Source organism: Anabaena sp. UHCC 0399 (assembly GCF_034931465.1).
GTDB classification, from domain to species: domain Bacteria; phylum Cyanobacteriota; class Cyanobacteriia; order Cyanobacteriales; family Nostocaceae; genus Trichormus; species Trichormus minutissimus.
In genome coordinates, this window is record NZ_JAYGGZ010000023.1 from 1 (window position 1) to 57,671 (window position 57,671).

Annotated in this window: 47 protein-coding genes, 2 tRNA genes and 1 CRISPR repeat array; of the genes, 27 read left to right on the forward strand and 22 right to left on the reverse strand. The window is 40.6% G+C overall.

The genetic code is table 11. The features are described from left to right. Positions 1-1,060: 1,060 nt before the first annotated feature. Complete coding sequence (locus tag VB693_RS13935) at positions 1,061-1,384, forward strand: thioredoxin family protein (protein ID WP_323266790.1); 324 nt, start codon at positions 1,061-1,063, stop codon at positions 1,382-1,384. Here the strand turns inward: VB693_RS13935 and VB693_RS13940 are convergent. Further along, positions 1,371-1,604: a hypothetical protein gene (locus VB693_RS13940; protein ID WP_323266791.1), complete on the reverse strand. Its 234-nt coding sequence runs from the start codon at positions 1,602-1,604 to the stop codon at positions 1,371-1,373. The genes VB693_RS13935 and VB693_RS13940 overlap by 14 nt on opposite strands. Positions 1,605-1,715: 111 nt before the next feature. Beyond that, the gene (locus VB693_RS13945) at positions 1,716-3,566 is read right to left on the reverse strand and encodes a S8 family peptidase (RefSeq protein ID WP_323266792.1); all 1,851 of its coding nucleotides are present in this window, start codon (positions 3,564-3,566) and stop codon (positions 1,716-1,718) included. 125 nt (positions 3,567-3,691) lie between these two features. Between VB693_RS13945 and VB693_RS13950 the strand changes: the two genes are divergently transcribed. Then, the gene (locus VB693_RS13950; RefSeq protein ID WP_323266793.1) at positions 3,692-4,126 is read left to right on the forward strand and encodes a hypothetical protein; all 435 of its coding nucleotides are present in this window, start codon (positions 3,692-3,694) and stop codon (positions 4,124-4,126) included. A gap of 56 nt (positions 4,127-4,182) precedes the next feature. On the opposite strand, the gene VB693_RS13955 is transcribed toward VB693_RS13950, so the two are convergent. Beyond that, a complete protein-coding gene (locus tag VB693_RS13955) occupies positions 4,183-4,950 on the reverse strand; it encodes an N-formylglutamate amidohydrolase (protein ID WP_323266794.1) in 768 nt (255 codons plus the stop codon). A 9-nt stretch (positions 4,951-4,959) separates the two neighbouring features. Between VB693_RS13955 and thiD the strand changes: the two genes are divergently transcribed. Further along, entirely contained in the window at positions 4,960-5,814 is an 855-nt protein-coding gene (gene thiD, locus VB693_RS13960; RefSeq protein WP_323266795.1) for a bifunctional hydroxymethylpyrimidine kinase/phosphomethylpyrimidine kinase, read from the forward strand. Positions 5,815-5,997: 183 nt separating this feature from the next. Then, on the forward strand, positions 5,998-6,591 hold the full coding sequence (locus VB693_RS13965) for a hypothetical protein (protein WP_323266796.1): 594 nt from the start codon (positions 5,998-6,000) through the stop codon (positions 6,589-6,591). A 238-nt stretch (positions 6,592-6,829) separates the two neighbouring features. Here VB693_RS13965 and VB693_RS13970 read toward each other — a convergent pair whose 3' ends face one another. Then, entirely contained in the window at positions 6,830-7,570 is a 741-nt protein-coding gene (locus tag VB693_RS13970) for a DUF1995 family protein (protein WP_323266797.1), read from the reverse strand. Positions 7,571-7,698: 128 nt separating this feature from the next. Between VB693_RS13970 and VB693_RS13975 the strand changes: the two genes are divergently transcribed. Together VB693_RS13975 and VB693_RS13980 are read left to right on the forward strand one after the other, a co-directional pair. Continuing rightward, positions 7,699-8,019 (forward strand): addiction module antidote protein, encoded by a 321-nt coding sequence (locus tag VB693_RS13975; protein WP_323266798.1) that lies wholly within the window; start codon positions 7,699-7,701, stop codon positions 8,017-8,019. A 150-nt stretch (positions 8,020-8,169) separates the two neighbouring features. Next, entirely contained in the window at positions 8,170-8,421 is a 252-nt protein-coding gene (locus tag VB693_RS13980; protein ID WP_323266799.1) for a hypothetical protein, read from the forward strand. A 10-nt stretch (positions 8,422-8,431) separates the two neighbouring features. Here the strand turns inward: VB693_RS13980 and VB693_RS13985 are convergent, their stop codons facing one another. Next, positions 8,432-9,601, reverse strand: a complete 1,170-nt coding sequence (locus VB693_RS13985) for a cysteine desulfurase family protein (RefSeq protein WP_323266800.1) — start codon at positions 9,599-9,601, stop codon at positions 8,432-8,434. Between the two features lie 215 nt (positions 9,602-9,816). Here VB693_RS13985 and VB693_RS13990 point away from each other — a divergent pair, with 215 nt between their 5' ends. The 3 genes from VB693_RS13990 (at position 9,817) to VB693_RS14000 (ending at position 13,323) form a co-directional block, all read left to right on the forward strand. Further along, on the forward strand, positions 9,817-11,445 hold the full coding sequence (locus tag VB693_RS13990) for a DUF655 domain-containing protein (RefSeq protein ID WP_323266801.1): 1,629 nt from the start codon (positions 9,817-9,819) through the stop codon (positions 11,443-11,445). Between the two features lie 48 nt (positions 11,446-11,493). Continuing rightward, positions 11,494-12,171 (forward strand): N-acetylmuramoyl-L-alanine amidase, encoded by a 678-nt coding sequence (locus tag VB693_RS13995; protein WP_323266802.1) that lies wholly within the window; start codon positions 11,494-11,496, stop codon positions 12,169-12,171. Positions 12,172-12,267: 96 nt separating this feature from the next. After that, positions 12,268-13,323 carry a CHAT domain-containing protein gene (locus tag VB693_RS14000; protein WP_323266803.1) on the forward strand — a complete coding sequence of 352 codons (1,056 nt, stop codon included), beginning with the start codon at positions 12,268-12,270 and terminating at the stop codon, positions 13,321-13,323. Positions 13,324-13,450: 127 nt separating this feature from the next. On the opposite strand, the gene VB693_RS14005 is transcribed toward VB693_RS14000, so the two are convergent. From VB693_RS14005 to VB693_RS14020, 4 genes are all read right to left on the reverse strand, one after another. Next, positions 13,451-13,789: a XisI protein gene (locus VB693_RS14005; protein ID WP_323266804.1), complete on the reverse strand. Its 339-nt coding sequence runs from the start codon at positions 13,787-13,789 to the stop codon at positions 13,451-13,453. Next, positions 13,780-14,190: a XisH family protein gene (locus tag VB693_RS14010; protein WP_323266805.1), complete on the reverse strand. Its 411-nt coding sequence runs from the start codon at positions 14,188-14,190 to the stop codon at positions 13,780-13,782. Before VB693_RS14010 ends, VB693_RS14005 begins: the two co-directional genes overlap by 10 nt. An 82-nt stretch (positions 14,191-14,272) precedes the next feature. Then, positions 14,273-14,776 carry a DUF2085 domain-containing protein gene (locus tag VB693_RS14015; protein ID WP_323266848.1) on the reverse strand — a complete coding sequence of 168 codons (504 nt, stop codon included), beginning with the start codon at positions 14,774-14,776 and terminating at the stop codon, positions 14,273-14,275. A gap of 140 nt (positions 14,777-14,916) precedes the next feature. Continuing rightward, positions 14,917-17,028 carry a TIGR00300 family protein gene (locus tag VB693_RS14020; RefSeq protein ID WP_323266806.1) on the reverse strand — a complete coding sequence of 704 codons (2,112 nt, stop codon included), beginning with the start codon at positions 17,026-17,028 and terminating at the stop codon, positions 14,917-14,919. A 259-nt stretch (positions 17,029-17,287) separates the two neighbouring features. Here VB693_RS14020 and VB693_RS14025 point away from each other — a divergent pair, with 259 nt between their 5' ends. Further along, positions 17,288-17,713 (forward strand): GNAT family N-acetyltransferase, encoded by a 426-nt coding sequence (locus VB693_RS14025; RefSeq protein WP_323266807.1) that lies wholly within the window; start codon positions 17,288-17,290, stop codon positions 17,711-17,713. Positions 17,714-17,735: 22 nt separating this feature from the next. On the opposite strand, the gene VB693_RS14030 is transcribed toward VB693_RS14025, so the two are convergent. Continuing rightward, positions 17,736-18,164, reverse strand: a complete 429-nt coding sequence (locus VB693_RS14030; RefSeq protein WP_323266808.1) for an NUDIX hydrolase — start codon at positions 18,162-18,164, stop codon at positions 17,736-17,738. Positions 18,165-18,575: 411 nt separating this feature from the next. Further along, positions 18,576-19,793, reverse strand: a complete 1,218-nt coding sequence (locus VB693_RS14035) for a TetR/AcrR family transcriptional regulator (RefSeq protein ID WP_323266809.1) — start codon at positions 19,791-19,793, stop codon at positions 18,576-18,578. A gap of 179 nt (positions 19,794-19,972) precedes the next feature. On the opposite strand from VB693_RS14035, the gene VB693_RS14040 reads away from it, so the two are divergent. Next, positions 19,973-20,824, forward strand: coding sequence for an acyl-CoA desaturase (locus tag VB693_RS14040; RefSeq protein WP_323266810.1), 852 nt, complete (start codon positions 19,973-19,975; stop codon positions 20,822-20,824). A gap of 147 nt (positions 20,825-20,971) precedes the next feature. Here VB693_RS14040 and VB693_RS14045 read toward each other — a convergent pair whose 3' ends face one another. Further along, positions 20,972-21,499: a methylated-DNA--[protein]-cysteine S-methyltransferase gene (locus VB693_RS14045; protein ID WP_323266811.1), complete on the reverse strand. Its 528-nt coding sequence runs from the start codon at positions 21,497-21,499 to the stop codon at positions 20,972-20,974. Between the two features lie 271 nt (positions 21,500-21,770). Here VB693_RS14045 and VB693_RS14050 point away from each other — a divergent pair, with 271 nt between their 5' ends. From VB693_RS14050 to VB693_RS14080, 7 genes are all read left to right on the forward strand, one after another. Then, positions 21,771-22,448: a serine/threonine protein kinase gene (locus VB693_RS14050; protein ID WP_414579070.1), complete on the forward strand. Its 678-nt coding sequence runs from the start codon at positions 21,771-21,773 to the stop codon at positions 22,446-22,448. 59 nt (positions 22,449-22,507) lie between these two features. Further along, positions 22,508-23,071, forward strand: a complete 564-nt coding sequence (locus VB693_RS14055) for a Uma2 family endonuclease (protein WP_323266813.1) — start codon at positions 22,508-22,510, stop codon at positions 23,069-23,071. Between the two features lie 231 nt (positions 23,072-23,302). Next, a complete protein-coding gene (locus VB693_RS14060; RefSeq protein ID WP_323266814.1) occupies positions 23,303-24,223 on the forward strand; it encodes a ribonuclease D in 921 nt (306 codons plus the stop codon). Between the two features lie 302 nt (positions 24,224-24,525). After that, entirely contained in the window at positions 24,526-25,368 is an 843-nt protein-coding gene (locus tag VB693_RS14065; RefSeq protein ID WP_323266815.1) for a tetratricopeptide repeat protein, read from the forward strand. An 810-nt stretch (positions 25,369-26,178) separates the two neighbouring features. Continuing rightward, on the forward strand, positions 26,179-29,310 hold the full coding sequence (locus tag VB693_RS14070; RefSeq protein ID WP_323266816.1) for an ABC transporter transmembrane domain-containing protein: 3,132 nt from the start codon (positions 26,179-26,181) through the stop codon (positions 29,308-29,310). 1,147 nt (positions 29,311-30,457) lie between these two features. Then, positions 30,458-30,802 (forward strand): hypothetical protein, encoded by a 345-nt coding sequence (locus VB693_RS14075; protein WP_323266817.1) that lies wholly within the window; start codon positions 30,458-30,460, stop codon positions 30,800-30,802. Between the two features lie 132 nt (positions 30,803-30,934). Then, positions 30,935-31,381, forward strand: coding sequence for a HetP family heterocyst commitment protein (locus tag VB693_RS14080; protein WP_323266849.1), 447 nt, complete (start codon positions 30,935-30,937; stop codon positions 31,379-31,381). A gap of 296 nt (positions 31,382-31,677) precedes the next feature. On the opposite strand, the gene VB693_RS14085 is transcribed toward VB693_RS14080, so the two are convergent. Beyond that, on the reverse strand, positions 31,678-31,929 hold the full coding sequence (locus VB693_RS14085; protein WP_323266818.1) for a hypothetical protein: 252 nt from the start codon (positions 31,927-31,929) through the stop codon (positions 31,678-31,680). A 202-nt stretch (positions 31,930-32,131) separates the two neighbouring features. Between VB693_RS14085 and VB693_RS14090 the strand changes: the two genes are divergently transcribed. The 7 genes from VB693_RS14090 (at position 32,132) to dusB (ending at position 46,879) form a co-directional block, all read left to right on the forward strand. After that, a complete protein-coding gene (locus VB693_RS14090) occupies positions 32,132-32,875 on the forward strand; it encodes a peptidylprolyl isomerase (protein ID WP_323266819.1) in 744 nt (247 codons plus the stop codon). 218 nt (positions 32,876-33,093) lie between these two features. Then, positions 33,094-36,797: a CRISPR direct-repeat array (repeat unit 37 nt; unit sequence GTTTCAATCCCTGATAGGGATTAGAAGAAATTGCAAT). A gap of 1,463 nt (positions 36,798-38,260) precedes the next feature. Beyond that, positions 38,261-38,860 (forward strand): helix-turn-helix domain-containing protein, encoded by a 600-nt coding sequence (locus VB693_RS14095; RefSeq protein ID WP_190707366.1) that lies wholly within the window; start codon positions 38,261-38,263, stop codon positions 38,858-38,860. A 57-nt stretch (positions 38,861-38,917) separates the two neighbouring features. Next, a complete protein-coding gene (locus VB693_RS14100) occupies positions 38,918-41,959 on the forward strand; it encodes an ABC transporter transmembrane domain-containing protein (protein ID WP_323266820.1) in 3,042 nt (1,013 codons plus the stop codon). Positions 41,960-42,146: 187 nt separating this feature from the next. Beyond that, the gene (locus tag VB693_RS14105; protein ID WP_323266821.1) at positions 42,147-43,694 is read left to right on the forward strand and encodes an HlyD family efflux transporter periplasmic adaptor subunit; all 1,548 of its coding nucleotides are present in this window, start codon (positions 42,147-42,149) and stop codon (positions 43,692-43,694) included. A gap of 455 nt (positions 43,695-44,149) precedes the next feature. Beyond that, complete coding sequence (locus tag VB693_RS14110; protein ID WP_323266822.1) at positions 44,150-44,902, forward strand: peptidylprolyl isomerase; 753 nt, start codon at positions 44,150-44,152, stop codon at positions 44,900-44,902. A 405-nt stretch (positions 44,903-45,307) separates the two neighbouring features. Continuing rightward, complete coding sequence (locus VB693_RS14115; protein ID WP_190707373.1) at positions 45,308-45,499, forward strand: hypothetical protein; 192 nt, start codon at positions 45,308-45,310, stop codon at positions 45,497-45,499. 327 nt (positions 45,500-45,826) lie between these two features. Further along, positions 45,827-46,879 (forward strand): tRNA dihydrouridine synthase DusB, encoded by a 1,053-nt coding sequence (gene dusB / locus VB693_RS14120; RefSeq protein WP_323266823.1) that lies wholly within the window; start codon positions 45,827-45,829, stop codon positions 46,877-46,879. A 101-nt stretch (positions 46,880-46,980) separates the two neighbouring features. Here the strand turns inward: dusB and VB693_RS14125 are convergent, their stop codons facing one another. The 4 genes from VB693_RS14125 to VB693_RS14140 form a co-directional block, all read right to left on the reverse strand. Then, on the reverse strand, positions 46,981-47,325 hold the full coding sequence (locus VB693_RS14125) for a XisI protein (protein WP_323266824.1): 345 nt from the start codon (positions 47,323-47,325) through the stop codon (positions 46,981-46,983). 200 nt (positions 47,326-47,525) lie between these two features. Next, on the reverse strand, positions 47,526-49,127 hold the full coding sequence (locus VB693_RS14130) for a TROVE domain-containing protein (protein WP_323266825.1): 1,602 nt from the start codon (positions 49,125-49,127) through the stop codon (positions 47,526-47,528). 37 nt (positions 49,128-49,164) lie between these two features. Continuing rightward, positions 49,165-49,287: transfer RNA gene (locus VB693_RS14135), tRNA-OTHER, on the reverse strand. An 83-nt stretch (positions 49,288-49,370) separates the two neighbouring features. After that, a tRNA-OTHER gene (locus tag VB693_RS14140) sits at positions 49,371-49,511 on the reverse strand. A 635-nt stretch (positions 49,512-50,146) separates the two neighbouring features. On the opposite strand from VB693_RS14140, the gene VB693_RS14145 reads away from it, so the two are divergent. Continuing rightward, positions 50,147-50,887: a hypothetical protein gene (locus VB693_RS14145; protein ID WP_190707381.1), complete on the forward strand. Its 741-nt coding sequence runs from the start codon at positions 50,147-50,149 to the stop codon at positions 50,885-50,887. Between the two features lie 95 nt (positions 50,888-50,982). On the opposite strand, the gene VB693_RS14150 is transcribed toward VB693_RS14145, so the two are convergent. Then, positions 50,983-52,185, reverse strand: a complete 1,203-nt coding sequence (locus VB693_RS14150) for a quinone-dependent dihydroorotate dehydrogenase (protein WP_323266826.1) — start codon at positions 52,183-52,185, stop codon at positions 50,983-50,985. A 194-nt stretch (positions 52,186-52,379) separates the two neighbouring features. Here VB693_RS14150 and VB693_RS14155 point away from each other — a divergent pair, with 194 nt between their 5' ends. Then, positions 52,380-55,271, forward strand: coding sequence for a GAF domain-containing protein (locus VB693_RS14155; RefSeq protein ID WP_323266827.1), 2,892 nt, complete (start codon positions 52,380-52,382; stop codon positions 55,269-55,271). A 143-nt stretch (positions 55,272-55,414) separates the two neighbouring features. Here VB693_RS14155 and VB693_RS14160 read toward each other — a convergent pair whose 3' ends face one another. The 4 genes from VB693_RS14160 to VB693_RS14175 all read right to left on the reverse strand — a co-directional run bounded on the left by VB693_RS14160 (position 55,415) and on the right by VB693_RS14175 (position 57,630). Then, positions 55,415-56,098, reverse strand: coding sequence for a glutathione S-transferase family protein (locus VB693_RS14160; protein ID WP_323266828.1), 684 nt, complete (start codon positions 56,096-56,098; stop codon positions 55,415-55,417). 64 nt (positions 56,099-56,162) lie between these two features. After that, positions 56,163-56,594, reverse strand: a complete 432-nt coding sequence (locus VB693_RS14165; protein ID WP_323266829.1) for a thioesterase family protein — start codon at positions 56,592-56,594, stop codon at positions 56,163-56,165. 54 nt (positions 56,595-56,648) lie between these two features. Further along, positions 56,649-57,038: a tautomerase family protein gene (locus VB693_RS14170; RefSeq protein WP_323266830.1), complete on the reverse strand. Its 390-nt coding sequence runs from the start codon at positions 57,036-57,038 to the stop codon at positions 56,649-56,651. Between the two features lie 4 nt (positions 57,039-57,042). Continuing rightward, a complete protein-coding gene (locus VB693_RS14175) occupies positions 57,043-57,630 on the reverse strand; it encodes a TetR/AcrR family transcriptional regulator (protein ID WP_323266831.1) in 588 nt (195 codons plus the stop codon). Positions 57,631-57,671: the final 41 nt, after the last annotated feature.

Sequence of the window (57,671 nt, forward strand, 5' to 3'; positions counted from 1 at the left end):
CAATCAGTAACTCCATCAATAACAAGTTTATTTAGGAGATACTGATTACTTCTGAAAAACGTTAACTACTTTGATGAACGTACCCTAATCAATAACTCCCCTAATTGACTGCCACCGACGAGAGCTTTTTTTTCGTATGCAAAAAAGCAACTCCATTTGTGACAATTCCTCCGGAATTTATTGTTGAATCATAGAACAACTAATTGGTAGATGCACCCTGATAATTGACTCCCCTGGCTGGCTGCCACCACTAGGGGCTTTTTTTTGGAAAAACTACAGTCAACCATCAGATAAATTTATCCGGAAGACAGAAATTTATCCTGGAAAAATTAATTGATAGATACACCTTAATAACTAACTTCCCTGTTTCTTTGGTAATCGCTAGAGCCTTTAAGGGTAGATGTTTAATTGGTCTGCTCTGGTGATTGGTAGTTGCTTGGGGCTACACTTTAGCTCAAGATTGGAGTTTTATTCTAGCCCAGATAATGTGTTATTGGTGTGAATGTCACAGTCTGTTAACTAGATTTTCTTGAGTCTCAGGAATTATAACTTATTTTCCACAGAGTAGGTGTAAATTTATCGCAGAGTCATTACCTATCATATTTTGAATAAGTAATCTGAAAAAAGTTCCCATTGAGTGATTATGATTACTTAATTTTGGCTGACTCTTTTCTCGCCCTGATTTGTAGTGTTTGCATATACTTAAGTAAGTATATGTTGGGAAGAGAATGGGTTTGCGATGACCTGTGGTCGGTTGTAGACTGTCGCCTACTGTGGGTGAGTACACCATCGCCTCATCATGGAGCAAAAAAATACCTGATTTACAGGATAATTTACTGCTTCAAGATAGTATGATTCCAGGCGATGGCTCTATCTTAGTAGAGAACTACTTATGATTTTTGTGCTGAGAGAGCATATCTTAATGCTTATGTCTCGGTTTTCTCACAGTTAGAATTTTTCTCTAGAATCTTTACCCCGTGATAGATTAATACGGCTATGTCTAGAGATATACTTAAGTATATCGGCATATCGGCTACATCTAAAAGAGATACAAAGCTACATGAGTTTAGCTGTTATTAAATTTTCTTCCGAAGAATGCGGTATCTGCCACAAAATGTCTTTTTATGACCAAAAGGTGGCTGAAGAACTAGGCTTGCAATTTATTGACGTAAAAATGCAGGATACAGCGACCTATCGCAAATATCGCAAGATTCTGCTCACCCAGTATCCTGATAAATCTGAAATGGGATGGCCTACCTACATTATTTGTGATTCTCCAGAAGGTGAATTCCAAATCATCGGTGAAGTGAAAGGAGGACATCCCAAAGGAGAATTTAGAACTCGTCTACAGCAGGTTATCAATTCCACTGCTAATCAGAACTAATCACCTCAAAGGATTTTACCTCTAGGACAGGGCCAATCATGGCAATGGTCATGATATCCTCGCGCACCTGTCCTTTAACTTGAGCTTTTTGCCCAGCTTTGAGTAATTCTTTATCTGCACCCTTGAGGATTTCATAGGTAGCACCCTCATCGGTGACTAATGCCCATGTACCCATGCCAAGTTCACGGCGTTCAATTTTACCTGTAACTGTGATGCTCATAATAAGTGCTGAGTGGGGAGTGCTGAGTGGGGAGTGCTGAGTAGGAAGTAGGGAGTGGGGATAGTTATACAAGTAAAAATTCTACCTTGTCTACCTTGCCCCTACTCCCCTCTACGCTGTTTGTCCTTCGTTATTCAATGCTAAACGTGCTAGTGCATAACAGAGTAAGGCGTTGGCTATGAGGAATATCCTGGCTAAGTTGTCACTACCTAAGCCCCAAACGGCTGGGTCTAAAACTGCGCTGACTGTTAAGCAAGCGGCTACACCTAGGGTAGAACCAATGGCGAACCATTTCCAGTTGGGATGACCTAGTAGTAATGCCATTAACACAATTGGAATTAATACACTGGCAAATATGGGATTTAAAGCACCAGTTCCTTGGATGGTGTTGCCTAATTCGGGTAAGGAACTACCTAAAACGCGGAAAGGCCACTGGGGTAGGTCAAAGATATAGATACCTTTGAGGAAGAATAACCCAGAACTACCAAAAATTAGACCGCTAGATAATGACCAACTCCAAGCAAAGGGGAAGTAAACCCGCAAAAACCAGGCTAGGAGATAAGAACCAACTACCATTAATACCTTTGGTAATAATGCTACCGCACCGCCATCTATCCAAAAGCCAGGGTTGAGATAGCCGTTATCTCGTAACCACCGGAAGAAATCTTGAAAGCTGATTTTCCCTTCGATGGCGAGTTTCACTGCTGCTTCGGCGTTGAGTTGTCCAGCACCGTAGTAGTTTAAGCTATCGTCTTGAATGACTCTTGCTGACTGCTTGAGAACTTTTAAAATTTCCTCTGGTTCTTCGATGCCTTTCGCTTTGATTAAAGCTGCTACACCGGCAACGTGAGGAGAAGCCATGCTTGTACCTTGGAGTCCCAGAAACACGCCTTCGCCTTGTTCGTTGATGGTTTCTTGCAGAATTGCCCCTGCATCAGTTCCACCAGGTGCGGAAATATCAACGCCAGCACCAAAGTTAGAATAGGGGGCTTTTTCGCCATTGGGGCCAAATGCTGAAACTCCAATCACGTAGGGGTAACGGGCGGGATAGGAGGCAGAATTTTCGTTTTCGTTACCGGCGGCGGCAATGATGACTACACCTTTTCTGTGGGCATAGTCAATGGCTTGCTTGAGAAGTTGACTTTCACCGCCACCCCCTAAGCTCATATTAATCACATCTGCGCCTTTGTCAGCTGCAAATTTAATGGCTTCGGCAATATCGGCAACAGTCCCGCCACCATAGGAACTCAACACTTTTAAGGGCATGAGTTTGGCTTCGTAGGCAATACCCGCTACACCATATTTATTATTGGTGGCTTGGGCGATAGTCCCGGCGACGTGTGTACCATGTCCGTTGTCATCGCTGGCTTCTTCTTTGTCGTTGACAAAATCGTAACCTTTGACGAATTTTGTTTCTTGCAAATCCCGGACTTTGGTAACGCCTGTGTCAATGACTGCGACAGTTACGCCACTGCCTTTAGTTTGACTCCATGCACCTTCAACACCGATTTTGTGGAGATTCCACTGTTTGCTGTAATATTCGTCGTTGGGTGCAGTTAATGAGGGTTGTACATCTTCGCCGTTCTGGGGTCTTAATATTTCGCCTAGCCAAGTAGGTTTGGCTGCTGGCTCAATTAGGTTATAGATGTAGTTCGGCTCGATAATTTCTGTAGCTTTAGCAAAGGAAGATTTCTTTAGTTCTTTGAGTCTTTTGCGATCGCCTTTGATAATATAAACATTGTCTCGTGCTGAGAATTTATTATCTAGTTGAGGAGTAACGTTGTATTTTTGAGCTATCGCTTGTAAATCTTGCTTGATCACCTCGGCTGGAATATCTTCCCGAAAATCTAACAAAATTGTCTGAAATTCGCCTTTAGCTGCTAGTCCCTGAAAATTCAGAAACCCAAATACAGCCGATACCAACCCGATGACAAACAAGCACAATATTATAAGTTTTCTCATACCAACTCATCACCGCTTTTTGCCAGTTTGCTCACTACGATAACTTATCTGTGTCCCTAATTGGTGGACTTGGCAATTTAGTTAACCTTTTTTAGTTAAATTTTTGACTTAGGACTATTTAAACGATGGAACGTGGACTTTTATGGTTGCCTCTATTAATAATATTTTTCTGGTTGGCTTGGCAAGGGTCAAAGGAGTATCAAAAAGTTGAAGCCTATCGTACTTGGGCAGAGCAATTTGATCGCGCTAAGTATGATATTTATGCGGTCTTGGGTCAAAAAGATAACGATATCACTTGGGGTAAACCCACAGCCAAAGGGCTAATTCAACTAGAAACTTTTTCTTTAGTTGATGTCCAAAAAATCCAACTTTTGATAGATAAAAAAGTAATAGATATTCATTCTTTACCTAATAAGAGTCGTTCTATTGAGCTAGAATTTATCTTTACCGACACAACTAAATCGGTGAAAGTTCCGTTTACAGAAATTCCCTTAGCAGCAGAATGGGGTAAATTTTTGCAAGCGGCATTGCAAAACTTACATCAGGAACAAAATCAGTAATTATTAGTCTCGTTAGTCAGAATTTAATTAATTGACATTTAAATTTGAGATGGTATTCATTGTAGTTTATTAAGTAGCTTGTCAAAAATATCTCTAAATTTGTCCTTGGCTTGATAAAACTGGGATATATCCCAATCAGGCGGACGTGGCTGATCTAGCTGAATTTTATCTAAATAGACATGATATTTCACCTCAATTTGTAATGCTTCAACCCCTGTTATTTGGCTGTAATGTCGAGTGATATAACCGCCAGTAAATATTTTATTTCTCACCACTTGGTAGCCCTGAAATACAAAACTGTCTTCGACTGTTGATATCAAGAAGTTGCCACAGCTTTTCCCATTAAGATTCCCCAAACATATTTGGTCATCAATTAATCCGCCAAAACTGTGTAAGTCGAGTAGATAAACTTTACCAAATTCTTGAACTTTCTCTTTTAGGAGTTTTTCTAATTTTCGGTGGTAAGGAAGATAATAGTTTTGGATGCGGTTTTGTATATCTTCTACTCTGGGATTATTTTTATAAATTGGTTGACCAAATGCTGTTTGTAGCGGTACAACAGATGACCAGAAATTTCCTGCTAAGGGTTCTTTTTTTTCTCGGTTTAAGTCAACTACATATCGACTGTAATTAGCTTGCATGACTGTTACTCCCAATTGCGGGAGAAAATCATATAGTTTATCTAAATGCCAATCTTGGTTGGGGAGATATGCCTGAAATAATAGTGTAGTTATCTCTTGGGGAATTGCTAGCCCACTATGAGGGAGATTAGCAACTACTGGGACTGGTTTAGATATCGGTGTCTTAATAGTAAATAAATCCATTTGATTAATATGAATGCTGAAATAATATCCAAAATTCCTGTTGCTTTAACCATTGCCGGTTCAGATAGTGGAGGCGGTGCGGGAATTCAAGCTGATTTACGCACCTTTGCCTTTCATTGTGTCCACGGTACTAGTGCTATAACCTGCATTACGGCTCAAAATACTCTAGGGGTGGCGCGAGTTGATGCTATGCCGCCAGAGGCTGTTATAGCCCAAATGCGAGCAGTCGTTGAGGATATTGGCGTACAAGCAACGAAAACTGGAATGTTGCTGAACCAAGAAATTATTGCGGCTGTTTCCCAGCAAGTAGAGGCTTTACAAATTGATAACTTAGTTGTTGACCCGGTGATGGTATCACGCACTGGGTCGCAATTAATTGATGATGATGCTATTAAGACACTCCGCGAGCAACTTATTCCCCAGGCAGCTATTATTACACCCAATCGCTACGAAGCCCAGATTCTCAGCAGTTTAACGGTAAATACCTTAGATGATATGAGGGCAGCAGCCCAAGTAATTCATCGCAATTTAAAGGCGAAAGTTGTTTTAGTTAAGGGTGGGGGAATGCTAGGAAATGCCCGTGGCGTTGATATTTGGTTTGATGGGCAAAAGTTAGAAACCTTAACTGCACAGCAAGTAGATACTCAGAATACTCATGGTACTGGTTGTACTTTATCAGCTGCGATCGCGGCCAATCTAGCCAAAAACAAAGATTTATGGCAATCTGTACAACAAGCTAAAAAATATGTTACCAATGCACTCACTTACGCCTTAGATATCGGCAAAGGTCAAGGCCCTGTAGGACACTTCTTTCCTTTGTTATCCAACGAAGAATTACACAGTGTAGCCATTAATCAACGCTAGGCATTTGTCAAATTTCTATTCCCCATGCCCATTAACTAATGTGTAAATCCTGACAATATAACTTGAGATATTTTGGCAATAAGAGTATTTTTCCATATACTCATTGCGCTAGTTGTAAGGCTGACTATCTTTTGATAGGATGGCGCATACTTTAATTAACCTCATTTTGATACCAAGCAAGCGATGCGAACAACCACCGGTTCTGTTCATGGCAATCCATCAAAACCAACATCTCCGACTCATCCAACCTCCGTACCATTATACGTATATAGGGAATTATCAGGAGAATTAAAAGCAACACAGTCACAGTTGGATATGCTGACTGCTAAAAATCAACAATTAGTGCAAGAAAATCAACTCCTGCGCCATGAAATTACTCAAGTTGTTAAATCTTTTATACATTTGCAAAAACTAGTAGATTACCGTATTACTCCAAATTCTCACCCTGAAGTGAGTAATATCCCCAGTAATCATCAGTCTTCAGAAGCTAAAACACGCTCACAGGTTACTCGTTCACGCCAGCCTGTTGTACCTGAAGCGTCTAGCAGCAAAAGCCGTCAGACTAGTTTTGCTGTGCCTGTAGTAGAAATCAATCCTCTTGTGCCAGAAACAGTCTTGATTGAAGAACAAGAAGTAGGTTACTATCCTACCTCTAAGTCAGAGGCTAAGGAAGTTAATGGTTGGTGGTTAGCAATCAGTATTGTGTTCATTATGTTGACAGCTTTTGGGGCTGGATATTTAATTGTGCGTCCCCTATTTGAACAACAAAATCGCTAGTACAAGAAGATAGAAATCCATCTCTATTGGTTATCTTGATTCATCAATTGCAGTGAATCGAATTGACTAGGATCATTTGGTGAAACTGGCTGTTTTTCTATCTGCATCAACTCAGAATTAATCTTCAAAATAGTAGTTCGCAATTGGCGATTTCTCTGAAGTAATTTTTTTCCATTTTAGCCCCCTTTTAACGCCCCATGCCCTGGTGGGTGGGGCGGTTGACTAATATTGTTTGCTCCTAACTATTCAATGCCTTAATAAACCGTTGTAAACTCTTAAACACATTGGGCTTTTTCCCTGGTGCAGCAGTGCTATCTGTAGATGTTTGTGGTTGTCCTTTGGCGAGAATTAAATCTATTTCATCACCGGATGGTTTATTGGGCAATTCGGCTATTTTTGACCATGTGTTGCTATTTTCTACCCAAATTTCCCACAATCCAGGGTAGCAACGGAATACAGCTGTTTCATCATCTACGGGACGCAGGTAATAGCAGGACTCAATGGTACTGATGAAACGTTTGCGGGTTTGTCTGGCGGCGTAACCAATGCCCACAACGCCGGAATCTTCTAGGCGGGGGTTCAACATAACGAAGGGGCGATCGCCTATTATTTCACAAATTTTTTCCAGTTGCGGCACTTCTACAGATGTAGGGGCGATAAATAAGAAAATTTCATCCTCTGGCTGAATTTTGGATTGGATAGAAGCAACTCTACCTGTACCAATATCCAAAATTTTAAATGGGGAATCTGCCCAATCCCGCCGGGCTAAACCCGCCGCGCCAGCATCGGCAAAAAAGATTTTCAAGCGAGATTCATATTCTGTAAAGACTGGGAGAAATTGTTCTGCAACGGGCATAAACTTGAGTTCTGGAAACAGTAACTCAACTTGGATGCGGCTATAACCGTCTGCTAAAGCGGCTTTGGTGGCTTCACGCGCTTGGGCGATCGCATCTTCTAAACTATTTGGCAATTCCGGCATAATCTGTATATGGCTATTTCGTATGTACTCCTATTGTTTCAGGATTGGCTCTGATTTTCACCCCTCAGTTCCAGAGAGAATTATGTTTGGATTTTCTATAACCCTAACCGGAAGGAGTATCTGAAGTCGTGAGAAAATTTAAAACACTTGATGAATTTGAGGAAGAATACTTCCACAAGCACCCTGAAGAAATTGATGATTATTTGACCGAGATATTTCAAGAATACGCACAAGACAATGATTCTGGCGCATTACTGGCATCCTTGCGTGTGATCGCCCGTTTACGGGGAATTAGTGAAATAGCCTCACAAGCAGGTATGACGCGCCGAGGTCTACAAAAAGCTTTATCTAGCAATGGCAATCCACGTCTTGAAAACGTTAATTCTATTATGAAAGCAATGGGATATTGCCTCACACCACAAAAAATCATGCAGTCTGGGGCAGAGTGAATCTCCTATTACACGCTTGTATCTATAATGATTAAGTTAAAACCAACGGCAATGAATATCTTTATCCTGGAATCATAAATCCCCATCTAGATAGGGTTTGGATGATTCTTGGCAGCTTAGAATTAGCTCCATAGCTATATGGAGATTGCGATGGAAAAGCTCAAATTTAAACCGGGTAGTATTTACGAATTTGTGGACAGCGACAAAACTCCCGTTTTCTCAAAATTGAGATACTTGGAAACAGTTTTTAACCCCCATAGTAAAGAAATCACACTCCATTTTGAGATATCGGACGATAATACAGGAAATCCAAAAGATATTTACTTTAGCCAAAGCAGTATCAACCAACAAATAGGCAATATAGTTGAAACTAGTGAGTATCAGGTTAGATATGAATACTGAGTTAATTAAGTTAACCCGTTGCTAAAGATAACTTCGGGACAAGTCTTTCTAAAACTTGCTTTAATACCATCGCTGTCCAATCGATATCAGCTTGGGTGGTATCACGTCCTAGGGTGAGGCGGATTCCTCCGAAAGCAGCTTTTTCGGGATAACCCATTGCTAAGAGTATGGGACTGGGGCTAAGTTTACCACTGTGACAAGCTGAACCTGCACTAATACCAATACCTGCTAAGTTAAGTTGGCGGACTAGGGTTTTACCGCTAAGTTTTTCACCGTCGGCGGATTCTAGACAGAAACTAACGTGGTGGGGTAAACGATGTTCTAAATCGCCGGTGGGGATTAAACCGGGGACATCGGCTAACAAAGAAAATAAGCGATCGCGTAACTTAATTAAACGTGGTGTTTCTGTGGCTAGTTCTTGCGCTGCAAGTTCAGCTGCAATTCCAAAACCGGCGATCGCGGGTAATGCTTGTGTCCCAGAACGCCAACCCCTCTCTTGTCCACCGCCACCGAGTAAGGGTATCAATTCCACACCAGGACGGATATATAAAGCCCCTGCACCTTGCGATCCATATAATTTATGACTAGATAAGCTCAGTAAATCTACAGGTAACTGCTGTACATTTATCGGTAAACGTCCTGCGGCTTGGACTGCATCAGTGTGGAATAAAGCCCCATGTTGTTGGGTTATCTGGCTTAATTCTGCAATTGGTTGGACTGTACCAATTTCACTTTGCCCGTAAATAATAGAAACTAAAACCGTGTTATGTCGCAAGGCGGCTTTTAAGTCTTGGGGATTAACTCTACCTTTTTTATCTACTCCCAAACGGGTGACTTCCCAACCCCACTTTTCTAGTAAATTGGCTGGTTCAGTAATCGCTGAGTGTTCCACGCTGGAAATAATCATGTGTTGTGGAACTGCGGACAGCCTAGCCACACCCATAATTGCTAGATTATCAGCTTCCGTACCCCCGGAAGTAAACGCGATAGCATCGGGATTGGCGGCATTAATTAAACCCGCTACTTGTACCCTAGCTTGTTCTACAATAGTTGCTGCACGTTGTCCCCACTCATGCAGGCTAGAAGGATTCCCCCATTGTTGGGTGAGTGCGGCTTGCATCGCTGCGATCGCTTCTGGGCGCGTGGGGGTAGTAGCACTGTAATCTAGATATATTTGCATATTAATAATTAATAAAGGGTGCTGAGTAATGAGTAATGAGTTGAAAAACCGATGGACTAACACCCCACTACGCTAACAGCACTCAGTAGAGTTTAGTATATTGCTGAAACCTTAAAAAATTGATTGATTACGCGTCGCCGGATAGATTTTTATGGGATAGATAATTTTGGGAATGATAAATATGTTCACTCCCAATCCACTTTTAGCAGATTACCGTGCAGATTTTACTTACACTGAGAAAATTTTCGGTCTTGTGTTTGTTGTTGGCGATCGCTGCTTGTCAAAGAGTCCAGTCTCAGAATGCGCGTCTGCCGGCTCTACCACAAGACCCATTTGTGAAAGTTTACTTTAATCAGTCTGAGTCTTCCGAATATCGAGAGCCTTACCGTCAACAAACTCGATTGGGAGATAACTTAGAACAGCAGATTATTGATGCCATTTTCCAAGCTAAATCTACCATAGATGTAGCAGTACAAGAATTACGTTTACCGGGAATTGCCCAGGCTTTAAGCGATAAACACAAGGCTGGGGTTAAAGTCAGGGTAATTTTAGAAAATAACTATAGCCGTCCCTGGAGTAGTTTCACTGCTGAGGAAATCAAGAAATTACCCCTCAGAGAAAAAGACAGATATTTAGAATATTTTAAATTTGTAGACCAAAATCAAGATAATCAACTCAGCCAAGAAGAAATTAATCAAAGAGATGCTTTGATAGTTTTACAAAATGCCAAAATTCCGTTAATAGATGATCAAGCGGATGGTTCAGCAGGTAGTAGCTTGATGCACCATAAATTTGTCATTGTAGATAATCGAATTGTCATTATTACTTCAGCTAATTTTACCTTAAGTGATATTCATGGAGATTTCACTAATCCTACCAGCTTAGGTAATCCTAATAATTTCTTAGAAATTGATAGCCCAGAGATAGCCACTTTATTGACAGAAGAATTTAATCTCATGTGGGGTGATGGCGTAGGAGGTAAACCAGATAGTAAATTTGGTTTAAAAAAACCTGTGCGCTCTCCCGAAACAATTACATTAGGTGACAACAAAATTACCATACATTTCTCTCCTACTTCACCTACCCAACCTTGGAGTAATACCAGTAATGGGTTAATTGGTGAAACTTTAAATTTATCTACTCAATCTGTTGATATGGCATTGTTTGTCTTTTCTGAACAACGCCTTGCCAATATTTTAGAAACCCGTCATCAACAAAATATATCAATTCGGGCTTTGATTGACAGACAATTTGCCTATCGTCCTTACAGCGAAGCTTTAGATATGATGGGGGTGGCTTTAAGTAATAAATGTAAATATGAATTAGATAATAAACCTTGGAGAAATCCTATTACTACTGTTGGCGTACCTACTTTACCTAAAGGAGATTTATTACATCACAAATTTGCTGTAGTTGATCAACAAACAGTAATTACAGGTTCTCATAACTGGTCAGATGCAGCCAATAATGCTAATGATGAGACGTTAATATTAATTGAAAATCCTGTTATCGCTGCTCATTATGTGCGTGAATTTGCACGTCTTTACACTAAAGGTAAAGTTGGTGTACCAGAAAATATTCAAGCCAAAATTCAATTAGAACAGAAACAATGTCCTCAGATTTTAACTCCAACTTCTAGTACAGATAAAATAAGTAAAATCGTAAATCTCAATACAGATAGTTGGGAAAAATTAGCAACTTTACCAGGAGTTGGTAAAAAATTGGCGGACAAAATTATCATTGCCCGTCAACAAAAGAAATTTGCCTCATTACAAGATTTAGAAAAAGTTCCAGGGATAAGTAATAAAATGATAGGCAATTGGCAAGGTTATATTGAATTATAAAAATTTTATTTCGTAGTCAGGAATTGAGTCAATAATTGAGCAGAGGGAATGAAATTCATACCACTACTGATAGGATTAATAGTTTTCAATTCTCTGGCAACTTCCAGCTTAACGTGGGCGCAAGATAAAACCTGGAATTTGGCTGACTCTTCCGTAATCTCCCACAGACAAAACAAGCCTTTATCTGGACTCAAAATTGTACTTAACGCCGGACATGGTGGTACAGAATTGGGTGCAGCCGGCGCAACTGGTTATTTAGCAAAAGACTTGAATTTGCAAGTGACAAAGTTATTGCGGGATGAGTTAGTGCAGCGAGGTGCAACTGTAGTGATGACTAGGGAATCGGATCAAGACTTGTCCCTTGCAGAACGTCAGAAAATTATAGATCAAGAATCACCTGCGATCGCTCTTACCTTTCACTATCGATTTCTCCCAGATGATGGTGATGCGGAAAATACCAGAGGTGTGAGTAGCTATTGGTATCATCCCCAAGCCCATAGTCTAGCTGTCTTACTACACAACCGTTTAGTTGATGATTTAGGTAGACCTTCTTACGGTTTATATTGGCAGAATCTAGCACTCACACGTCCCCATAGTGCGCCATCAGTGTTATTAGAGTTAGGTTTTATGAGCAACCCTGAAGACTTTGAGGAGGCGACAAATCCCCAGGAACGGTTAGTCAAAACTCTAGCAGAGGGTATTACTGAGTGGTTTAGAAGCCTGTAAGGCGTTGCGACTGAAATGACACTACCGCAATGACACTGTTAAAACTAATATAGCTAATCCGTCTACTTTAGCTCAACATCACTTATCTTTTTACAGATGGATAAAATTAGAATTCTATTTCTGTCATCTGATCCCAGCGATGCTGGTCGTTTACGTTTAGGACAAGAGTTACGAGAGATACGTGAGAAACTACAACTCTCGAAGCAAAGAGATACGTTCCAACTGGATGCTCGCGAAGCCGTGCGTCCAGGAGATATAACTCAAGCAATTTTTGATGTCGAGCCGCAGATTGTTCACTTTTCAGGGCATGGAATGAGTACAGGTGAACTATGCTTTGAAAATATTACAGGAACTGTTCAACCTGTTGCTCCTTCAGCACTTAGCAGTTTGTTCAAGCTAGTATCAACACAGGTTCAATGTGTAGTTTTGAATGCTTGTCACTCAGAGAGCCAAGCAAAAGCTATTGCCGATTATATTCCCTACGTGATTGGCATGAATCAACCTATTGGAGATATTGCTGCAATAGCATTTTCAGTTGGCTTCTATAAAGCATTAGGAGCTAATCGTACTTTTGAAGACGGTTATAAGTTTGCTTGTTTAGAAATTCAGTTAGAAGGCATTCCTGAACACCTAACTCCAGTTCTCTATTCTAAAGAATTAGAATTTAGCAAAGCTAATAATGTGTTATCTTCTGAAATAAAAGAAAGATTCGAGTATACAGCTATTACTATAAAGCAAGACAGAAAACTGTTCATTGAATTGCTAAAAAGGTTCCCTCCAAATGGACGAGGTGCAATATTTTTGAAAGAACATGATGTAGGAAACACTATTCATAATAAAGATTTAGAAAGTATTGATAATTTTATTGATAGTTGGGCAGATATAATGCACGAGTTTTTAAATCCTGAAATTGAGGAGAAAAGAAAAAATTTTATGAGTATTTTAAGCGATTTTCAATCTGAATTAAACGTGAACATTTGGTCAATTGCAGGAGGACATTTATTTTCTATGCATCTTGATGAATTGGCAGTGCCAAAGCATCGCCTTGAGGCAAGAGATAGACTTAATAAGATGGGTACACAAGCTTTTAAATTTTACGAAGATTTGCTGCGCTGTTGCAGAATAATGCTTGGTGCTGTTGATGATGAATAATACTAGCATTTTTAATATTTTTATTAAGCACCGTTATATGGTAATGCGTTAGGCTAAAACCATAACACACCTTAGTGGCGTGATACTTAACTCCTGGATGTATCTAAGTTTTTTCCTACAATATTTCTCAAGTTCCAAACTCAGTAAATTGGCGTATATAGGGTTCATGAAACGCCAAAATAATATCTTGTTTAGGTACTCCCATTTCTACTAATCGATTGGCAATTCCTTCTTCAGTACCATCATGCTGAATCCAAATTTTCCCATCTTTAATATCAAGATGTAAAATACAGCCAAAATCGCGTTTATTTCCCCGCCAGCCGACATAAAGTAATTGATAGTGGTCTTGTTGTTCGTCGAAAATTGTCTGTACTTCATACTCTTCGGCGTTTCGTTGCCTTGCGGCTCGTTTTTGCCGTTCGGAAAGAAGATGTCGAATATATTGCCGATATTGTTCTACAGCCATTGACGAATCACCTCTTCTTGTACATCGTAAATCATCAATCGCAATTGATATTTGACAACTGCTGAGGCAATAAATCTCCGTTGAAAAAAACTTTCATAAACTGGGACGCGCACCGCTAAATAAAGTAGGCGTTCGGGTTCAATCTTATCTAACGCATCCCGATAGTTTAAAAACTGTCCCAAGGCAGTATGAAATTCTGAAACATTTGATGGACTGATAAAACTTTTAATCTCTACTGCGATTTTTTTGCCTTCTTGCTCTGCGGCTAACAGTTGCTCTGCAGCTAAATCAATCTCAAAATCTACATCATCCACATTAATTTCATAAGGATCAGCCGTAATCTTCCAGCCTTCTTTTTCTAAGGCATTTCTGACGATATGATGAAATCTATCTTTTGCCATAGTATTTCACTATCCTCAAGATTAGGCTGGTTAAAGGTAGGTAATACACAATATTTACTATTCGCCAGTCCCCTGACTTAGTTTAATCACGCTGCCAACCATGTAAAATCGGCATTGTAAATAAACCCCAAGCCAAACCTGTAATTAATCCAAAGGGTGTAACTAAATAATTATTAAAATCCCATAGACCAAAAATTTGCGCTGCTAATTCCACAGGATACGCCATCATTAACACGCTAGCTAACGCCGCACCATTCCAGCCGTACTGACTGAGCCAATAAACACCTTTACCACCAGTCACAGCATACAGCAAGCGAGTAATCAGCAATCCTGTGACAGTACCATAACAGCGCATACACACAGCCATAATAAATGGGGGTGCTAAATCTAAGCCCATCTCTGGTTGCGGACATACATGATTACCCATGAAATAAATGATGTCCGCAATACCCCCAAGTAACCAGACTCCAGACGCAGCTAGAAAAGGAGCGATGGGAGGGCCAAAAACCATCCCCGCTAGCATGAAGTCAGCAATGAAGCTAACCCAGTTAATCTGCAACTCTTTTGTTAAAGCTACTCTTACCATTTCCTTTGGGTGCGCCTTATGTAGTCCTGAGTGCTGAGTGAGTAAAAAGTATTCAGCACTTATGTAATAGCTACAAGCACCACCTATGAGTCGGTGGTCTTTTAACTCAGCACTCACTACTGGGAACTCAGCACTCTTAATTAACCTACCTTAGAAATGTAGGGGCTTGTCAACTTATCTAACTGTTGGATTAACAGACTCAGGAATAATCCCACGTCTGTAACTACTCCGACGGATTCTATTGAACCGCGATCGCTCAATTTTGTCACAACAGCCGGGTTAATATCTACACAGACCATTTTCACGCCGGCGGGTGTCATATTCCCTACCCCAATGGAATGGAGCATTGATGACAGCATTAAAATCATCTCCGCACCTTCCAATTGTTTGGCGTATTCCTCCTGTGCTTTGATTAAGTCCATTTGGGTATCAGGTAAGGGGCCATCATCCCGAATTGAACCAGCAAGGACGAAAGGTACTTGATTGTGGACGCACTCATACATCACGCCATTACGAATTATCCCAGCTTCTACAGCCTTGGCAATGCTGCCATAACGACGAATGATATTAATTACCTTGAGGTGATGGCGGTGTCCACCACGAACGGCGACACCACGCTTCATATCCATACCCAAGGATGTACCCATCATATTTTGCTCCATGTCGTGGACTGCGATCGCATTTCCACCCAGCAGAGCCTGCACATATCCTTCCCGAATTAGCTGTGATAGATGTTCACCACCGCCTGTATGAATGACCACAGGGCCAGCCGTGACGACTACTTTACCACCAGCATCACGGATTTTTCGCAGTTCCCAAGCGACTTGTTCCACGACCAATTCCACACGCCGTTCACTGGAAACACCAGACGACATAAAGCTAAATTCTTGGGAGTTGCGTTGTTCCCGCGATTCGGTTTTGCGGATGGTGCGGATACCTTGCACATCAACTACCACTCGTTCACCTACTTCGAGGTCACGGAGTATTTTACACCGTGCTAGTAGACCATTGGGACTTTGAGTAATTGCGATCGCGCCGTCCATGCGCTGATTTTCTACCTTCACCCACTGCCCATCAATTCTGACTTCGGTAGGATAAATTGTACTTACGTAGAAATCATCAGGTGCAACACCATCTTGAATTACAGGCTCAAGCTTGATATCTCGTTCGTCTTGTGGTAAGTCTACCGCCCCTAAATCAATCAATAGGGAGATGATTTCTTCCATCACCTCGTGAGAAGGTGCGGAAACCTTTACCTCAGCTGCGGAGGTACTTTGCCGTTGTTCTCCCAAGTTGAAGTTCAGAACCTGGAAACTACCGCCAGTATCGACAATCAAATCCAAGGCGCGGTTAATTAAGCCAGAGTCAAGCAAATGACCCTCTAAACGAATAATCCGGCTTTCGACTGATACATTGGCGTGAACTTCAGCCTGTACAGGTTCTGTAACGCGTAGGGTGAGACATTTCGCTGCACCACCTGCTTTGAGAAATTCCTTGAGTGGTGTTTCCAGCACTTGGAAACCAACATCTCCTAGACGGGACTTTAAGCCCTCGCTGGCTTTGTTCATAATCACGATGCTTTCTACATTCACTGCATTACAAGCAAAGTTGACAGCATCGGCTTCAGCTATGGCGATGCGCTTTTCGGCTGCAACGCGCATTTCAATTAAGCGGTTGGAGTAGGAATCAAACGCGCCGGGATAATACAGCAAATAGCCGTTAGCTAAAGGACAAAAACAAGTATCTAAATGATAGAAACGCTCATCAGTTAAACGCAGGGATAAGACTTCAATATCCAACCATTTGGCGAGATAAGGATGAGAATCTAATTCTGAACGGAAACCGTAACCAGCCCACAACCAACGCCCTTCTCTATCTAGGAGTGCATCGCCTGCACCTTCAAAGGGTAGGTCTTTAGGTAATTCATAAACTGTATAACCATTACCTTCAAACCATTGTTTAAAGTATGGTTCTTCTCCCTGACGCTCTTTGTGTAAAAAGCGACTAAGAACGACGTTCTTACCCAACACTAAACCAGCGTTGGCAGTAAAAACCATATCTGGCCAACCTTTTTCGGGTATCACCAAATCGACAATTGCGTGTTCTTTCAGGATTTGGTGTAACCCTTGCCACTGTTCCACAGCGCGATCGCGTGATGATTTGTGAATATTTCCTTCCATCCAAGGATTAATCACATAGTCCACATCGTAGTGGTCAGGAGCGCACATCAAAAAACGAATCCGGGAAGTCATAAAAATATTACAAATACTACAAACTTAGTTCAGACAAAAGTATTTTCTTTTCCAGCAATGTATAATCCTTGACTTAGTATCTATCTCTAGATCATCGCCGGATTTACAAAAGTTTCGCTCTGATTCCATTACTGGAAAAGCCAAAGTAATGGTAACAAACCTATAGGTTATTGAAAGAGTGAGGACTTAGTAGTATAACTCTGAGGCTGCAATATCGTGCTATTTTAGGCTCATTTAGTTTTAATAATTTAAATTAAAAATGACTGAGTTCACCGTCTGTGTAGAGGATAGTCCTGATCCCCAAGATATTCGGGCTGTAATTAGCAAAATCCTAGAATATAACAACAATAGTCAACACAATGAAGACATTGCTTATCCCCTCAGCGTTTTCATTCGGGATGCTCAAGGTGAAATTGTTGGCGGTTTAGTTGGGAAAACACACTGGGGATGGTTGTTTGTTTCTCACCTGTGGGTAGCTGAGACGCTAAGAGGTCAAGGCTATGGACAGCAACTTTTACTGAAGGCTGAAGTAGCAGCTAAACAACGGGGTTGTAGTCGTGCTTACCTCGATACATTTAGCTTTCAAGCCTTGGGTTTTTATGAACGTTTGGGCTATCAAATTTTTGGTGTCCTGAAAGATTATCCTCCAGGATATGAGCGATATTTTTTAGAAAAACAAATTTAAAAGTTAGGGATGGTAGAAGAAATTATGCACAAGCTTGTGTTTTTGCCTGGATGATGCCTTTTAAGATACGTTTTAAAGGAGATTTCTTCATTAACTTCATCGCTTGTTTAGCATCTAGCCAGCGTCGATATCTTGTACTAGCTTCTGGATAATGACTACTAACTATTTCAACTGGCAATAAATACATCTTCACACAGTAAATTTTGCCTCGTTTGCGATATTTATAAGTACCTAATTTATTAGCTTCTACCTGCCCAATTACGCCTGCTTCTTCCCAAGCTTCTTTAGCGGCTGAAGCAGGCGGAGTCATGCCGTTGACAATCCCACCTTTGGGCATGACCCAACGCTGGCGATCGCGTGTTGTAATCAGCAAGACTTCCACTCTACCATTTTTGACTCGATAAGGGATTACTCCGGACTGTTTCAGCACTTTGTTGACTTTTCGGCTCATAGGAATTATCTCCCTGTATTGCTGTTTTTGTGTACGATTTTGACTCCAAAATACGGAGAGTGGATATCAGATGAATTTTAGTGAAGATATATTTAACTTTATTCAATACCACAAATAGATGTAAATTTTCCGAATAAAAGTATGCAAAAATTCAGCCCACATGAAAAATTTAAAATAATCTCTGGGGACTTGACGACAAAAGCAAAATAAATAAAAGCTAGGTTGAGACCTATGCCAAACAGAGAATTACTGGAGATTATGGTGATTAAAGCCTTGAATTTAGGATAATTTAACAGAAAGTTTCGCTGTTCAGGGACTTATCAAACTACTACTCAAAGACAGATAGTAACTAGCGATCGCCCATAAAAAAGTAATAAAAATAACTTTTACCCAATCTCCAGTAGCCAATTCCTAGACAGGCTTTTGATCTAAACGAGTTGCTTGCTCTAATGCTGCTTTTTCTCTAGCTCTATGGGCGTAGGCTTGTAATTGAGCGCGATCGCAACCGGTAAGGATACTCAAATTTTCTAGACTGATCCCACGCATCAACATTTCTACGCGCCAGGTATGTTGTGCTTGGGCGATTTCTGGTGGTTTTCCTTGGGGAGTTAACAATCCTTGAGTCCATGTTTGCCAATATTGCAACACCTCCGATTCTGCAATGAGTTTACCTGTTGCATCCAGAAACATCGCAGCCTGGCTATCTTTACGACTTTTCAGCCATTTAATTAACGGATTGTTGGTATAAGAGCCATAGCGTTTTCCTAAAATCCACTGATTGACAGGTACTTGTCGAACATACCCAGGGGTGGTAATTTGCAGTAAGTGACTTTGAGGATCATAAATTTGGTGATTGCGCTGCAAATCGACTATTTCTTGGGGGGATAAACCAGTCGCAAATAATAAATAAGCGATCGCATAATCTTGGACGCCCGACCTTTTGGCTTGTCTGAGAATTTCGTGAACTAAAACAGCAGGTAAATCAGCTATTTCTTGGGTGTTATAGGTTGTTAGTAAGCTGCTGGTAACTGATGACATAGCACCACGCAGAAATAACTCTACTAAATTCTCTAGAAAATCATCCCGACTTTCCCACAGTTCATGAAATTCACTGGTAAATTCAATCACCGCATATCCCAAAATCATGCCATTGAGCAAGCTAGCTAGTTTTTCTGCTGGCAGATAGGTGTTTAAATCTCCCTGTTGAATTACAGTAACTAAGTATTGAGCTACATAGCGGTTAGCCTCTGTTAATCCTCTTCCCAAAGCGCGACGATTTTCAGCCGGAAATTGGTCAGCTTCTCCCACCACAGACCGAACTAATTCTGGCATTCTTTCTAAAGCCTGCAAAGTGTCACTTGCATAATCTTTCAAGGCTTGGTAAACATCACCTGGAGGAGTAGCTCGGCTGATTAGAGATTCACCTAAATGTGTAAAAGCTGCCGATTCTTCCAGTACAGCTAACAATAATCCATGTTTATTCCCAAAATTACGGAATAAGGTGACTTCGTTAACTGCTGCTTTTTCCGCAATTTGGCGCGTTGTCGTGGCACTGACCCCTTGAGCCGTAAACAACTCTAGAGCTGCCTGAATCAAACGTTGACGTGTAGACAAAGATTGAGATTTCATAAAGAAAATGCAAGTGGTACTTGCATTAAAACCAGAGATTTGTTAGCATACCAAATGTAAGTGATACTTGCTCTAGTCTACTGTAACGAAATGAATGCCAAGTGGGTAAATTCCTTGTTGGCTATGAATGCACCAGATCCAAGAGCAAATTGCTACAGAAATAGTTAATAGGAATTTTTATGACCGCAAAAAATCTGGCGTTCGCCTCTGAGAGAGAAAATTCATTGCGTCTCAGATGGATAAATGTGGCATTTTTTGGCACAATTCATGCCTTAGCGTTTTTAGCCCCTTGGTTTTTCTCTTGGTCAGCACTGGGTTTGCTGTTATTTCTGCACTGGCTATTTGGCAGCATTGGCATATGTTTGGGATATCACCGATTACTCAGCCATAAGAGTTTTCAAGTACCCAAATGGTTAGAATATGCGATCGCCATCATCGGTGCTTTGGCTCTCCAAGGAGGGCCAATTTTTTGGATTGGAGGACATCGCCAGCATCACGCCCACACCGAAGATATCAGCTTAGATCCATACTCTGCCAAGCGGGGCTTTTGGTGGAGTCATATGTTGTGGATTTTATATCCCCGCTCCGAGTTTTTTGATTATGAAATCTACAAAAAATACGCCCCTGATTTAGCAAGACAACCTTTCTATCGCTGGTTAGATCGCTATTTTCTCCTCTTGCAAATTCCTATGGGATTATTGCTGTACGCTTTGGGCGGATGGCCTTTTGTCATCTACGGTATGTTTCTCAGAGCCGTATTACTTTGGCACTCCACCTGGTTCGTCAACTCTGCAACCCATATGTGGGGTTATCGCACCTTTGATGCTGATGATAATGCGCGTAATCTCTGGTGGGTTTCTATCGTTACCTACGGCGAAGGCTGGCACAACAACCATCACACCTACCCCCATGTCGCAAAAGCCGGTTTCAAGTGGTGGGAGATTGATGTTACTTGGTGGAGCATTAAACTTTTACAAACTCTAGGTTTAGCGAAAAAAGTCATATTACCCCCATCGTTAAGTAGGGAGTAGGCTTTCGCCGTGAGACGTTCGGCGATCGCATCGCGTCCCGTAGGGAAGCTCAGTCGAGCCGTGTCAGCCGAACGGTAGTGGGGATTGGGGAGTGTGGTAGACAAAGGAGGGAAACTTTTTCCTTAATGCCCAATGCCCAATGCCCAATTACAAATTACAAACCAGTCTTTCATGTTTGAGCAACCAACGCTTTCGTTCTATTCCCCCCGCGTATCCAGTGAGTAGATTGTTTACACCAATTACCCGATGACAGGGAATAACAATTGCAACTGGATTTAAAGAATTAGCCAAGCCGACAGCACGATAAGCAGTCGGCTTATTGATTTTTGCTGCTAGTTCACCATAAGAAATAGTCGTTCCCCAAGGAATAGTTCGCAGGGTAAGCCATACTTGCTGTTGAAAAGTCGTTCCGCCAGTGTTGACTGGAATGTTATTTAAGCTGGTATGTAGGCTTTGCCCATCGTAAACATCGCCCTGCAAATAAGATTCAATTTTGCTACTAAATCCTTGTGGATTCTTCGCTTCCTGGAGATAAAATTTACCATAACGCTTCTGAAGCAGTTTTAACATTCTTTGCTCATAATCAGCAAAATCAAGAGCGCAAAGTTTTTCCCCATCAGAGACAATGAGAATTGTCCCTATTTCTGAATTAATTTTGTCAACAAGTAATTCCACAATATCAGCTTGATGTAAAAAATATTAGTATAAATATCAATTATAAATTGAAGTATCTGTTCAATTAACAGTATTCTATGATTAAGATGATGGGCTAGTAGATTGCTGACTTAGATATTCATGTATCAGTCGAAAAACTTTTGGCGTGAGTGAGAACAAATATAGAGAGGCGTTTTTCTACTTCAATAAACGTAAATCTAGTTGGTAATGCTATGAAATATACTGGTGAAGACCAATGGCTTTATTTACTGAATCAACAGCCGAAACCAGTATGAGTGAGCATATTCATCGACTGATTGAGCATATTCATCAAGAGTTACTGCCTGAATTGCAAGTCGAAAGCGTCAATCCCCACGATCCTGTAGAAGTTCGCTATCTCCCCCATTCTTGGCAATTGATTGGTAGAGGTAACTATGCGGCTGTGGTTTGTCACGCTGAATACCAAGAAGTGGTAGTCAAGATTTACGCACCTGGAAGACCAGGATTTGCAGAAGAGGTGGAAGTATATCGTCGTCTCGGTTCTCACCCAGCATTTTCGGAATGTCTATATGCAAAAGACGGCTGTTTAATCCTGAAGCGATTATATGGGGTGACTTTATACGATTGCATCCCACGGGGTTTGCGTATCCCCAAACAGGTGATAAAAGATATAGATAAGGCTTTAGATTATGCGCGTCAGCGAGGACTTTACCCCCACGATGTTCACGGACGCAATGTGATGATGTATGAAGGTAGAGGTTTAGTAGTAGATATTTCCGATTTTCTACATGAGGATAAATGTTCTAAATGGGATAATCTCAAGAGAGCCTATTACTGGTTATATCGTCCCATCCTTTCACCTCTGCGGCTGAGGATTCCTTACTTTATACTTGATGGTGTCCGCAAAACTTATCGTTTCTTTACTTTATTAAAAAATAGAAAACAGAAAACAGTTCCTCTACTTCCTTAAATACTTGTAGTTAAGGAGATTGCTACACTGAGAGCAAACAGTTTGTAGCGGCAAAAATCATGACTGTTGCCAAACCCTCATTGCTAACACTGGATGAGTTTCTCAATCTTCCAGAAACAAAACCCGCTAGTGAATATATTGATGGTGAAATTATTCAAAAGCCAATGCCTAAAACTCGGCACTCACGACTTCAAGCTAAGTTGATTACGGGAGTGAATGAAGTTGCGGAAGCAAGCCAGATTGCCTATGCTTTCCCAGAATTGCGTTGTACTTTTGGAGGTCGTTCAATTGTGCCTGATGTGGCACTTCTGCGTTGGGAACACATTTATTTTGATGACAATGGAGAACCTGTAGATGATATGTTGGTTGCTCCCGATTGGACTATTGAAATTCTTTCACCAGACCAGAGTTCTAACAGGGTGACTGGCAACATCTTGCATTGTCTGAAATATGGTTGTCAACTTGGATGGCTAATTGATCCAAGCGATCGCTCAATTCTGGTATTTCAGCCACAACAACAACCAGAACTACTGCGTGGTACAGACGATTTATTAGTTTTACCTGAACTTGAATTGAAATTAAAAGTGAGTCAAGTCTTTGCTTGGCTAAAGATGGGAAGTTAGTAATGAGTGCTGAGTGCTGAGTTATGAGTAGTGAGTTATGAGTAGTGAGTTATGAGTGCTGTTAGCGGTAGCGCGGCGTTGAGCAGCGTGGTGAGTGAAAATCCCCACTCCCTATTTTCAAGCTAGGTCTACTCATTGCTCAGGACTCAGGACTCAGGACTCAATACTAAACTATGTCAGCAAAATGTTAATTTGGGAAACTGTGACCTAAATCTCAGGGGATTTTAACCAATGCCATACTTGAGTGATGCGAGTGCAATTCGTGCCATAGTTGCAGACTATACTCAAGCTACTACTCTGTGGATAGATACCGAAGTAGCAGAATATAAAAGCCGTAATCCTAGACTGTCGCTGATTCAAGTCTTAGATGATCCTCACGATATGAGTGGCGATCGCGTTTACCTTTTAGATGTCCTGAATCAACCTGATGTAGTAGCTGACTTTATTGAGCAAATCATGCTCAACCCAGTTATAGAAAAAGTATTTCACAATGCTAGTTATGATTTAAAATTTCTAGGCAATAAACAAGCTAAAAATATCACTTGCACTTTGGAATTAGCCAAAACGATTCCCTACTATATTTTACCATTACCTAATTATCAATTAAAAACATTAGCTACAGAATTATGTAATTTTAACTATATTGACAAACAAGCACAAAGTAGTAATTGGGGAATCAGACCTCTCAGTGAAGAACAAATAGAATATGCTTATCTAGACTGTATTTATCTTGCTCAAATACACCAAGGTTTGCTAGAATTACAATTAGCAAGTAACCCAGATCCCATCTCAGAAGATTTAACAGTTATCGGTAAGCGTTTTAATCAAATTGAAGAACAATGGCAACTGTTAAACTCTGAATATGAGCATCTGAAAGAGAGACTAAAAAATGCTATGCAAGCTCAAAATGTAGCGGAAACTGCTGTTTATAAACTCACCAGTTACGAGCGCAAAGTTGTGAAAGTGCAGTTTACAGAACTTGCTAGATTAGTACAGAATCAAGAAATTAGTTTAGATTTTCCGGTTACTCTAACTCAGAAGCTGCAAAAAGATTTAGGGGATAATCTAGAAAATTTATCTGTAGATATCGAAAGCAGTAAATCTGTAAGGCTGACTCCCAAAAAGGCAGAAAATGATGAAGAAGATAATTGAAAATCGTAATTCATCATACTCTTTGCTACACAACGCTACTACGAACGAAAAGGCTAACGCCAACGTAATTCGTAAATTTTATCAGCGATTCTAATAAAAGTATAATAAGCAACAAAGAAATTTATTTTTTTAAATTCCCGGTTCATATAACAGATTACTGTTAATTAAACCTAGATGAGAGGAGGTAAGCACGTCTATTGGCTGGGTACATCTCAAAATAATTAGCATCGATGTTTAGTGATCTAATTCACGATCATTTGATACTAATTGAAATCAGTTGTGATGCCGATTGAGAGCAACTTATGAAACTGCGGTTATTGGAGCAAAGGCGGGTGAAGTTAACTAGAATATCAACTATAGGTCTGTTGACCGCACTGAGCGCAATTACCATTGTTTCTTGTAGTAACAACAAAGATGTTTTAGTGACAGAAATAGGGGTGAATACTCCTACCCGTCGGGCAGCTAAAAACTCTCAAGCTGGGCTAGCTTTCATTGAAGGGCAAAAACAACACGCCCAAGGTAATTTGCAAGCGGCGATCGCTGCCTATAATAAAGCTCTGAGCCTAGATTCTGGATATAGCGCGGCTTTTAGGGGACGGGGTTTAGCCTACTTTGATTTAGGAGATAAGCAAAAAGCGATCGCTGATTACAACGAAGCCATTCGCCTTTCTCCTAACGATGCCGAAGCCTTCAATAGTCGGGGAAATGCCCGCGCCTCTTTAGGTGATCAAGCCGGCGCAATCTCCGACTACAACGAAGCCATTCGCCTTTCTCCCAACTACTCCGAAGCCTATAACAATCGCGGTAACGCTCTTTCTGTGCAGGGAGACAAAAGCGGTTCTATAGAAGACTTTAACCAAGCTATTCGCCTGAATCCCAGATATGCGATCGCCTACAATAACCGAGGCAATTCCCGTGCTGCCCAAGGTGACACACAAGGGGCAATCAGCGACTATAACCAAGCCATTCGCATCAATCCCAACTTTGGCCCTGCCTACAACAATCGCGGTAATGCCCGTGCTGCCCAAGGTGACAAACCAGCAGCTTTACAAGACTTGCAAAAAGCCGCAGAAATCTTTCAAAAACAAAACAATAATGATTTATATCAGCAAGTCATGAACAACATTAACGAATTAGGGCAATAGGAGTGGTGAGTGCTGAGTGCTGAGTGCTGTTAGCGGTAGCGCGGCGTTTAGCCGGTTGTGAGAGGAAATATAAAATTTTTCTTAAGTTTTAAGTGGCAAATATCCCAAAAAGTGATTTTTAGGCTGTTAAATTGAGATTTTGGAAAATTTATGCCGTCCTTACTCGCTTTTTCTGACTGGGTTTCAGAAAATCACTATACCAGTGAGGGGTGACAACTATCTTGGCAATTTTGTAATTATTATTAGAAATAGCTAGCAAAAATCCGTAGCAGAAGATACATAACACCTGTTTTAAATGCTTTAGTATCTCTCTCTTGGGTGGAATTCTGCCTCCAATTAAAAAATAAGCGTTAACAATTTTTGGCTTTATTTTCCGGTTGTTTAACCAACCACTGGAAAATGTAAGTAGGTTAAGAAAATTCTAAATAATCACAAATACACAGCCATTTGTGTATAGATGTCTGTGTTAGTTTGCTTAGTGAAAATATTACTAAAATCATCAGATTTTAGTTCAACCTAAACATTTTGGAAGTGTAAAAATTGGTTTCACACTTTTTTAGTAAAAAGCACTGTTGTCATAACTTATAGTCCCATTAATACAAGGAAAATTATTTTATAAACTGTCGTGTCAAGGAAGCGGATGAATAACAATTTTATAGCACTTTTTGCTAAAAACATCGAATAATTGCGTTTTTCAGAGGCTGTTGACATACTCTAATCCCCAATTAGTAATAACAACATCACTTTTTGGCAACAGCAACTTTTCGCTTAATCAAACCAAGAGTTTACACACCAATCTGAAATTAAACCATGAATCCCTCTTCGTCTTTAAGAGTTCAGGGAGGGCTGAATCAATATGCTAATAATCAGCCATCTTCCACTCCAGTCACGCCTATCCTCAAACTTTTGAGGTTAGTTGCAGGGGATACGAATCTGGTTTCAGAGTTTAGCCAAGCTTGGATGGTGCGTGAGTTTCAACTAGGTGATGAGTTGGCTAGCTATGGGTTAGATAGGGAAGTTGTAGATAGTAATAATATTGTTTCTTTAGTTTGTCAAGGTCGAGTCCGTTTGTTGGGTTTTAATCAAAAGTTAGCAAGAGAAGTTTCGACTCAAGTAGTAGTAGATGGACAAACTTTTGGTGCAGACCATTTATTCTGTCATCACAGTTTACCCTATCGAGCGATCGCAGCTAGTCCCGGTAGTGTAATCCAAATCTCTGCTGCTGAACTAGAACAATGGTTAGAACGTCTACCCCAGCTAGAAAATTACTTACAGCAATTAACTAGTGAGCGACAAGCACTAATTTTCTTTAAAAGTTACAGCCAGTTGCATTCTCTCACTAGTGCCAAACTGCGAGAACTAGCACCTTTATTTATCACTAAGCATATCCCCGCAGGTACATCGTTATTAGAAGCTACTCCCCCAGAAACTGGTAGATTTTGGCTAGCGCGTGGTCAAGTCCAGTCTATATCTGTCGGGAGTCTACCGCCAGCAATGGGAGATAGTTGGGGATATCCTGAACTCACACCCCCAGATGGGAATGCTCAAACAGATTTGCTGGTTTACCACTTATCTATAGAAAACTGGGATGCGGCTAAAGTTTTAGCACCGAATTTGTGGACTAATAGCCATAAACCAGTAGCAGCAAAACCAGAAGTTAAGGCTAGCGAGAGTAAAACCAAACTCCTCCTACCGCAATTAACTAATGTGACACCACGCGATTCTCATACCCATCATCCCCCCGCAGAGATAGTCGCAGCCGATACAGAATCTATTGACTTTCCCCAAGGAGATGTGCAACGCAGGTTTTGGTTTTCTTATCCTTTCATTCAGCAGCAAAGTTTATCTGATTGTGGGGCTGCTTGTTTGGCAATGATTAGCCAATACTGGGGTAAGCGTTTGGGTTTTCCGACTCTGCGGAAATTAGCACAGGTGGATAGATTAGGCGCAACTCTGGAGGGTTTAGCCGCCGCCTCCCAAACCTTGGGTTATGATGTGCTACCAGTCCGGGCAAGTTTGAATAAATTAGAATGGCAAACTAATCCGTGGATTGCCCACTGGCAAGGGATTCACTATGTAGTAGTGTGGCAAATTAAAGGCGATCGCATTTTAATTTCTGACCCAGCTTTAGGTAGACGATGGCTAAAACGTGCCAAATTTATAGCTAATTGGACAGGCTACGCATTATTACTAAATCCTACTGATATTTTTTATGCTCTCAAAAGCGAGAAAGTATCTCTCGGTCGCTATGGACAAGTATTGTGGCATTACCGCAAGTTACTCAAGCAAATAATTCTAGCTTCCTTATTAGTCCAGGTGTTTGGGCTAGCTGCGCCCCTTTGTACCCAAGTTGTTCTTGACCAATTAATCCCAGCCAAGAATTTAGATACCTTAAACGTGTTTGCCATTGGCTACCTTTGTTTAGGTATCTGGCGTAACGTCTTAACCGTCCAGCACCAATACTTATTGGATTATTTAGCCAGCAGAATTGACCTCAACTTGATTGGTAGTTTTATTCACTACACCTTGCAATTACCGTTGCAGTTTTTTGCTTCCCGCCCAGTGGAAGATATTGTCAGCCGTGTCCAAGAAAACCATAAGATTCAACAATTTATTACCCGGCGAGCAATTGGTGCAACTATAGATGCCTTCATGGTGCTGACTTACCTGGGGCTAATGATTTACTACAATTGGCAACTGACACTGTTGGTATTGAGTTGGATTTTAGCGATCGCATTTTTAACTTTAGGTGTCAGTCCCTATATTAAGCAAGCATCGAGAGAAGTCTGGCAAGAATCAGCCGGACAACAGACGGCAATTGTAGACATGATCAGTGGTATTACCACCATCAAAACTGCCACGGCGGAACGTGGACTGCAAAAGTATTGGGAAGAACGCTTCCTGAAAATGTTAAAAGCGCGGTTACGGGGACAAAAATTAGCTAATCGGTTGCAGCTTACCCGCAACTTAATTAACCACATCAGCAGTACGTTGATTCTCTGGTTTGGGGTGACTTTGGTGATTGGTCAGCAAATATCTTTAGGTCAGTTTGTCGCCTTTAATTTGCTGATTAGCAATATCACCAACCCCGTTGTCGCCTTAGTGGGACTATGGGATGAATTTCAGCAAGTGCTAATTGCCGCAGAACGACTCAACGATGTCTTTGCTGCTAATTCAGAAGAAAACCCCCAAACCACTGTATTGGTAATGCCTCCCATTCGTGGTGAAGTGCGCTTAGAAAATGTCTCCTTTCGTTATCATGCCCAACAAGAGCGCAAAATTTTGCAAAATATCTCTTTTGAAGCAAAACCTGGGCAAATTATCGGCATTATTGGTCATAGCGGCTCAGGTAAAAGCACTCTAGCCCATTTAATAGCGGGCTTGTATGCTCCTAGTGCTGGCAGGATGATGATTGATGGGCATGATACGGCTGCGATGTCTCCCCAATCGTTGCGGAGTCAGTTGGGGCTAGTATCACAAGAGTTGTTTTTATTTTCGGGGACTATTTTAGACAACATCACTCTACACGATACAGAGTTTAGCCGAGAACAGGCTGTGATTGCTGCCAAGTTGGCTAATGCCCATGAGTTTATCCAAGCCTTACCCCTCGGTTATGACACCGAAGTTGGGGAGAGAGGATTGGGGCTTTCTGGGGGACAGAGACAAAAAATTGCGATCGCTCGCACCTTAATTAGAAACCCCAAGATTTTAATTTTCGATGAAGCCACTATCGGCTTAGATACCGACTCGGAAACAGACCTCCAACACAACTTAGCCCTCATTACTCAACAACGCACAACCTTCATCATCTCTCACCGTGTTTCCACTGTGCGCCATGCCGACTACATTCTAGTTTTAGACAGAGGCATGATTGTTGAACAAGGTACACACCAAGAATTACTCACAGTAGCAGGTATTTATCAGCAGTTAGCGATGAAGTAGGGGCAAATCAATTCAAAATTCAAAATTATGCCCTCGAACGAAGTGAAGGGTCAAAATTCAAAATTAATTAACTCCTGGGGACTGGGGATTGGGGAAAAGAAAGCAGGGGGAGCAGGGGGAGAAAAATACAATGCCTACCTACTAACTACTCATTACTCACTACTCAGCACTGGCTAAACGCCGCGCTACCGCTAACAGCACTCAGCACTCACCACTCACCACTCACCACTTAACTCGCACTCAACATATTTGCGAAAAGTTTTTTGGATAAACTGAACAATATTCTTACAGAAATATCTAATCACATTGATTATCAGAAAGTATTAAACTTTATTTTTGTTGCAACAGGTCACTATTAACCCAAATATATAGCAATCCTAGATTATTCATGGGAGCTAAGAACCAAGGTTTATTGTAAGACCGGGGTTCTTAAGTATGGCAATTCTTACCCATTAAATAGCAGTCCCATAGCATAAAGCTTTGTTTTTAACAAATGATTGCTTACTGGATGTTTAGCAATCTTTCAGACATTCATTTGCTAACCTCTCTGAATACATCATTGCTGTAATCTTCATCAATTAAGCTCTTTATGTCCAAACTATACCTACACATAATAGAGCAATGTGTAAACAGGGTTTCACCCCCCACCCAAAAAAAAGTTTACTTAGCTTTTATTCAGTAGTAATTCTGATTTTTAATTATTGCCTATAACGTTATTTAGTGGTAAATTTTCTTAGTGGGTTTAAAGTCTCAAATGCACAGTAGGCGAGGGGTGTAACCCCTCATTACCTAGTTAAAAAGGGTCAATATGAAAAACAGTACAGCAAAACAATCGACATTGAAAATATTCCGTAAATTTAATGATTAAGATCCCAGATTCATGGATGACATCCATGAAAAAAGATAGTATAAATACGAATAGCACCCTTGATATAGTTGGTATGGATAAATAATTTAATCTGCTCCATACTAAAAAACACTGAATACTAAGGATAATTTTATTTCTTCAAGAAATAAATATTATACAATTAATCTGTCAGGGTAAAAATCTTGAGAATGTGAACAGTTACAAAAAACTGTATCTACCAGAAACGAAATTAAGACTTTTGTCTGCTAGTCAAAATAAATGACAAGGAGCAGTTAAAAGATGAATCAAGATAATGTTTACCACGACTACAATTTAGCCCTGAAGATGGTAGCAATTAATAGCAGCGATGGCGTTCCGCCCGTCGGAGACGATAATCGCAATGCTCAATTAAAAGCAACCTTGGTAGAAATATCTCAAAAGCCAGAAAATGCCATATCTAATATCCAATCATTTATTACAAAGCAGAGAGTATATTTTTGGCAGATATTATCTGCGCTTACGTATCTAATTTTCTGTAGTTATTTACTTTTATTCGTCAACGTATTGATTGACACATGGGCAAGCAAAATTACACAAGCTAGCCCCTACATCAGAGATGTAGCGACTTTTGTATGTGTCTTTTGATCAGGTTATGTCTTCCTGCAATATCTGCTAACCAGCATTTTGACTCAGTTAATTAGGTTGCAGTTGGTGAATCTTCATTGCAACATCAACCATCACACAACCGAACTAGTATTTATCCAAATAACAACTACGATGAATCAACACATGACAGGTATGACCAACGTTAACAAAGCAGTTAATCCTCAGCAGTTTGACAAAGTAGTGGAAGCAATTCTGGCTGGAAAATATTCTTGGGCTTGTGTTTTAATGCTACGTATCGTCGGTTACAACCCCTTACATTACATTCCCTACCGCACTTATAACCGACTACTCAAAGAGAACTCCGACGCTAGCAGAACGCAACAATCACATCCAAGTAATGGCACAATGGGTAAGTCATCTGAGGCTCATACTGCTTCTTCTAGTTGTTTAAGTAAAATCAAAGACCTTGCTTACTTTGAAGTTGTAGGTAAGCAAAAAACAGAAATTCGCGGTGGTAGTATAGATCCGTGGTTTGCTCAGAAAATTTACGATTCTCAACCTATACAATTTGACTCGCCATCCCTAACAGCTAGCGAACTCAATCTAATTAATAATTAGACTCTCCAGCTTGAATCATGGGTAAGCAAGTTCGTAGTCAGTATTTTAGTCCTGATGCTTCTAAACACTAAAGTGCTGACTACAAAACTTGAATATATTACATTAAATGTCATGAATTGCTGAATTTATTGCTAAATTGTGCCAAAATGGCAAATATTCAACCATAAAATCTTATACATTAAAGGTAACGACTCAAATTGGATAATGAGCTGGCAACTCATTTTCAAAGGTCAAATCAGTGATTAACTGACTATGAGACATACCTAACTGATTACTGTTGCTGAGTAATCAAGTTACTAAATCAAACATGACAAATTAAATATTGCTACTAGTAGTTCTTCTTCTGAGGAAGTTTGAGCATAAGAAAATTGCAGTGCTGGCCCTCTCCAATTTTCAAATTGAATGCTCCCTATCAAGTTTCCGAATGGTGGAGGAAATGTAGATGAACTTCCGTACTCTAACTGGTTTTGTTGTGCATCAATATACTCTATTCCTAGAACTACCAGCAAAAGTAAGAAGAGACACAGTAATCGTTTAATTTTTGTCATGGATAGTAGAACTTCTAGTTCTTACGCTTTTGTTTCAAAAGCTGTAATCCTCATCCTCCCAGATAGGATTACTTGTACTTGATAAACTTGTAACTTATACAACAAATCTTACAAATGCAGGAAGCTGAAAAATATGAATGCTTCCTGCTTTTTATTTGCTAAAAAATGGGTATATTATTGAGTTTTCTAGAAAGATGAAAAAATGAACGAACCAAAGCAAGTATTGATTACACCAGAGGAAGTTGTTAACGCTCTCAAAAAAGAGATGAACTTAAAGGAAGTTTATCAAAAGATTTTATTTAATAAAGTGATTTGGCAAGTTGCTGAAGAACGTGGGGTTAAGGTGACAGCAGCAGAAATTGAAGCTGAGGCTAACCGCCAACGTCGTGAGAAGCATTTGGAGAAAGCCGCCGATACAATGGCGTGGTTACAGAACGAGTTAGTGACGACTAATGATTGGGAAATGGGAATTTGCGATCGCCTGTTGTCCCAAAAATTAGCTAATATATTATTTGCGGAAGAAGCAGAAGCTTTTTTTCATAAAAATCAACTAGAGTTTGAGCAAGTTATTCTCTATCAAATTATTGTGGACTCTGAAAAACTTGCTCAAGAAATTTATTATCAAATTGAAGATAGAGAAATTAGTTTTTATGAAGCTGCTCATCTTTACGATATAGATATTTTACGTAAACAAAAGTGTGGTTATGAGGGGAATCTATATCGCTTTAACCTTCCCAAAGATATAGCTGCTGTTGTCTTTAGGTCTCAGCCTCAACAATTAATTGGCCCTTTAAAGACTGAATATGGTTATCACCTTTTGATAGTAGCAGAATTTCTGCCTGCTGAATTAACAAGTGAAAAACATCAAGAAATCCTTAAGAATATGTTCCAAAAATGGTTATTAGTAGAGTTAAATAATCGATTTAACTCATCACTTGATTCATAATTATTTTTACTAAAATTAAATACACTTCAGTTACAGTTAAAAAATTTAATTTGCGTAATGGTCTGTCAAAAATACTTTGCTGATAGGTAAAGATGCGATAAATCACCGTCTCTACAAAAACTCTATTCATGAATTATTTCTTGACAGACTAGTAGGTTGGGTTGAGGAACGAAACCCAACATTTTTAGGACTCATAGATGATAAATATTTTTTATTTCCTTTCAATCCCTAATAGGGATTAGAAGAAATTGCAATGAAGGCATAACACTTTATGTCTACTCGATATCACAGTTATTGTTTCAATCCCTGATAGGGATTAGAAGAAATTGCAATTAAATGAGCATGAAACTACCGTTAATATGGTTAATGTTTCAATCCCTGATAGGGATTAGAAGAAATTGCAATCTTTAGGTAATCTTGTACCACCTATATTCTTGATAGTTTCAATCCCTGATAGGGATTAGAAGAAATTGCAATAGCAGTAATTGTAGGGGCGCAGTTACATTGTGCAGCTGTTTCAATCCCTGATAGGGATTAGAAGAAATTGCAATGCTACCGCTACTGGACTAACGGTATTGGACTTTCAGTTTCAATCCCTGATAGGGATTAGAAGAAATTGCAATTGAGGGAATAAATGGTGGGGTTATTTCATCGTAAAAGTTTCAATCCCTGATAGGGATTAGAAGAAATTGCAATGGTATTCGTCCTTGGTGGGGGCAACTGGCATCTCTACCACTGTTTCAATCCCTGATAGGGATTAGAAGAAATTGCAATTTAGGGCAAAAACTCCGAGATGCAAGAGGGAAGTTTCAATCCCTGATAGGGATTAGAAGAAATTGCAATCTTCGCCTCTCCGGTGGTTTTTGCTGGCCACGTAGTTTCAATCCCTGATAGGGATTAGAAGAAATTGCAATTGGCGCAGTCGCGATTGATGCTGTAGCGATCGCTGACGTTTCAATCCCTGATAGGGATTAGAAGAAATTGCAATTGAATGCCATCATTACTAAATAGATGATATCTAGGTTTCAATCCCTGATAGGGATTAGAAGAAATTGCAATATTTAAATGGTGAAGACGTGGTGTCTACTGGTATGTCAGTTTCAATCCCTGATAGGGATTAGAAGAAATTGCAATTGAATGCCATCATTACTAAATAGATGATATCTAGGTTTCAATCCCTGATAGGGATTAGAAGAAATTGCAATCAGCAAAAAATACTAAGCTAGAAGCATCTAATCTAATTACATGTTTCAATCCCTGATAGGGATTAGAAGAAATTGCAATTAGAAGCCTTAGATTTGGTTTCTTTCAAAAAAGATGTTTCAATCCCTGATAGGGATTAGAAGAAATTGCAATTCGGAGCAACAATCTATGCTCCCTGGAATTATGAAGGGTTTCAATCCCTGATAGGGATTAGAAGAAATTGCAATTCAAATCGACCAGCGATCGCTTGCACATTGAATCACCAGTTTCAATCCCTGATAGGGATTAGAAGAAATTGCAATATCTTCTAATTTGGCAAAGTTGGCGAGTGCCAAAAAGTTTCAATCCCTGATAGGGATTAGAAGAAATTGCAATTCTTGGGATGCGCTTGAGGTAGTTGAGGCTTTTGTTTCAATCCCTGATAGGGATTAGAAGAAATTGCAATCTGTTTGATGCTGTTCCGACTTCGTTAGGAAATGATGTTTCAATCCCTGATAGGGATTAGAAGAAATTGCAATTAAAGTGTATGTGGTAAGCAGTTTATTCACTTGCTTAGGTGTTTCAATCCCTGATAGGGATTAGAAGAAATTGCAATATGGTTTACAACAGCGCGGCCTTTGTATCCTTCCTTCAAGTTTCAATCCCTGATAGGGATTAGAAGAAATTGCAATTTGCAAGGCTTGGGTAGCAAGCGATCGCTCACGAGTTTCAATCCCTGATAGGGATTAGAAGAAATTGCAATCTGCCAGATAAATCCAGCGTTGAACTGCGGCTGACTGGCGTTTCAATCCCTGATAGGGATTAGAAGAAATTGCAATCACCGTTTGGGAATATATCCAATGCCATAGCAGAGGATATATACCTGTTTCAATCCCTGATAGGGATTAGAAGAAATTGCAATATTACTGTATATTGATATAGGTATATGCTAGGGAATGTTTCAATCCCTGATAGGGATTAGAAGAAATTGCAATTCATCAACTCTACCTAAAGCGCGTTCGCGCCGAGGTTTCAATCCCTGATAGGGATTAGAAGAAATTGCAATTAACTAATATGTACCCACAAATCTTTAACGAGCCGTTTCAATCCCTGATAGGGATTAGAAGAAATTGCAATATTATTCCGGCGCACGAGAATCATTCTCAAGTTTTCGTTTCAATCCCTGATAGGGATTAGAAGAAATTGCAATAGATTTCTGGATGCAGTATCAGCTTTGATTGGAATCGTTTCAATCCCTGATAGGGATTAGAAGAAATTGCAATAAGGGGAGAAGCCAGACTACTGGAAGGAAAAAACGAGTTTCAATCCCTGATAGGGATTAGAAGAAATTGCAATATATGTCTTCAAATCAGCAAGATTCAAGGGGGAAGTTTCAATCCCTGATAGGGATTAGAAGAAATTGCAATTTGAAGTTCCTGCTTTGCCATCTCATGAAGACTTGATGTTTCAATCCCTGATAGGGATTAGAAGAAATTGCAATGTCTATGTAGCCACAGTAGCAGCTTCTTATATAGTTTCAATCCCTGATAGGGATTAGAAGAAATTGCAATGGAGGCGCGGCAACCTCTATTACAGGTTACAGAATGTTTCAATCCCTGATAGGGATTAGAAGAAATTGCAATTCCCTCTTTTACCTATAGGGGTTATGGGTTTCATTGGCGTTTCAATCCCTGATAGGGATTAGAAGAAATTGCAATTTTATCGGCTCTTTGCAGTGGAATCCTACAGCAAATAGGTTTCAATCCCTGATAGGGATTAGAAGAAATTGCAATTCAACAGAGAATAGTGATTGATTAATCCAAACACGTTTCAATCCCTGATAGGGATTAGAAGAAATTGCAATCGCCTTGAGAAGTCATCCCTACAAATGCAGCTTCTGTTTCAATCCCTGATAGGGATTAGAAGAAATTGCAATCTTCCTCGACCATCTTTTTGATGCGGTCTGTACTGTTTCAATCCCTGATAGGGATTAGAAGAAATTGCAATGATATTAAAAGCTATTCAGCAAATTTAAATCAATTTGTTTCAATCCCTGATAGGGATTAGAAGAAATTGCAATTGGCATCTCTAACACCGTTGTGAGTTAAATAGCTGTTTCAATCCCTGATAGGGATTAGAAGAAATTGCAATATGGCGATCACCTCTTAATAATTTCCCTTACGTTTCAATCCCTGATAGGGATTAGAAGAAATTGCAATTCACTCTTTGACCTATTTCCCAAGCTAAATACTGCCGTTTCAATCCCTGATAGGGATTAGAAGAAATTGCAATTGAGATTAGTTGCAGATGCTTGCGTTGGTTCTGTAGGTTTCAATCCCTGATAGGGATTAGAAGAAATTGCAATCTCAAGGTGTACTAACTCTCCAGAAGGAGATTACATACAATCGTTTCAATCCCTGATAGGGATTAGAAGAAATTGCAATATACAATAGTTGAGTAGCTTTAATTACACTAATGTTTCAATCCCTGATAGGGATTAGAAGAAATTGCAATTCTACTCATTGGTGTAGACATGGCAAGATTCAGCAAGTTTCAATCCCTGATAGGGATTAGAAGAAATTGCAATTGTAACGAGATTCCCATCGGATGCAGTCCATCTCACCGTTAGTTTCAATCCCTGATAGGGATTAGAAGAAATTGCAATCTAAAGCTAAAAGTTACAATCTAGACAACTTTATATTTGTTTCAATCCCTGATAGGGATTAGAAGAAATTGCAATAGCGGCGACCTGAAACACAGTCTATATTTAGTTTTCAAGGTGCGGTTGCGCGGATGGAATAATCTTAGCATACAGAATTATAACTGGGTAGAATACAAATGCCCAAAACCCTCACTAAATAAAGTGCGCGGCTATTTTTACTCAAAAAAATCTCAAAAGTCTTACACTGCAAGAACTCCAAGTTCAGTTAATCAGAGTTTGTTTTTAACACCTACCCATCCGCGCATTCGGGCGGAAAGCACTGTTCTTATCAAGTTATTGACCTGCTAATACACTACAGATTCAACAAAGCCACCATCTGACATCAATACATCATGCTGAGTTATGTTAGCGTAGCGAGTTGTAAATCTGGGCTGAGTAATAATACTAATCACTAGCGTTTAGGCTTTTGTTTTTCAACCGTAATTGTAACTAAAAGTCTTCTGAATCGTAGAAAAAGCGAATAAATTAGCTGTTTTTCAGAAAATTATCAATTTTTAATAAAATTTTTATAAAGATTTGATGAACTTTACTTTTTTCGGATAAAAACTATTGACTAGCCTTCAGAAAATTTCTACAAAAATAGTAGTAGGTTAAATAATCAAATTGAGAGACTGTCAGTTCTTAGTTAATTTTTGCCAGGTGAATGCAGATGACTCATGATCTGCTAATGAAAAAATAGGCAGTGTGGTGTTAGTTTGATGTTAGTAACATTTACTTGCATTGAAATCTAACTAAATAACCCTCTCTGATTGGTATTCGTAATCGCAGCAACTTAAATATTCACTCATTGAGTTTGTACCTACATTCCAGTTTTTAGCAACATCCTGATAACAAAATCATCATCAGACTTGAGGTAGATTTCCTGAGATTAGCAACCAAAATAATTGGTTGAAATCAATACCAGCGTGACACCATTGCTCAGAAAATTTTATCAAGTTATTGATGCAAGCTGTTGAGGTGTTTTACCAGATATTGCGTTTTTTGAGGCTTTGGAATATTGAATACTTACAGATAACCCCCCTCATTTACCAATTTAAAGGAGGGTAAACACTTGTCATCACATCTGATTTTTCACGTTATGTGGAAAAGCTAACGCGAAACCTAACCCCCTAACCCCCTTCCCTTGTAGGGAAGGGGGAGAAGTTAAAGCCTCTCTCCTTGTAGGGGAGCCAGTGCGTTGCGGGGGTTCCCCTGTTGTAGCAACTGGCGTGAGAGGTACTCTAGCGAGAAGCCGCTCCGCGTCTTTGGAGAGGGGTTTTCCAGATCCCGTGAAAAGTCAAGTGATCACATGGGCTTAATATCTTGAAAAAAGAGACTGTAACGCTCTTTCACCAATCTGAGGAAAGCAAAATAATTGTAGCTTGGGTTGAGTGATAGCCTTTTTGTCATCAGTACAGTTGAGAAACTGGAGAAAGCCGACTAAACCTGATGAATTTGAAACTTTGACCTAAACATAAATTAGACATTACCTGGTAATAATTATGTCTGAATATTTTCATCAAGAGCAATTTATTGAAGGTTATGACTTGCACGAAAGTAAGTTTTTAACTCCCTTTCAACGAAAAGCTTTGCTCAAGCATTTACAAACTAATTTGCAGCCAGAATATCGTAAACGCATTGAAATTATGTTACTGGCGGATATGGGGACATCGCAAAGCCAAATCTGTGAAAAATTAGGCTGTTCTCAAGAAATGGCTCGTTATTGGATTGGCATAGCTGAAGCAGGTTTGGCACACAAATGGAATGAGCGACCCATAGGTAGACCCAAAATTGTTAATAACCAATATATGGATAGATTGAAGGAATTAGTAAGTAATAGTCCGCGTGATTATGGTTATGCTTTTACCCATTGGACAGCCCAATGGTTAAGTAAGCATCTAGCCTCAGAACTGGGAATTACTATTAGCGATCGCCATATCAATCGCCTGTTAAAACAAATGGGACTTTCTACTAAACCAAAAAATAACCGTCCTCAAGTTACTGAAGAAGCTGAACCAGATAATAATATTACAATTTCTGACTTGAAATCTCAGTCTGAAACACCTCTGGATTGGTCGTTTAATTTAATTCGTAATTCGTAATTATCATAATGATTAAGAAGTACGAAAGTTCACAATATTTGGTTTGGAGGTGAGGGAATGCCGTCAGGTTTTTCCCAGCAATATTTAGCGCAACAACTTACTCAAACCTTGGGTGAGTTGTTGTCAGAAAAGGAAATAGAACAGTGTATCCAAGAGTTAGAAATTATTGAACCGCCAATTGCCAAGCAGTTTTGGCAAGCTGCTACAGCTTCGGCGGGAATTTACATCATCCTTGGGGGTAAAGTCAGATTACTTGATAGTTCTTTAAACTTAATCACCACGCTTTCAACAGGAGCGTCTTTTGGTGAACTGACTTTATTTCCAGAACAAGAATTTAGTCCTTATGTTGCTAGGGCTTCTGTTAATTTAAAACTTGCTTATCTACCGCAAGATAGTTTACAAGGGCTGATTAGTGAACATTCTAGCATTGGCGATCGCCTAAAAAAACAGGCAGAAACTTGGGATTTATTGGTATTCTGTAACCAAAATACCTTACTGCCTGAAAATACTTCCGTTGAAGATGCCTTGAGAGCATTGTTTTTATTTGAACGTCAGACTTTAGCTAGTGGTTCACTTCCCCAGTCGCTTTTGCAAGATACCAAACTCTGGCTTTTACAGCGAGGAGAATTAACAGATACCCAAGGACGCAGATTTATACCCGGAACAATCACCACATCTGCAAATGTAGGTAATTGGCAAGTTACACAATCAGCAGTTGTGTATATTTTGAGAAATACCAATTGGCAAATAGCACTAGAATATTGGCCGCAGTTAACAGAATTCCGAGAATCCAGTGTTAGTATTGAAAGTAACCCCTCCCCATCCCCGGTTGTAGAGACGCGATATGTCGCATCTCTACAACCCCCCCCTCCAGAAAAACCCAAACCACGTCGCTCCTATTTCCCCAGCCCCAAGGTGAGGGTAGGTCATTGGTGGGGAAGAATTACCAAACGCTATCCATTATTTGAACAACAAAGTGCAGCTGACTGTGGTGCAGCTTGTTTAGTCATGGTTAGCCGCTACTGGGGGAAAAACTTAAGCGTGAATCGCATTCGGGATTTAGCCAATGTTAGCCGCAATGGTGCATCCCTCAAAGGTTTAACCACAGCCGCAGAGACGATAGGTTTTACTACCCGTCCTGTGAAAGCCAGTTTGGATAAATTAGCACAACAAACCTTACCTGCGATCGCTCATTGGGAAAATAAGCACTACATCGTAGTTTACGAAATTACCAAAAAACACGTTATTGTCTGCGACCCGGCGATTGGACAACGTAGCCTGATACTGTCAGAATTTAAAGCAGGTTGGACTGGCTACGCTTTATTATTGCAACCCACCAGCCAACTACAAGAGGCACAAGAAGTCAGTACCCCATTCTGGCAGATGTTTGAGTTAGTCAGACCTCACTCACGCGTGCTGCTAGAAGTATTTGGGGCTTCGGTATTAATTCAGTTTTTGGGACTGATTACGCCCCTATTTACCCAGTTGTTGTTAGATAGAGTCATTGTGCAGGGTAGCACGCTGACTTTAAACGCTGTGGGTTTAGGGTTGATGATTTTTGGGTTATTCCGCGTCGCCGTCAATGGACTCAGGCAATATTTACTAGACCATACAGCCAACCGCATTAGTGTGTCACTGTTGGTAGGTTTTATTAAACATACCTTCCGTTTACCCTTAGCGTTTTTTGAATCCCGTTATGTCGGCGATATTGTCTCCCGTGTCCAAGAAAACCAAAAAATCCAGCGTTTTTTGACTGGGGAAGCCCTCTCCATCATTTTGGACTTACTGACGGTGTTCGTTTACGTGGGGCTGATGTTTTGGTATAGTGCGTCTATGGCATTGGTCAGTTTAGCGATCGTGCCGCCGTTTGTATTACTGGCACTTGTCGCTACACCATTTCTACGCCGCATTAGCCGGGAAGTTTTTAGTGCTACCGCCAACGAAAACAGTTACCTCATTCAATCCCTAACGGGGATTCGCTCAATTCGTTCGATGGCAATTGAGCAGACAGTGCGCTGGCATTGGGAAGAACTGCTAAATAATGTAATTAGAAAGACCTTTGCTGGGCAGATTATCAGTAATCAGTTACAGATTTTTAGTTCGGCAATTGAAACCCTAGTTACGACCAGCTTACTGTGGTTGGGGGCGTGGTTGGTGATTCAAAATCAACTTACCATTGGTCAGTTAGTTGCCTTTAATATGCTGCTGGGTAACATCATTAGACCTTTTCAGCGTCTAGTCGTGCTGTGGAATCAATTACAAGAGGTAACAATTTCTACAGAACGCATCAATGATATTCTCGAAGCCGAACCAGAAGAAGACTTACAAAACCAGCCCCGCCAATTTTTACCTCGCTTGAGCGGTCATATTCGCTTTGAAAATGTCACCTTTCGCTATCATCCAGAGAGTGATATTAATGTCTTAGAAAATCTCAGTTTTGAAATTAAACCAGAGCAAACCGTTGCTGTCGTAGGGCGTAGCGGTTCTGGTAAGACCACATTGTTTAAATTAATTTTAGGGCTATATCTGCCGACAGATGGCAAAGTGTTGATTGATGGTAACGATGTGACTAGTATAGCCCTGCGATCGCTCCGTTCTCAAATCGGTGTGGTTGACCAAGACACCTTTCTGTTTGGCGGTACAATCCGCGAAAATATCAGCATTGCTCACCCCGAAGCTAGTTTAGAACAAGTGATAACGGCGGCGCGATTAGCTGGGGCTGATGACTTTATACAACGATTGCCAATGGGTTACGAATCCCAAATTGGCGAAGGTGGCGGTATGTTATCTGGCGGACAACGCCAACGCCTAGCCATAGCCCGTGCTTTGGTAGGTGATCCCCGTTTATTGCTTTTAGATGAAGCAACCAGCCACCTCGATTCAGAATCTGAGCGTCTGATTCAAAATAACCTGAAAACTATCCTTCAAGGACGCACCAGTGTAATTATTGCCCACCGCCTGTCCACCGTGCGTCATGCAGACTTAATTTTGGTATTAGATCGTGGCTTATTAGTCGAAAGCGGTACTCACGATCAATTGATCACACGAAAAGGCCATTACTTTTACCTGAACCAACAGCAACTGGCGACTAATTCGTAATTCGTCATTAAGAATTGGTTGCCTTGGGTATTACTGGGAAATTGTTAAAAAAATGGGCATGGGACAAACAGGACATGGGATATCGGGCATTGGGTAATAGTTCTTCTTCCTTTCTATTCCCTAATCCCCATTACCCCTTATCCCCAGTCCCCAGTTCCCAGTCCGCAGTCCCCCTTCAGAGTAATTTATGCCACACATATCCCACAATTCATCATCTGTGCTAGTCAAGTCACAGCCAGATGATCTGCTACGAGTTGAAGAATCGCGTTCTCTAGATAATGAGCAAACACAAGGGGTAAGCGAGACTAATGATTGGTTTTATGGCACTGAGGAATTACTCGATGCCTTACCCAAACGCTGGACTCGTTCCATGCTTTACCTCTTGATTAGCTTTGCGGTGATTATTATCCCTTGGGCATCTCTGAGCAAGGTTGATGAAACAGGAACAGCCAGAGGGCGTTTAGAACCCAAGGGTGCAACGCAAAAACTAGGTATTGCCGTCGCTGGTAAAGTCAAAACAGTGAATGTGGAAGAAGGGGCGACGGTTAAGGCTGGGCAAGTTTTATTAGAATTAGATGCTGACGTTCTACAAAAAGAATTAGAACAAGCTGAAACTAGGTTAGAAGGATTAACTAATCGGCAAGCGCAGCAAGAATTACTCAAAAACCAATTGATGCTCGCCATTAATATTCAAGAACAGCAGAACCAAGCCCAAGCCTTGGAAAAAATGGCACAAGTGAATCAAGCCCAGCAGCACTTAGATGGTAAACAAAGTACCTACCACTTACAAAAACTAGAAAAACAATCTCTAGTAGAACAGGCTAGGCAGAGAATTAATTCTACTCAGATTCTCCAGCAATTGGCTCAAAGGCGTTTGCAGCGAGATTCCAAAGAAGTTACACGCTATCGTGATCTGTTAAGGCAGGGTGCAATTCCCCAAATTAAAATTGTCGAACTGGAAAACTCTGCCGAAGATAGCCAACGCTCTTTGCTGCAAGCCAATGCAGAGATTATGCAAGCACAGTTGCGTTTAAGAGAAGAAGTCAGTCGCTACCAAGCAACTATTAGTCAAATTCAAGCAGAAATTCAGCAAGCACAACTACGTCTGCAAGAGCAGCTAAGTAGTTATCAAGGGGTTGTCCAAGCGGGTAAATTGGCAGTCCTCAAAAGCCAAGAACAGTTAAAAGACCTGCAAAGCCAAATTACTAACTTGCAATCAGAAATGGCGCAAACCAAGAGCCAGATTGCATCATTTAAGCTACAACAACAACAAAGAATAGTGCGATCGCCTATTGATGGTGTAATTTTTGAGTTACCTGTAGAAAAACCAGGCCCCGTAGTCGAACCAGGACAGATAGTAGCTCAAATCGCACCACAAAATACGCCTTTAATTCTCAAAGCCCAAATGCCCAGCCATCAAAGCGGTTTCTTGAAGGTGGGAATGCCAGTTAAAATCAAGTTTGATGCTTATCCTTTCCAAGATTATGGCGTGGTGCAAGGGCGCGTTAACTGGATTTCGCCGGACTCGAAGATCCAAACTACCGCTCAAGGGAACGTAGAAACCTACGAGATGAATATCACTATAGACCAACCATATATCCAAGCTGGTAATAAACGTATTTTCTTAACCCCAGGTCAGACAGCATCAGCAGAGGTAATTATTCGTCAACGCCGAGTAATTGATTTTGTCTTAGACCCATTTAAGAAATTACAAAAAAGCGGTTTAGAGCTTTAGAAATAAGCTAATACACGCGATGTGCAATTTATTCTTGAAACCTCTCCCATACCAGGAGCTACGGTGTACACACAAGTCTAATCACCTTATCCAGTATCGTTTTGATCCCCCCTAACCCCCCTTAAAAAGGGGGGAACTAGAATCAAAGTCCCCCTTTTTAAGGGGGATTTAGGGGGATCAAGCCACATTTTGCACCTAGCACTCCAGATATGTGTACACCTTAGCCTACTAGGAGAGAGGCTTTAATTATTACTCTCTTTCACTAGTAGGGAAGGGGTTGGGGGTTAGGTCTGAGAGAACTTTGCACACGACGTTAATACGGTTCAGATCAGCCCCAAACGCGTCTTGAAAACCCAACTACTAGGCTGATCAACCTTTGGAGACGTTGCACTGCAACGTCTCTACAAGCCATGCCATTTTTCCACCACCAATCAATTTAAAGGGAGATTTGTATCATGCCAAAACTTATACAACTATCGATTGCAGACATTATTTATCATCTAAAATTATCTTGTCAAATCCCCACAATTTTAGAAGCGATCGCCACCTCCAGAATTATTACTGAAGCTGCCGTCTCAGCAGGCATTGAAATTAGTGTAGAGGAACTTCAACAAGCCGCAGATAGTATGCGCTTAACTAATCAATTATTCAAAGCAGAAGATACATGGAATTGGCTAAACAAATATTATCTTTCTTTAGATGACTTTGAAGACATGGCTAAAACCAACTTATTATCTGCTAAGTTAGCTGGTCATTTATTTGCAGATAAAGTTGAACCATTCTTTTATGCCCATCAAATTGATTACACTGGGGCTGTAACTTATGAAGTTATATTAGATGATGAAGACTTAGCTTTAGAGCTATTTTACGCCTTAAAAGAAGGTGAAATTAGCTTCCAAGAAATTGCCCGTCAATACATCCAAACCCCAGAGATTAGAAGGGCTGGGGGCTATCAAGGTATTCGCTACAGGCGAGACTTTAGACCAGAAATTGCGGCGGCTGTTTTTGCTGCCAATCCTCCCCAAATTCTTAAACCCATCGTTACCCCAAAAGGAGTACATATAATCGCCGTCGAGGAAATCATTAACCCCGAATTAGATGAGGAGCGACGGATGCAAATTGCCAAAGATTTATTTACACTTTGGTTAGAAGAACAAGTAAATGCTGTAGAAATTGTAGCTGATTTCAACCGCCAAGATAATTCGTAACAATGCTCGCCCCGCTACGCTCTAAGCGCAGCTATGCCGCAGGCTTTACGTAATTCGTAAAAAGATTTGGGGTGGGTGATAATCACATTTTTGCTACAAACCCCACTCCTTCATATCAACACCATCAATGCTACTTTTTATACACAAGTACGGTATATAGGTTTAGCTTGATAGTTGATAACTTGATCACAACGGGTTAAGCGTCAAAAAAGTTACGCCATACTGGCTGATCAAGCGGGATGCTAGATTCTGGAACTGAAGTCATATCATCGCCGTCGCTTATCATACAGGTGGTAACATATTAAAGTAAATGATTTAAAACATACAATCATTTAACAAAGCTTAAAGTTGCTTTATTATATTGTTTACCAAAGGTGTGAGTTGAGTTGTGGAATTGAATTAGCGATGACTACTTGTATATCTAATATTGCTGAACGTAACTCTCAAGCTGTACGAGTATGCGAGTTAACCAAGACTTGTTATCAAGACGATCAACAAGTCAAGTTCATGAGCTTGCAAGCAGAGGTAGATTCTCTGTTGCAGGAATTACAAAACCTCAAGGAAAAACGTTTAACAACCACTAGCCCAGAATCATAAAACAAATTTACTGTCGAGCGATCGCAAAATCTTCCCAGTCGTCCACTTGAGCTAAATGCCGATTTGACAGAGTTCTCTGAGGCTATGTCAGCAATAGAGACTATTTCAGGGAAGTTACAGGCGATCGCTACAATCAATCATTAAGATTTCATTAAAATTTGTATATCAATTTACCATTACTTGCACAAAATTTAAGTCAGCAATCACAAAATTTTTGTGATTGCTGATTTTCGCTCTCGGAATGAGGCATAGGGACATCTATAAGACCTAGATTTAAAAAAGGTGAGCCAAATAGCTATCATTGAATGTGTATTTTGAATTGTTCGTATGCTCACACTGTCTCCCAGCCTACAAGCTAGACTTTCTCAACCCCTCAAAATCGGCTCATTTGCAGTCAAAAGCCGAGTTCTTCAGTCGCCTTTATCTGGGGTGACAGATATGGTATTTCGTCGCTTAGTACGACGCTATGCACCAGATTCAATGATGTACACCGAAATGGTGAATGCTACGGGGTTACATTACGTCAAGCAACTACCCAAAATCATGGAGGTAGACCCCAACGAACGTCCAATCAGCATTCAATTATTCGATTGTCGTCCCGATTTCCTCGCAGAAGCAGCCATAAAAGCAGTTGCCGAAGGTGCTGACACTATTGATATTAATATGGGGTGTCCAGTCAATAAAATTACCAAAAATGGTGGGGGTTCTTCTCTGTTGCGACAGCCAGAAGTAGCAGAAGCTATTGTTCGGGAAGTGGTGAAAGCTGTTGATGTACCAGTAACAGTCAAGACGCGTATTGGTTGGAATGACAAAGAAATCTTTATTCTCGATTTTGCCAAGCGGATGGAAGATGCCGGAGCGCAAATGATTACTGTGCATGGACGTACCCGCGCTCAAGGGTACAATGGTAATGCTCGCTGGGAATGGATAGCCCGTGTGAAAGAAATATTATCTATTCCAGTGATTGGTAATGGGGATATATTTTCCGTGGAAGCGGCGGTGAGATGCTTAGAACAAACTGGTGCGGATGGTGTGATGTGTTCCCGTGGGACGTTGGGTTATCCCTTTTTGGTGGGAGAAATTGATCACTTCTTGAAAACTGGGGAGACATTACCAGTAGCAACCCCAATTCAACGTTTGGAATGTGCCAGAGATCATTTACAAGCCTTATGGGAATATAAAGGCGATCGCGGTGTCCGTCAAGCCCGTAAGCACATGACTTGGTACGCCAAAGGTTTTGTCGGTGCGGCTGAATTGCGGGGACAATTGAGTTTAGTGGAAACAGTGCAGCAGGGTTTAGACTTGATTGATAGAGCCATTGAGCAGTTAACTCATGGTTATGAACCAATGGAAGAAGCGGAGAATTTTCAAGTCGCTTAATTATATAAGCGATGTATTTAACTCTATTTCTAATATATCTGCTGAAGTGCGATCGCACATTGAAAAGGAAACTAACTAATCGACTAAGTAGGATTAACACCTTAACCCACTGCAAAATCAGTAAACTGACGCATATAAGGTGTGTGGAATCCCAAGACAATATCCTGTTTTGATACACCCATCTCTACTAATTCAGCAGCGATATCATCTTCCGTACCATTCCACTGAATCCAAATTTTTTCATTCTTGATATCTAAATGAATCACAGGGCCATAAACACGCCTTCCTTTATCCCAACCAACATAAATAAGTTGATAATGATCGTGTATTGTATCAAATATAGTTTGCATTTCTAACTCATCATTTTGATGATGCGATGTTCGGCGTTGGGCATATTCTGACAATACACGCTGAACATATTCTCGATATTTTTCTAGTTTTGCCACTTCTCTAGGTATTCTAGCAATTATTTTTATTGTAAAAGGCGGGTGCGGGGATTGAACCCGCTAATCCCCACAAATGGTGGAGATATAACCGATAATCCTATATTCTGCGTCCCCGAAGGGCAAGTGATGAATCAGGATAACCCGCCATGAAAAAGGATAAAAGATTGCCACCATTTATCCTTAAAGCTATTCAACTCTTTTTACAATTCACCTGTAGCTAGCATCTGGATGATGCGAGGTGTACCAGGGTCAAACCCTGCCAAATCCCAAGAAAGAGGATCTTTGGGATCTACTAAGGTAATTTGGTAAGGTGTCAAGCTGACATACACAGCCTTAACATCAGGATTCACCTTTTTACGGTAATCAGCTAATGCTTGAGAGGGATGTTTATAACCCGCCCAGCTTTCGGAGTCAGTCCAGAAACAAACAACATCGGCTTTGAACTTGTGCTTAATCATCCAGTCATAAGCTACAGAAGCATCTGTTCCGCCGAAGTTTTGGTTGCTGGCTTTACGCACAGCAGAGCTAAAACTATCTTTAGCGGTGATATTCAACTCCCGAAATTCCGTAGCAAAGCCGCGAATCATGTAGTTTTTCTCAGCTTTGGCTGTAACTAATGCCATTGTGGTGGCAATTTCACAGCAGCTGAGTCCCATATCTGCAACCAAGCTACCCATAGAACCAGAAACGTCTACGGCGTGCATGAATACTTTACCTGTGGGTTGCACCACATCAAAGGACAACTCAACGGCTTTTTCTAAGATGTCCACGATGCGGGGAACTGGACTCCAGGTTTTCTTACTGCGTCCTAATCTTCCCCCAGACTCGTAAGTTTTGAGTGCTTTCAAAACATCTATGGGATGGATACGACCTTTACGCAGATGTTCTTTGTTGTTGAGAACTGACTCTACACGCTGCAAGTTAGTTTTTTCGTCAGTCCGCAACACACCCAGTTCAGTTAATGAACCCAAGTTACGCAACATTGCACCAATAGGCATTTCCTGAAATAGTAATTGCCAAGCTTGCTTATCCATCTTGCCCACGGGTGCAGCCATTTCATGGGTTAAACGTCCTTGCAAAATGGCTTGGTGGGTTTCGTTGGGGTTGTGCTTTAGCCATTCGTACCACCAAATTTGCGCCAACGCCTCAGAGGGTATTTCAGTTGGTAATTCTGCCCAACCTTTAACTACCCATTCATAGAGTTGACGGTGGTTTTCGGTAGGTGGTTTGACGTGAAACAACCGTAAAGCATCGCGATTAGTAAAGCCTTGACGTTGTTGATATTTCAACAGTTGATAGGCTAAACCTTTGACATCTTCACGAGATAGCCAGCTTTTACCAGCTTCCCGGACTATCTTACCGAACCCCCTTAGAGATTTGGTATAGTTCAGCCATTCATAGAAATGGCTACCTGTACGGACAACTTGGGGAAAGATTTCACCAAAAGCCTGTTTTGCTTCTGGGGTTTCACCCATTGACAGCAACACCAAAGCAAAAATAGGTGCGCTGTTATTGATGGCGTGTCCATCACTGGCATACAAAATTTCTTCCGCAACACGGCTGGGATTTTCGGCAACAGCTTGTTTCACAACCGCCACAAAATCTTCTGTGAGTTCTTGTTTGCCAGCATAGTATGTGCTTTGGGCTGTGCCAACCAACAGACAACGCCGCAACATTTTCCAAATGCCAGCATCAAACATCCAGCCACCGGAACGCCCTTGAATCATCTCGGCTTCCCGTCCGGGGATGGGCTGATTTTGTGGTGTATTTGTCTTATTTTTGGTGAAAAAATTATAATTCATCGCTTCATCTCCCAGCCCTTGCGGGCAAAAATGAAAGGTGGCAGAGCGGGACTCGAACCCGCAACCTCTCGTGTTGCAGACGATAACCCTCAATTCTTCGGCCTCTTCAGGCAAGTTGTGAATAAGGATAATAGCGTTCTTCCATTTGAACTACCTGCCACATGAAAATTGAAAATTAGTCTGGGCAAGTTGGATGTTACGGAAACCGACACCGCCTACTTTCTACAAAATCTGAAATTGTTTTGGCGCGAGGAGCAGGATTTGAACCTGCGTCCGATGAATTAACGATAACCCTCAATTAGTCGGCCTCTTCAGGCAAGTTTGTAAACCAAGGACTATGGGTTTTACCCCTTTCACTGCTCTACCAATCTGAGCTATCCCCGCTTAAAATTTCAAAATTTAAACTCAGCATGGGCTATGCCCAGCTTCTCTAACAGCACTAATATGGGTAGCAGAGCAGGATTTGCACCTGCATCTACAGAAATTTAATCAAGGGATTGTGAATCAATATATTTCGATAACCCTCGATAGGTCGGCCTTTACAGGCAAGGTGGTCGCTCTGGTATTTGAGCTATCCGCTACCGATTTAGCTAACTCCTTTAGGAATGTCGGCTTGTAGTATTAATGTAGTATATGTAATTTCGACTGTCAAGAGGATAACTAAAATTTTTTTGAAGGTTTGTAGTCAGCACTTCAGTGCTTAATTTCATAAGAACTGTTCGCATCTCGTTCCTAGCAAAACTTGTTTACTTAACCCTCTTTGAATCACTCTAGGCAGATAAAAATCTCAAACACTTATTTTTCTATGACTCTAGGGATAGAAAACGGATAAATCTATTGTCGAAAAAATATTTTGCAGATTTTGCCGAAATTATTAGGTTTTTTAGCGTTATAAGATCGCAGGTAATGATGATTTTGCTGGTTTTTGCCGTAACTTTGCCAAACTATACAAAAACCTGCGCCGATTTTTGCCAATATAATATATTATTTCCCAAAAAATTCGCTTGGCAAAAATCGGCATGAGTGAAAAAACAATAGAAGGTAGCGGGAAAGGCTTTCTCGTTCTCCTTTTGCCAATATCGTTTGTGATTATTTTCCTGGTTACTACCTGGAAATTTTTGCTGGCTTTTCTAGTGTTGCTGATTGGTTTAAATGTATGGCAACAATACCAATGGCAACAGTGGTGTCAGCGAGTTAACCCGATTTTCAGTCAGTTGGTTCGAGAAAATCAGGGCAAGATTACACCTGTAGATTTGGCAATTCGGGGCAACTTTCCCGGCACACAAGCAAAACGCTATCTAGATGGTAAAGCATCTGAATTTGGTGCAAGTATACTACCTGCTGGAGAAACAGGTGAAGTTTATTACTTCATCACTGGCAGTATTCTGGGTAATATTCTTGACAGTAGTGAGCCTGTCAAACAACTAGCAGCGCAACCAGTAACGAAGGAAGCGCGATCGCTCTTAGCAGCACCACCTACACCAGAACCAGTAGCAACAGAACCAGAACCGGAATTACCAGAACCGGAATTACCACCACCAGCAGTTACGGAAGAAGCTAAACAAAAACTAGCAAGACAGCTAGTTTTTGGTTCTTTGATTCAATCAGAATTAGCTAAACGGCTGAATGTTTATTCCAGCACTGTATATAAACGGCGTAATGATCCAGAATTTCCTGAATGGAGTCGCAACCGCGATCCCGATGGTATTGCTTGGAGTTTTTCAGAAACGACTAAGGAGTTCTTTCCAGTGGATGAATGAGTGCTGAGTAGTGAGTGCTGAGTGCTGAGTAGTGAGTGCTGAGTAGTGAGTGCTTTTAGCCAATGCTGAGTAGTAAGTTAGGTAAGGGTCAATAGTCAATAGTTTTTCTCCTCTGCACCCCCTTCCCTGCACTCCCTGCTTCTTAATAGTCCCCAGTCCCCAGTCACTTTATTAAAGTCTAAACCTACGGCTTCTGAAATGGAACTGAGGCCATTTTGTTCTAACTTGGCTAGCAAACCTTCAAGAATACGGCTGACCATCATTGGACCTTCGTAAATCCAGCCTGTATAAACTTGAATTAGGCTAGCACCAGCAGTAATTTTTGCCCAAGCATCATCGGGGGAGAATATGCCACCTACCCCGATAATTGGCATCTGCCCTTGGGTTTGCTGCCAGATAAACCTAATTACTTCTGTGGAGCGATCGCGTAATGGCGCACCACTAATTCCCCCGGCTTCTTGCTCAGGTGATTTGCCAGTTTTGTCTATCACCTGGGTTTTTAGTCCCTCACGGCTAATAGTCGTGTTAGTGGCAATAATCCCGGCTAGCTGGTAGGTTTTCGCCAAATTAATAATATCCGCGATCGCTTCCCATTCTAAATCAGGTGCTATCTTGACAAATAATGGTTTTTGTGTATTATTTTCGTTTTGTAGTACATCCAAGATAGAACTGAGCATAGAGGCATCTTGAAGCGATCGCAATCCTGGTGTATTGGGTGAAGAAACATTAACTACAAAGTAATCTCCCAATTCTTTAAGTAATTGAAAACTATATAAATAATCTTCTGCGGCGGCTTCTAGAGGAGTAACTTTCGATTTACCCAAATTAATGCCTATGGGTATGGATGAAGTGAACTCTTGTTTTTCTTGAGCTAACCGTGATGCCATTGCAGCTGCACCACTATTATTAAACCCCATGCGGTTCAGAACAGCTTGATCTAAGGGCAAGCGGAACAAACGAGGATGAGGATTTCCTGGCTGTGCTACAAATGTCACAGTTCCCAGTTCTGCAAAACCAAAACCCAGGCTTGACAAGATGCCAGATGTAACGCCATCTTTATCAAAACCAGCCGCCAAACCGACGGGGTTGGGAAAGTGTAAACCAAATAAATTTTGTTCTAGGCGGTGATTTTTTAGACAGAGAGACTTTTGTAACAGGCTTGGTAGCCAATTATTACCAGCATGATGTTGATGTGATAACCAGCTTAATATCCCTATTGCCTGGTGATGTGACCACTCTGGATCTGCTTTTAATAACTTGAATAAAACCGGACTTATAGCAATTCGATAAATATCCATTGTCAACCCCTTTGGGGAATTAAAAATTAAAAATTAAAAATGGTTTGCGCCAGCATCTATAGTCATTAGTCAGGTTTTATTTTCCCCTGCTTCCCTGCTCCCTTGGTTCTCTGCTTTTTATCCAGAACTTTCAATAAACAATCGAAACAATATTAGTCAGGGCTATTTTATGGGCATCTTATATATTACAAGCTATGTTGACTAATAATCAGATGGGGCTGCCACAACCACCTATAGCCGCCGAAGAACAAATTGTTGCCTTAGGACGCGTTTTGCAAAGCCTAAGGGAAGAGGATGATGTTGAAGTTCTGATGGCAATTACTACTTCTTATATTCAACAGCAGTTTAATTACAGTCTGATTTGGATTGCTGTTTACGATCGCATCAAGCATACATTGTTGGGTCAAGGTGGTGTCACCCCTGGAGGAGAAGAGAGTTTCTTACGCAAACGGTTGATTCTCTGTCCCGGTGACTTATTAGAGCAAGTAGTTATTCAACAGCGTCCTGTGGGAGTAGCGGATATTCGCACTGAAACGAGAATGGGCGAATTGCAAGACTTGGGACAAAAACACAACGTTCGGGGAACAATTATTTTTCCCATACGCTACAAAGACCGTTGTTTGGGGTTGCTGTTAATAGCTTCAGAACGCTGGGGTTATTTGATCCCAGAGGAGACTAAAACTAGTGTGATGATTGTCTTAGGCGAATTGGGGTCAATACTTCATCAAAATGAATTTCATTTGCAGCAAAAGCAAAACAAGCGTCCTGATCAGCCTTTATTAGAATTACTTGACAATTTACATAACTTCAATAATTTAGAAGAAAGACTCAAAGCAGTAGTAGAAGCAACCCATGAATTTGTTGCCCCCAGTCGTACCAATATTTACTGGTTTGATCGGGAAGGACGCTATTTTTGGTGTCGGATCACTAATCAGCTGATGAAAATGAACCGAGATGCACAGCGTGAACAGCCAGCAGCTGGAATGACTGTGCAAGAGTTGAGTGATTTTTATTATGCTTTGTCAGTTAACCAAATTGTTTGGATTGGTGACGCTCGTAGTTCCCTAAACAGTCATTTTACTGCCAAGTTATTGCAACGCTGGCGAGTGCGATCGCTCTTAGCTGCTCCAATTATCTGGCAAAAAGACCTATTGGGGTTTTTGGCTGTCGAAGGTGTTGAACCACGCATTTGGTCAGAAGCAGACAAAAACTTTGTTCAAGGTGCGGCGGGTTTAGTCTCTCTGGTAGCTCCAACTGAAAAAATGGAAACTACCGTTCAACAAATTCAAGAAGATTCTCAACTCACTAGCCAAGTTGCTCAAGCTATCTACACTCACCAAGACCTCAAAGAAACTTTACGTATTTGTGCCGCCAAGGTATTAACTCGGTTAGGTGCTACCCGCTTTTTAGTTTTACAGTACGACGCTGACCGCAATAACTATCAAGTTGTTTATCAAACCCAACCCCATAATCGCCGTCCTTTGACCTTTGCTTTTAGTTTATTGACCGAAACCGACAGGCAAATGTTAAAGTCGGCGAAAACAACCGTAGAAATTGAGAATTTAGACGAAGATTTACGGTTTTTTAACTGGCGACCACCTTTAATAGAAAATGGAGTGCGATCGCTGTTAGTTTGCAACTGCACTCAAGGTCATCGACCAGAAGCAATCCTGCTAATTACCCACACCAAGCATCACAATTGGACGACCCTCGAAAAAGAACTGTTGTGGATTGTCAGTCAACAAATAGGTGTAGTTTTACGACAATGGCGACTACTAACTAATAGTGAACAACAACAAAAAATTGTGCAGAGTATTCAACAATCTCTCTGTATTTTAGAAGAGGCCCGTAGTGAAAACACTGAGACAGATAAAAATTACTTAGAAACTACTACGCTGGCACAAATAGCATCTATTCTTGGCTGTCCTTTAGCTTTAATGTTGTCTTGGTCATCTGGCCAGTCTCAGGCGGAGATTATCCCCGGAGTAACTACTGATAGTCACTTTAATATTCGCACAGATGCACAAGTATCCGTGCAGTCTGAAGCATTGATTCAGTGGGCGTTGTCTAAAGATGGCTACTTAAATCTGAAAGTCGATGATTTACCCCCAGAAACCAAAAAATGGTTAAATTGCCCAGGTGTGGGTAAGGTTTTGGTCATAGCTTTACGGACTGCTGCTATTCATCAACCCACAGGGGTAGTTGTCATAGCAGACCACGCAGAACGCTACTGGCCACAACAAACCTTGAATGCTATAGAAACTCTGATTGAGCAATTAGCTTGGTTGCGTCGTCAACAGCTAATTAGCAAAAGTCTAGAATCTACAACCCAAGAACTACGTCAACTCAATTGGTACAAACATCGACGGTTGGAAGAAGTTCAAAGGACAACAGCACTGCTACTTGGGCAAATTCATGATTTGGGGATTCCTACTAATGAACTAACTCAGACACGCTACCAATTATTGTGGCGACAGTTAGATCACACCAGTACGGCGATGACAGGATTGTTAAAACAAGAGCAATGGCAATTGCACATGAGTGGGGAAACCATGCCCATAGCCAGCTTGTTGAAGCGATCGCTCGAACGTATAGACAATTTAGTTCAAAAACAAAAACTCTGGATTGGGGTTCATGGATTAGGGCAATCCACACAAGAACCAGAGTCAAGTGATGGTTCTAGCTTACCAAAAAGTATTAACGCGCCAAGCCATCCCTCTTCAATGGCGATCGTTGGCGACATTATTAAATTTGAATTAATCGTCCATGAATTATTATTGGCGGCCTGTCAACGTTCTCCTCATGGCAGCAGAATTGACATTTGGTGTCGTCGCTTAGATGAACAATTCTTGGAATTATCGATTACAGATAATGGCATGATTGCACCAGAGTTACTAGCAGAACTAGAACAAAAGACCCGTAAAGATTTGCTGACAGCGTGTCATCTCGATCAACTCCCAGGTTTGCATTTATTGATCTGTCAACAGCTAATGCAGCAACTCAAAGGAGAATTACATCTCTATCAGTTACCTGATAATCGAGTAGTCAGCCGCTTACTGTTGCCATTAGCGATCAATAATTCTTAGCAATTTATCTTTTAGCCTGAAGCTAGAAGTCTTAGAAAACATCACTTAACAAACGTAATAATTTCAGAATTTAATGATTTATTGCGATCGCTCCTTTTGTCTCGGTAAGTTAACGAAAGCTAATCCACCCAACGTGAAGATTTTTATTTAGTTTTGTCAGTTTGATTATCTTGATTTATCTCACGTCTACGCAGTTTTACCAAAAATCTCACCCGCCGTTTGAATTCTTCAAAGTCTACATCACTAAGTTTAGTTTTATCCCAAGCCGGGCGTTGATTAATTTGTTCACACCAGTTTTGCAGTTGGGGATAATTATTTAAACTCACACCCAAGTCGGGTAAAAACGGTAGCACTGTTCCAGCAACAATGTCTGCTAGGGTTAATTGTTCACCATTAAAAAAAGTATACCCGCCAATAATTTCTGTCAAAAATTGCAGCACTTTATTTATATGCTCTACGGCTTGTAAGAACTGCGGTGAGTCAGGACTATCACAAATTAGAGTAATTATTTTGGGAAATAATTCATTAGCTGTTACCATTTGCACCATTCTGACTTTCGCCAAGCCTTGAGCATCATTAGGTAACAATGCAGGTGTGAGATATTTCCTCTCTAAATAATCTAAAATCGCCAAAGATTCTATTACCCTAAACCCATCATCTACTACAACTGGGATATGGTGAAATGGATTAATTTCCAAAAATTCTGGCTGTAATTGATCACCATTTAATTTCATTAATATCGGTTCAAATTCAATTTCCTTTTCTAATAAAGTTATCCATACACGCCGAGCATTAGGTGAAAGAGGGGCGTAGTAAAATTTCAGCATCGAAAACTCCTATGTATAATTAAAAAGACCGAATGGTTTGTTAAACTATAAAAAATTTAGCTGGTTAAATCTGCTGAGATTGACAATATTTCTGTTTTAATCCTTCTGGTATGGGAATTGGACGACTACTTTCTAAACTCATAAAAGCACCTTTTTGTGTAGCTGATGCGGCTAATTTGTTGTTAGCTAAAATTTCGGCTTGTACAGTCCATTTTAAGCGTCCTAAATTACTTAACCATAAGCGGCCAATCACTTGATCAGTTAGCTTAATTGGGCGTTTATATTCAATTTCTGTTCCCGCCATAATTGGTGCATATCCTTGCTCAATCTGTTGCTCAAGTTGCCAGTGTTCTTCTAAAAATTTTAGGCGTAAATCTTCTAGCCACCTGATATAAACTATGTTGCTCACAATGCCGACAAAATCTATATCATAAGTTCTTACGGGTATACTTAATACTACTTCTAACGGCCTATGAATTTTGTCAGTTGTTAGCATGATTTATCCTCAACATCACATAAAGACCATTCGGTCTGTAAAGCTATAAAAAAATTAAACTTCTACTTTGTAGTTAAGTTTTAATTCGTCACCTGGTAAACCCCTAATCCCCCAGTTGGATTTAGGCGTTTCAAAAATTGTGATTTCAATATCATCTACTGAAATATTCAATTTTATATTAATCTTTTGAATCAACAACAGAATTAGCTGTTTTTTAGTTGCAACTGAACGCCCATCAAACATACTAATTTCCATAATCAGATAATTATCTGATCTATCTGATGGGTAATAAAAGTCAGATTTATCTAATGGAAAAAAGCGATGAAATCTTTTCTCTGGAGCAATCTGCAACCCTTCAATTAGAGCAGCATGAATGATATTTGATAGCTCTGCTTTAATTGGGTTGAGCTTGTCAGATAAACCATAAACTTTAATTTGTACCATTGTGTTAAAGATGAGTTTCTATGTACTGATTGAGATGGTTAACCGCTCTTTGCATATAAATATTATCTCCATATAACTTGCTCATCATAATTGAACCCTCTAAGGTTGCAGTTATAATACTGGCGATTTCATCCGCATTGATTCCTGGTTGAATTTCACCCTTTTCTATGCCAGTTTCAATAATGCGGCGAATAAAATTGAGCCAAGCTGTCATGGCCTGTTGAGTGCGTTCTCTTAAAGCCGGATGAGCGTCATCACTTTCAACAGCAGTATTTAGTAGGGGACACCCTCCTGGGATGGGTGGATTTTCTACAAAGCTGCTAAATACGTTAACGATCGCCTTTAAACGACCAATGGCATGACGCTCGTGTCGTAATGCTAACCTGTAATGTTTGCTGACACAAGCGATCGCATAATCGAAAGCCTGTAATGCTAATTCATCTTTGCTTGGGAAATGATTGTAAATTCCTCCCTTCTGTAATCCAGTCACCCGCATAATGTCAGAGATAGACGAACCCGCATACCCCTGTTGGTTAAACAGTTCGGCTGCTTGTTGGATAATCCGAGCTTTTGTTTCTTCGCCTTTAGACATTAAAAGTATTTAAGACCGATTGGTCTGATTAAGAATATCAC

Coding starts and splice junctions, on each gene's coding strand:
- VB693_RS14050 (WP_414579070.1), top strand. CDS start 21,771: ATGAGTGAGCATATTCATCGACTGATTGAGCATATTCATCAAGAGTTA.
- VB693_RS13955 (WP_323266794.1), bottom strand. CDS start 4,950: ATGGATTTATTTACTATTAAGACACCGATATCTAAACCAGTCCCAGTA.
- VB693_RS14000 (WP_323266803.1), top strand. CDS start 12,268: ATGGATAAAATTAGAATTCTATTTCTGTCATCTGATCCCAGCGATGCT.
- VB693_RS13995 (WP_323266802.1), top strand. CDS start 11,494: ATGAAATTCATACCACTACTGATAGGATTAATAGTTTTCAATTCTCTG.
- VB693_RS14130 (WP_323266825.1), bottom strand. CDS start 49,127: ATGAATTATAATTTTTTCACCAAAAATAAGACAAATACACCACAAAAT.
- VB693_RS14160 (WP_323266828.1), bottom strand. CDS start 56,098: ATGCTGAAATTTTACTACGCCCCTCTTTCACCTAATGCTCGGCGTGTA.
- VB693_RS13940 (WP_323266791.1), bottom strand. CDS start 1,604: ATGAGCATCACAGTTACAGGTAAAATTGAACGCCGTGAACTTGGCATG.
- VB693_RS14170 (WP_323266830.1), bottom strand. CDS start 57,038: ATGGTACAAATTAAAGTTTATGGTTTATCTGACAAGCTCAACCCAATT.
- VB693_RS14070 (WP_323266816.1), top strand. CDS start 26,179: ATGAATCCCTCTTCGTCTTTAAGAGTTCAGGGAGGGCTGAATCAATAT.
- VB693_RS13970 (WP_323266797.1), bottom strand. CDS start 7,570: ATGCCGGAATTGCCAAATAGTTTAGAAGATGCGATCGCCCAAGCGCGT.
- VB693_RS13945 (WP_323266792.1), bottom strand. CDS start 3,566: ATGAGAAAACTTATAATATTGTGCTTGTTTGTCATCGGGTTGGTATCG.
- VB693_RS14015 (WP_323266848.1), bottom strand. CDS start 14,776: ATGGTAAGAGTAGCTTTAACAAAAGAGTTGCAGATTAACTGGGTTAGC.
- dusB (WP_323266823.1), top strand. CDS start 45,827: ATGCTCACACTGTCTCCCAGCCTACAAGCTAGACTTTCTCAACCCCTC.
- VB693_RS14020 (WP_323266806.1), bottom strand. CDS start 17,028: ATGACTTCCCGGATTCGTTTTTTGATGTGCGCTCCTGACCACTACGAT.
- VB693_RS14175 (WP_323266831.1), bottom strand. CDS start 57,630: ATGTCTAAAGGCGAAGAAACAAAAGCTCGGATTATCCAACAAGCAGCC.
- VB693_RS14040 (WP_323266810.1), top strand. CDS start 19,973: ATGACCGCAAAAAATCTGGCGTTCGCCTCTGAGAGAGAAAATTCATTG.
- VB693_RS14065 (WP_323266815.1), top strand. CDS start 24,526: ATGAAACTGCGGTTATTGGAGCAAAGGCGGGTGAAGTTAACTAGAATA.
- VB693_RS14085 (WP_323266818.1), bottom strand. CDS start 31,929: ATGACAAAAATTAAACGATTACTGTGTCTCTTCTTACTTTTGCTGGTA.
- VB693_RS14060 (WP_323266814.1), top strand. CDS start 23,303: ATGCCATACTTGAGTGATGCGAGTGCAATTCGTGCCATAGTTGCAGAC.
- VB693_RS14080 (WP_323266849.1), top strand. CDS start 30,935: ATGAATCAACACATGACAGGTATGACCAACGTTAACAAAGCAGTTAAT.
- VB693_RS14035 (WP_323266809.1), bottom strand. CDS start 19,793: ATGAAATCTCAATCTTTGTCTACACGTCAACGTTTGATTCAGGCAGCT.
- VB693_RS14095 (WP_190707366.1), top strand. CDS start 38,261: ATGTCTGAATATTTTCATCAAGAGCAATTTATTGAAGGTTATGACTTG.
- VB693_RS14010 (WP_323266805.1), bottom strand. CDS start 14,190: ATGGCAAAAGATAGATTTCATCATATCGTCAGAAATGCCTTAGAAAAA.
- VB693_RS13965 (WP_323266796.1), top strand. CDS start 5,998: ATGCGAACAACCACCGGTTCTGTTCATGGCAATCCATCAAAACCAACA.
- VB693_RS14075 (WP_323266817.1), top strand. CDS start 30,458: ATGAATCAAGATAATGTTTACCACGACTACAATTTAGCCCTGAAGATG.
- thiD (WP_323266795.1), top strand. CDS start 4,960: ATGAATGCTGAAATAATATCCAAAATTCCTGTTGCTTTAACCATTGCC.
- VB693_RS14055 (WP_323266813.1), top strand. CDS start 22,508: ATGACTGTTGCCAAACCCTCATTGCTAACACTGGATGAGTTTCTCAAT.
- VB693_RS13985 (WP_323266800.1), bottom strand. CDS start 9,601: ATGCAAATATATCTAGATTACAGTGCTACTACCCCCACGCGCCCAGAA.
- VB693_RS14100 (WP_323266820.1), top strand. CDS start 38,918: ATGCCGTCAGGTTTTTCCCAGCAATATTTAGCGCAACAACTTACTCAA.
- VB693_RS14115 (WP_190707373.1), top strand. CDS start 45,308: ATGACTACTTGTATATCTAATATTGCTGAACGTAACTCTCAAGCTGTA.
- VB693_RS13980 (WP_323266799.1), top strand. CDS start 8,170: ATGGAAAAGCTCAAATTTAAACCGGGTAGTATTTACGAATTTGTGGAC.
- VB693_RS14005 (WP_323266804.1), bottom strand. CDS start 13,789: ATGGCTGTAGAACAATATCGGCAATATATTCGACATCTTCTTTCCGAA.
- VB693_RS13935 (WP_323266790.1), top strand. CDS start 1,061: ATGAGTTTAGCTGTTATTAAATTTTCTTCCGAAGAATGCGGTATCTGC.
- VB693_RS14105 (WP_323266821.1), top strand. CDS start 42,147: ATGCCACACATATCCCACAATTCATCATCTGTGCTAGTCAAGTCACAG.
- VB693_RS13950 (WP_323266793.1), top strand. CDS start 3,692: ATGGAACGTGGACTTTTATGGTTGCCTCTATTAATAATATTTTTCTGG.
- VB693_RS14145 (WP_190707381.1), top strand. CDS start 50,147: ATGAGTGAAAAAACAATAGAAGGTAGCGGGAAAGGCTTTCTCGTTCTC.
- VB693_RS14165 (WP_323266829.1), bottom strand. CDS start 56,594: ATGCTAACAACTGACAAAATTCATAGGCCGTTAGAAGTAGTATTAAGT.
- VB693_RS14090 (WP_323266819.1), top strand. CDS start 32,132: ATGAACGAACCAAAGCAAGTATTGATTACACCAGAGGAAGTTGTTAAC.
- VB693_RS14025 (WP_323266807.1), top strand. CDS start 17,288: ATGACTGAGTTCACCGTCTGTGTAGAGGATAGTCCTGATCCCCAAGAT.
- VB693_RS14155 (WP_323266827.1), top strand. CDS start 52,380: ATGTTGACTAATAATCAGATGGGGCTGCCACAACCACCTATAGCCGCC.
- VB693_RS14150 (WP_323266826.1), bottom strand. CDS start 52,185: ATGGATATTTATCGAATTGCTATAAGTCCGGTTTTATTCAAGTTATTA.
- VB693_RS14110 (WP_323266822.1), top strand. CDS start 44,150: ATGCCAAAACTTATACAACTATCGATTGCAGACATTATTTATCATCTA.
- VB693_RS14030 (WP_323266808.1), bottom strand. CDS start 18,164: ATGAGCCGAAAAGTCAACAAAGTGCTGAAACAGTCCGGAGTAATCCCT.